The sequence below is a fragment of the Microtetraspora niveoalba genome, from assembly GCF_001570405.1.
Lineage (GTDB): Bacteria > Actinomycetota > Actinomycetes > Streptosporangiales > Streptosporangiaceae > Microtetraspora > Microtetraspora niveoalba.
This window is the reverse complement of sequence record NZ_BBYM01000006.1, coordinates 1-57426: the sequence shown is the minus strand read 5'-3', so window position 1 is coordinate 57426 and position 57426 is coordinate 1. Positions and strand designations below refer to the sequence as shown.

Sequence of the window (57426 nt, the reverse complement as noted above, 5' to 3'; positions counted from 1 at the left end):
TCGACATGGCCGGAGCCCGGGGCGCCGCGCTGGCCGCCCACGCCGAGATCGCCGGCCGCTGAGCGACACCCCCGGCCCCCTGGCCTCCCCGCCCGGGTCGCACGTCTCAGCCGGAACGCTGGGTCACCGGAAGATCCCGGTGTGGCCGAGCGAGTACCGGCCCGGCTGGGGATACACGCACAGACCGTGCGGCCCCGCCCCGACGCTGATCTTGTGGGTGAGCTTTCCGGCGACGGTGTCGAAGACGTAGACGACGCCGTTGTACCGGCCCGAGAGCCACAGCTCGCGGCCGTCGGCGGTCAGCCCGCCCATGTCGGGCGAGCCGCCCCCGGGGATGGGCCAGGTGGCGATCGGCTTCTGCTCCTTGAACGACACGACCGACACCGAGCCCGCGCCCCTGTTGGAGACGTAGAGGACGCGCGAGTCCCTGCTGACGTACAGGCCGTGCGCCCCGGCCCCGGTCGGCATGAACCGGATGACCTGGTAGGTGGCCGCGTCGACCAGCCACACGCCGCCCCTGGACATGTCGGCGATGTAGAAGGTCGTGGCGTCGGGCGACAGTTTGACGTCCTGCGGCATGCTCGTGGGGCCGAGCGGAATGACCTTGGTCACCTTGCGGCCCCGCCAGTCGATGACCACCAGGTCGCCGGAGAACTCGCAGCTCGCCAGGAAGATCGACCCGTCGGCGGTGAAGTCGGCGTGGTTGATCCCCCGGCAGGGCACCGGCATCGAGTGCAGGAGCCGCATCGAGCGCGGGTCGCGGAAGTCGAGCTCGTTGTTCCGCTCGGCCATCACCAGCGCCTCGCGGCCGTCCGGGGTGAAGTAGAGGTTGTACGGGTCCTCCACCGGGACCGGACGGCCGGGCTTGCCGGTTTTCGGGTCGATCGGGGTGAGCGTGTTCCCCCTGTTGTTGTTGACCCACAGCCGCTTCATGTCCCACGACGGCACGACGTGCTGCGGCAGGCTGTCGGTCCGGAACCGGTCGATGACCTTGTACGTCTTGGGGTCGATGACGTGGACGCTGTTGCTCTCGCTGTTGGGCACGTACACGCGGGACGGGAAGCCGGCGACGGCGGGACTGAGCTTCCCGGGCCGGTCCGCCGCGTAGATGTCCCGCTCGGGTGCCTTCCGCCCGGACTCCGCCCGCCCGGCTTCCGGGCTGGAGGACGCCGCCCGCCCGGACGGGGACGGCGACGCCGACGCGTTTCCTCGCTGCGCCGCCGGGCTGGTCGTGACGCCGGTGGGCGCGGTGCCGCATCCGGTCAGGATCGCCCCACTCAGCGTCATTCCGGTCAAAATCAGGGCGACCGGGCGGAACCGGTGCCTACGCGGAGCCGTACCCGTCCCGGTCGGCTCGCCTGCTCGCCACAAGGGGCCGGCCGCCGTCATGACGGCCTGGGGAGTCGCTGCGCCATTCGCCCAGGCTAGGGAGACGTCGATCATCCGCCGGTCAAGACGCGGTTAGGAGAGTGTCCGGCCGGTACTCGGATCATTTCGCATCTCCCGGGCCGTCGGCGGGCCCGCCCGCCGATCAGGGCCGGGAGGCGGGCCCGCCCCGCGGGCGAAGAGGCCCCGGCTCCCTCCCCCGAGCTCGGTGTAGGGGGAGGGAGCCGGGGTCTCTCACGGCCTGATCGGCGGATCAGGAGCGGCCCTCCGGGGCCACGGTCAGTCCTTGCCGCTCGCGAGGGCGATCTCGGTGACGGCGATGTTCTCCGTCACCCAGTTGGTGGACAGGCCGCCCTCTTTCACCAAAGCAGTCCCGTCGCCCTTGAGGACACCGATCCGGTCACCGGCCAGGGCGATCTGGATGACGTCCGTGTTCTCGACCACCCAGTTGGTGGACAGGCCGCCCTCCTTCACCAGCGCCGTACCGTCCGCCTTGAGGACACCGATCCGATCACCGGCCAGGGCGATCTGCTTGACCCCGACGTTCTCCGTCACCCACGTCGCCGACAGACCACCCTCCTTCACCAAAGCGGTCCCGTCGCCCTTGAGGACACCGATCCGATCACCCGCGAGAGCGATCTGCTTGACCCCGACGTTCTCCGTCACCCACGTCGCCGACAGACCACCCTCCTTCACCAAAGCGGTCCCGTCGCCCTTGAGGACACCGATCCGATCACCCGCGAGAGCGATCTGCTTGACCCCGACGTTCTCCGTCACCCACGTCGCCGACAGACCACCCTCCTTCACCAAAGCGGTCCCGTCCGCCTTGAGGACACCGATCCGATCACCCGCGAGAGCGATCTGCTTGACGCCGGTGTTCTCGACCACCCAGTTCGTGGACAGGCCCCCCTCCTTCACCAGCGCCGTACCGTCCGCCTTGAGGACGCCGATGCGGTCGCCGGCGATGGCGATCTGGATGACCTCGGTGTTCTCCGTCACCCAGCTCGTGGACAGGCCGCCTTCCTTGACGAGGGCGGCGCCGTCGGCCTTGAGAACGCCGATCCGGGGCGGGGCCACGGCGGCCTGGGCCGTCGCCCCCGCCGGGGCGGACGTCGCCGCGCCGATGGCGGCCGGCACCAGGCCCGCCGCGCAGAGGAGCCCGGCCCGGAGCGAAGCCCGTCGCCGCCGGGTCGCCGGATGAGTCGTCATGAATACCTCCGCGTCAGGTCAGGCGGGGGACAGGCCCCCACCACGGTCCGATCACGGAGAGTATAGATATCGCAACGCTTCGTATTCGTCTTTGCCCGAACCGTCGCGGTGCGTGTCGCGGCGCGGGATCGCGGGTCGGGTCACCGGCGGCCCCGGGGGCGTCCGCCGGGGGCCGCCGCGTGGGGCCGATACGCCTCAGGGGGTCTGCCGGGGGTCGCGGCGCCGGGGGACGACCTGGCCCTCGACGACCTCGTCCTCGTGGATCACCTCGCCGTGCACGACCCGGCCCGCCCCTCCGGGGCCGCCGGGCGCTCCGGCGCCGTCCATGCGGTCGAACAGCGGGCCGTACGGCGAACGCGCCGCCATGGCGCTCACCCGGCGACCGAAGAACCAGGTCAGGCCGCGGCGCGCGAACGGCCGGGTGACCGGCAGGATCAGGAGGATCCCGGCGATGTCGCTGAGGAAGCCCGGGATCGCCAGCAGCGCGCCTCCGGCCATCACCATGGCGGAGTCGCCCAGCTCGCGGTCCGGCATGCGGCCGGACTGCACGGCCCCCTGCAGGGCGGCCCAGGCGCGCCGCCCCTCCTTTCGCATCAGCCACACGCCCGCGAGAGCGGCGGCGAGCAGCAGCAGGACCGTCGGCCCGCCCCCGATCGCCTGGCCGACCAGGACGAGCAGCACGATCTCCACGACGGGAATGAGCAACAACCCGGGGAGCAGCCAGTTACGCGACATCACGACCTCCGCTAGAGGGAACGCCCCCGTCCGCCCAGGCGGTTCCGGTATCGCTGAGAGCGAAAGCCGCGGGTGCGATCCGGGCCGGGAGCCCCGGCGGGGTCAGCCCTTCTTGCGGAGCCGGCCGGGCAGGCCGTTGACGCCCCAGACGGCGATCCGCCAGAACGCCTCGGTCATGATGCCGCGGTTCATCTTGCTCGCGCCCGCCGTGCGCTCGACGAACGTGATGGGCACCTCCGCCACCCGCAGCCCCTGACGCACGGTGCGGAGGGTGAGGTCCACCTGGAAGCAGTACCCCTGGGACTGGACGTCGTCCAGTCCCACCTTCTCGAGCGTGGTGGCACGGTACGCGCGGAAGCCGGCGGTGGCGTCCCGTACGTGCATGCCGAGCATGAGACGGCTGTAGGTGTTGGCGCCCCGGGACAGGAACTCGCGGGAGGCGGGCCAGTTGACCACCTTGCCGCCCGGCACCCAGCGCGACCCGATCGCGAGGTCGGCGCCCTCGGCCACCGCGTCGAGCAGCTTGTGCAGTTCCTCGGGCTGGTGGGAGCCGTCGGCGTCCATCTCGACCAGGATGTCGTATCCCTCGGCCAGGCCCCACTGGAAGCCCGCCACGTAGGCCGCGCCCAGGCCCTGCTTGCCCGGACGGTGCATGACGTGGATGTTGCCGTCCTTCTCGGCGAGCTCGTCGGCGATCTTCCCGGTGCCGTCGGGGCTGTTGTCGTCGGCGATGAGCAGGTGCACGTCGGGCAGCGCCGCGCGCACCCGTCCGACGATCATCGGGAGGTTCTCGCACTCGTTGTAGGTGGGGATGATGACGAGCACCCGCCCGGGAGTCCGCTCCATCAGCTCTTCCTCCATGCCCAAGGGGTCGCTCACCGCTCCTCGCTCGCGTAACCGTGGTCTTCCGGCCGTGCCTGGGGCACGTGCGGGACGTCCGTGTCGCTCACGTTCGGGGTTCGCTTCCGCGAGATCACCGCCACCGCCGCCGCGCCGGCTCCCATCAGTATCAGGATCCATTCAGGTACGGCGCCCACTTCGGTGGCAATCGTGGCGCGTGTCCTGACCGGTACGGTCACGACGTTCATCGCGGGTTCGAGCTCGCGGGTCCGCCACTCGACCACGCCATCCGGGTCCACATATGCGGATATACCCGTCGTGGCGGTAGTGATCACACTTCTGTTGTGCTCGACGGCGCGCAGTTTGGACATGGCGAGCTGCTGCGGCGGCAGGTTGGTCAGCGCGTAGCTGGCGTTGTTGGTCTGCACGATCAGCGGGCTGCCTCCCGCCGCGACCGTGTCGCGCACCGTGCCGTCGAAGGCGACCTCGTAGCAGCTCACCGCGCCGATCGTGACGGGCCCCATCCGCAGCGCGCCGGGGCCGTCGCCCGGGATCGACTGGCGGCCGACCAGGGTGGCCCGCTCCGACAGCGCCAGGATGATGTCCTGGAACGGCGTGAACTCGCCGAACGGCACGAGGTTGCGCTTGTCGTAGTAGGCGCCGGGGCCGGTGACCGGGTCCCAGATCAGGCTCCGTGTCGCGCGGTGCTCGTCACCGATCATGGCGATGATGCCGGTGAGGATCGGCACTCCCACGTCCTTGGCCGCGGAGTCGATGATGTCGCGCGCGAACGCGTTGCGATAGGGGTCGATGTCGCTGGAGTTCTCCGGCCAGACCACGATGTCGGGCTTGGGGAGCTTCCCCGCGCGTACGGCCTCGGCCAGCCTGTGGGTCTCGTTCGCGTGGTTCTGCAGGACGACGGCCGGCTCGTCGCCGAGGAAGTACATCCCACGGCCGGGCACGTTGCCCTGGATGACACCGATCTTCACGGTCCTGCCCTCGTCGCCGGGCCGGGGCACCGCGAGCCCCAGCAGGGGCAGGGCTATCGCGCCGAGCAGCGTCGCCGCAACGACGCGCGGGCGGCGCAGGAGGCCGGGGAGCCCGCTGAGCAGCAGGGACAGCAGCGCGCCGGACAGGACGACCGTGAAAGTTACAAGCGGCGCGCCCCCCAGCGCGGCGAACCCCGTGTACGGCGACTCGCCCTGGCTGAACGCCACCCTGGCCCACGGGAACCCGCCGAAGGGGAGCACGCCCCTGGCCCACTCCTGGGCGACCCACAGGCAGGCCACCCAGAGCGGCCACAGACGCACGCGCATCACGAGGGCGGCCCCCGCCCCCAGGGCCGCCCAGAAGAGGCTCTCGATCGCGACCACGGCCAGCCAGGCGTCGTCGCCGATCGGCCGGACCCACGACATCGACGGCAGCAGGAACGCGAACGCGCCGACGTAGGCCAGCCACGCCGCCCGGCGCGGGCGGGTGCCGTACAGGGCGAGCGTGAGCAGGGCGATGCCCACCGGGGCGCAGAACCACCAGTCGACGGGCGGGAAGGCGAGGAAGAGCAGCAGCGCGCCCGCGACGGAGCACCCCACGCGCGCCAGGAGGCGGATGCGGGACGGACGCCCGGCGCCGGGCGCGGCCGGGATCGCCTGCTGTTTCACTTCGGTTGCCACGGGGCGGTGTTCTCCTCGCCTTCGACGTCCTGCCGCGGCCTGACCGCCAGGGGTTTCCAGCGCCCGGTCCCCCGCTTTCCGCCGGCCCCGCCGGGCGGCGGCGAGCGGGCGCGTACGCCCTCGGGCGGGCACGGCACGCCGTGCCGGAGTGGAGCGGAGAGCGGGCCTTGCGCGTCCCACGTGGCCGTCGCGGAACACCCCGACCTTATCTGGTCGGGGCGGCGAGGCGGGAAAGGCGTCCGGGCGCGACCGGTCCGCCGGGAACGGCGGGTCTTCACCGGAAACACAGGGGTTTCACCGGGACTCGCGGTCGGATCCGGACGCGCCTGATCCACCGGGTGCGGGGACGAGCGGCCCCTCGGCGGGGGCCGGCGCGGCGGAGGGGGCGCCAGGAGGGGGTGATGTGACGGAAGGGGGCCCGGACAGACCCTTCGGACCGGATCCGTCCCGTCGGCGGCGGGCGCGGAGCTCCGTTGTCTACTGGGTATCCGGACCCCTCCCGGGTCCAACCCCCCGGCCGGCTGAGGTGCCCCGACTCGACGGAACGCCAGCGCTGCGCCTGGCTGTGCAGACGGAGTGTGACTCCGTCACGGACGCAGAATCGGGCGAAGTCAGAAGACGGTCAACCGGTCAGTCCCGTGCTGGACTGGGCAGCAAACTACCGACCTCAGCTCAGATGTCAACCGTGCCCCGAACAGCGGAAACACCAAGTTTTCGCAGCTAGGACAGGCTGGATGTCCTGGATCGAGGCAGGACGTGTGGGCGATCTCGCTCATATTCCCACAGATCCCGGCACTTCCGCATCAGTCGGCACGGGGAACCAGGCTCTCCAGGGCTCCCGGAAGGGGGCCGGAGTGGATCACGCCGAGCCGTCGCGTCGCCCGGGTCAGCGCCACATAAAGATCGCTTGGTCCTCGCGGGGACTCGCGCAGGATCTCACCCGGCTCGACCACGATCACCGAGTCGAACTCCAGGCCCTTGGCGTCGGCGACGGTGAGCACGCACACCGGCGCGTCGAGCGCCGCCGGGCCCGGGCCGGCGACCGCGCCGGGCACCCCGGCCACCAGGGCCTCCCCCAGCTCCGCCTCCCGGGCGTGGGGGACGATGACCGCCAGGCGGCCGTCCGGGACGACCTCGCGGCGCACGAGGGGCACCAGCCCGGTCGCCGGGCCGGGGACGCGCGCCGCCCAGGGCCGCTCGCCCGTCTCGCGTACGGACTCGGGCGCCTTGAGGCCGGGGCCGACCAGGGCGAGCACGTCGGCGGCGACGGCCATGATCTCCGCGGGCGTGCGGTAGTTGACCGACAGCGCCGCCTCGCGCCAGCGGCCCTTGACGTACGGGTCGAGCACCCGGCCCCAGCTCGCCGCCCCGGCCGCCGATCCCGTCTGGGCGATGTCGCCCACCACGGTCATGGAGCGGGTCGGGCAGCGCCGCATGACCATCCGCCAGGCCATCGCGGACAGCTCCTGCGCCTCGTCCACGATCACGTGCCCGAACGCCCAGGTGCGGTCCTTGGCGGCGCGTTCGGCGGTGGTCAGGTACACCTCGTCGGCCCGCTGTCTGGCCGCGAACCGCTCCGCGTCCATGATGTCGGCCATGCCGGTCAGCTCCAGCACCTCGCGCGCGTACGCGAGCTGCTCCTCGCGCTCCTCCTCGGCGCGGCGGGCCGCGCGCAGCACGCCCTCGTCGATGTGGCCGAGCAGCTCGGCCGCCTCGTCGAGAAGCGGGACGTCGGCCTCGCTCCACCAGTTCTCGCCCGCGCGCGGCGGCTCGCGCAGCAGCAGGTCGCACTCGGCGGGGGCCAGCCCGGCGTCGGTCATCCGCTCCTTGGACGTGTAGAGCCCGATGAGGAGCTGCTGCGGCGTCAGGTACGGCCACAGCCGGTTGAGCGCGGTGCGCACCGGCGTCTCGGTCCGCAGGTCCTCGCGCAGGTCGGCGAAGTCGTCGTCGTCGAGCATCCCGCGGCCGAGCTGCCTGGCCGCCTGCCGGGTCAGCGCGTTCAGCAGGTGCCGTACGAACAGGGCCCGGGCCTCGTTGTGCGGCTTGCGCGACCGCACGGCGCGCGACCGGGCCGCCTCGAAGGTCTGCCGGTCGAGTTTCAGGGTGAACTTGTCCAGGCGGATCTCGACCGGCGCGGAGGGCACGCGCTGCCGGTCCCGCACGGCCTTGCCGACCACGTCGGCCATCCGGATCTCGCCCTTGATCACGGCGACCTCCGGCGGCTCCCAGCGGGTCGCGGTGATCCCGGGGTACAGCTCGCCGACCGTGGACAGCAGCACGTCGGTCTCGCCCAGCGAGGGCAGGACGTGCTCGATGTAGCGCAGGAAGGTGAGGTTGGGGCCCAGGATGAGGACGCCGCGCCGCTCCAGCCGCTCACGGTAGGTGTAGAGGAGGTACGCGGCGCGGTGCAGGGCGACCACGGTCTTGCCGGTGCCCGGGCCTCCCTGGACGACGAGGACGCCGTTCAGGTCGCCGCGGATGATCGCGTCCTGCTCGGACTGGATGGTGGCGACGATGTCGCGCATCCGGCCGGTGCGCTTCTCGTCGAGCGCGGCCAGCAGGGCCGCCTCGCCGTTGAGGGAGGCGCGGTCGGCGTCGGAGAGGCCGTCGAGGTCGAGGAGGTCGTCGTCCACGTTGGTGACGGTCCTGCCCCGGGTCTGCAGGTGCCTGCGGCGGGTGACGCCCATGGGGGCGGCCGGGGTGGCGCGGTAGAACGGCTGCGCGACCGGCGCGCGCCAGTCGATCAGCATCCGCTCCTGGTCGTCGTCGGCCAGGCCGATCCTGCCGATGTACAGCCGGCCGCCGTCGGCGTTGTCGAGCCGGCCGAAGCACAGGCCGTTCTCGACGGCCCACAGCCGGGCGAGCCGCTGCGCGTACATGTCGGCGAACGAGTCGCGCTCGGAACGGTTCTGGTGCGTGCCGGTCGCGCCCTGGGCGAGGACGTCGTCCAGTTGCCCGCGCGTCCGCTCCCGCAGCACGTCGAGCCGCTCGTAGAGCGCGGTGACGTACTTCTGCTCCCGGGCCAGCTCGCCCGCCGATGAATGAGGCATAGGCCGCCCGATTCTACGTGCCCCCGGGCGGGCGCTCCAGCCGACCCCCTCCCCCGCGTCCGCGGACCGGATCGGCGCAGGCCGGAGGGCGGATCGCGCCCTTCCGGAGTCCGGTCACGTCACGAGTCGGTTGCGGGGGCGGGCACCCCCTTGACGAGTTTGGAAAGTTTCCTTACTTTCTCTTCCAGTTAGTGACCTTTCCTAACTTCTTCGCCTTTCCCGGAAGGACTCCCCGTGAGCCAGCCGACCCCCGGCACGCCGAGCCTGCTGCGCGCGATCAACGACCGCGCCGCGCTGATGGTCCTGCTCGAACGCGGCCCCCTCACGCGGCCCGAGCTCGGGGCGCTCACCGGACTGTCCAAGCCCACGGCGTCCCAGCTCCTGTCCCGGCTCCAGGAGGCGGGCCTGGTCGTCCTCGACGGCATCCGCGAGGGCCTCCCCGGCCGTACGGCGGAGCTGTACCGGATCAACGCGGCGGCGGCCCACGTGGCCGCGCTCGACGTCACCCCGGCCCGGATCGCCGTGGCCGTCGCCGACATCACCGGGACGGTCGTCTCCGAGTACCGCCTGCCCACCCCGGGACGGGCGGGCGGCGACATCGTGGAGCGGGTGCGCACGGCCCTGGAGGGCGCCTGCGCGGCCGTGAAGACCGGGGACAGCGCCGAAGACGGCATCGAGGTCGCCGCGCTTCGGCGCGCGGTCATCGGCATCGGCGGCGCCGTGGACCCCTCGACCGGCCGCCTCGGCTACGCCGCGCACATCCCCGGCTGGCACATCCCCGACGTCGTCGGCACCCTGCGGGACGGCGTCGGCGTGCCCGTGGACGTCGAGAACGACGTCAACCTCGTCGCCCAGGCCGAGCAGGCCCGCGGGTCGGCCAGGGGACACCAGGACTACGTGCTGCTGTGGGCGGACGAGGGCATCGGATCCGCGCTCGTGCTCGGCGGCCGGCTGCACCGGGGCGCGACCGGCGGCGCGGGCGAGGTCGGCTACATGCCGGCGATCGGCGCGCCCACCGCCCGCGAGGTCGGCCGGCGCGCCGACCACGGCTTCCAGGCCCTCGCGGGCGGCCCCGCCGTCCTGCGGATCATGCGCGCCCACGGGCTGCGCGGGGCGACGGCCGCCGCGGCCGTGCAGAACGCGGCGCGGGCGGCCGAGTCCGGCGGACGGCTCGCGGCGGCGGCCGGCGAGGCGCTGCGCGAGCTCGCCTCCCGCCTCGCCGTCGGGCTCGCCGCGATCACCGCGGTCGTCGACCCCGAGATCGTCGTGCTGTCCGGCGGGGTGCTGCTCGCCGGGGGCGACACGCTCCGCGAGCTCGTCGAACGCGAACTCCACACGCTTACCATCCCGCGACCCCCGCTGCGCCTGTCCACCGTCGAGGGCAACCCCGTCCTCGCCGGCGCGCTGGACCTCGCCCTCGACACCGCGCGGGACGAGGTCTTCGGGTCGGCCGGACGCCGGGAAGCGCCGGAGCGGGGCGGCAGCCCGCTCGTCACCACCCCCCTTCGCCCGTAGGAGGCACCCGTGAAACGATTGCTGGCGATCTCGGCCGCGGCCGGCCTCGCCCTGGTCACCGGCTGCACGGCCGGCACCGAGAACCCCGGCCCCGCGCTCAAGTCGGCGACCTCGAACGACCCGGTCACGATCGAGTTCTGGCACGGTTTCAGCGCCGACAACGAGCTCAAGGCGTTCGAGGACAGCCTGGCCGGGTTCAAGCGGAAGTTCCCGTGGATCACGGTCAAGCCGACCAAGGCGATCCAGGACACCCAGATCCTGCAGGCCGTGCGCGGCGGGAATCCGCCGGACGTGGCGCTCTCCTTCACCACCGACAGCGTCGCGGAGTTCTGCAAGGCCGGGATCTTCCAGGACCTCAACCCGTACCTGACCGCGAGCAAGATCGACGCGGCGACGCTGTTCCCGAAGGTGATCGCCGAGTACACCGAGTACCGGGGCAAGCGATGCGTGATGCCGATGCTCGCCGACACCTACGGCCTCTACTACAACAAGAAGCTGATGAAGGGGAACGAGCCGCCGAGGACGCTGTCCGAGCTGGCCGACCTCACCAAGAAGCTCACGGTGAAGAACCCCGACGGCACCATCAAGGTCGCCGGGTTCGTGCCCACCAGCCAGATGTACGAGAACGCCCCGATCCACACCGGTGTCATGGTCGGCGCCAAGTGGACGAACCCGGACGGCACCTCCGCGATCGGCTCGGACCCGGCGTGGAAGACCCTCATGAAGTGGCAGAAGGACCTCACCGACTGGTTCGGCTACGACAAGCTGGAGAAGTTCCGCAAGAGCTTCGGCGACGAGTGGTCCGCCGAGAACCCGTTCCAGCAGGGCAAGGTCGCCATGGCCATCGACGGCGAGTGGCGCAACGCCATGATCGCCGCCGACACGCCCGACCTGGAGTACGGCACCGCGCCGCTGCCGGTCGCCGACGACCAGGCGGCCAGGTACGGCGCCGGCTTCATCGCCGGCACGGTCATCGGCATCCCGCGCGGCGCCAAGCACCAGGAGGCCGCCTGGGAGCTGGTCAAGTACCTGACCACGGACACGGACGCGCTGGTCACGCTCTCCAACGCGATCAGGAACGTGCCGAGCACGCTGCCCGCGCTGCAGTCGCCCACGCTGGACAAGGACCCGAACTTCCAGACGTTCCTCGACATCTTCGCGAACCCGAACAGCTCGACGCTGCCCGCGCACATCAACTCGGTGTTCAACCAGCAGACGCTGCAGGAGGCCCAGATCGCCTGGGAGTCGGGCCGCGCCGACGACCTGGACGCGCTGCTCGCCGGGGTGGACAAGAAGATCGACGACAAGCTCGAGCTGACCGCGGGCGACTGACCCCATGGCCGCCGTCACCCTCGGGAACCGGCTCCGCCCGCTCGCCTACCTCTCCCCCTGGCTGATCGGGTTCGCCGTCTTCTTCGTCTACCCGTTGATCTCCACGGTGTACTTCTCGTTCCAGCGGTACGACCTGTTCACCCTCGAACCGGTCGGGCTGCTGAACTACGAGTACTTCCTGAAGGACGAGGCCGCCTGGACCTCCATCAGGAACACGCTGTGGCTGGTGGTCGTGATGGTCCCGCTGCGCGTCGTCTTCGGCCTCGGCGTCGCGCAGCTCGTCACCCGGCTGAAGGCGGGCGCCGGGATCTTCCGCACGATCTTCTACCTGCCCTCGCTCGTGCCGCTCGTCGCCGGGACGCTCGGCTTCGTCTTCCTGCTCAACCCGAGCACAGGGCCGGTGCAGGCGATGCTCGGCGCGGTCGGCGTCCGGTCCCCGGACTGGTTCGGCGACCCCGCCTACTCCAAGTGGGGGCTCACGCTGCTGGCCCTGTGGTCCGTGGGCGACCTGATGGTCATCTTCATGGCCGCCCTGCTGGACGTGCCCAAGCAGCTCTACGAGGCCGCCGCGCTCGACGGCGCGACCGGCTGGCGGCAGTTCGTGCACATCACGCTCCCGGTGATCCGGCCGGTGCTGATGTTCGCCGCGGTGACCGGGGTCATCCAGACCCTGCAGTACTTCACCCAGGCGATGGTGGCCGCCCGAGTCGCCTCGGGCGCGACCGACTCCGCCGGGTCCGTCTTCACCCCCGGCTATCCCGACCAGTCGACCCTGACCTTCCCGGAGTGGCTGTTCCAGCAGGGGTTCCGCGACTACGCGATGGGCTACGCGTGCGTGCTCGCGCTCATCCTGTTCGCGGTCTCCATGGTGTTCACCCTGATCCTGCTGCGCCAGTTCCGCGGGTTCGCCGAGGAGGAAGCATGACCGCCGCCCCCGCGGTGAGCTCCGTACCGGGGAGCGTGGCGCCGTGACCGCCACCGCCGTACAGGGACGGGTGACGTCCCGCCCGCCCGCTCCCGAGCGCGGGCGCCGGGGCCGCGCCACGCTGTATTGGATCGCCAAGCACGCCGTGGCCATCGCCCTGACGATCATGTTCCTCGGCCCGCTCGTGTTCATCGGGCTCACCGCCCTGATGAGCGACCGGCAGGCGCTGACGTCCCAGCTGTGGCCCACCACCTGGAACTGGTCCAACTTCGCGGACATCTTCGAGAAGGCGCCGCTGCTCACCTGGATCGGCAACACGCTCATGTACTCGGTGCTCGCCACCGCGTTCATGCTGCTGTCGTCCATCCCCGTGGCGTACGCGCTGGCCCGGTTCAGGTTCCGGGGACGCAAGCTGGCGTTCCTGCTGGTCATCACCATGATGATGCTGCCGCCGCAGGTCGTCGCCGTGCCCGTGTACCTCATCTGGGCGCGGTTCCACCTGACCGGGACCCTGTGGCCGTTGATCGTCCCGATGCTGCTCGGCGACGCCTTCTCGATCTTCCTGCTGCGCCAGTTCCTCGTGACCATCCCGCGCGAGTACTCCGACGCGGCCCGGGTCGACGGCTGCGGCGAGTTCCGCACGCTCGTCCGGGTGATCCTGCCCATGGCGCGACCGGCCATCGCGGCCGTCGCCCTGTTCCAGTTCTTCTACTGCTGGAACGACTACTACGGCCCGCTGCTGTACGCGGGGACCGACCTGGACAACTGGACGCTCTCGCTGGGCCTGGCCGCGTTCCGGTCGGTCCACCGAGTCCAGTGGAACCTCACCATGGCCGCGACCGTGCTGGCCATGGCACCCGTGATCGTCGTCTTCTTCTTCGCCCAGAAGGTCTTCATCGAGGGCGTCAAACTGACAGGAGTGAAATGAAGCTGGCCGTTGTCGGGGGCGGCTCCACATACACGCCGGAGCTGATCGACGGGTTCGCGCGCCTGCGCGACGAGCTCCCGCTGTCCGAGATCGCCCTGATCGACCCGGACGAGCACCGCCTGACGCTCGTGTCCGGGATGGCCAGGCGGATGCTGGCCAGGGCCGGCCACCCCGCCGTCGTCAGCACGGCCACGGCCGTCGAGGACGGCGTGGCCGGGGCCGGGGCCGTGCTGCTCCAGCTCCGGGTCGGGGGGCAGGCCGCGCGGAACGTGGACGAGACGCTGCCGCTCCGGTGCGGCTGCGTCGGCCAGGAGACGACCGGGGCGGGCGGCCTGGCCAAGGCGCTGCGCACGGTCCCGGTGGTGCTCGACATCGCCGAGAAGGTGCGCCGCCTCGCGCCCGACGCCTGGATCGTCGACTTCACCAACCCCGTCGGCATCGTCACCCGGGCGCTGCTCGACGCGGGCCACCGGGCGATCGGGCTGTGCAACGTGGCGATCGGGTTCCAGCGCCGCTTCGCCGCCGGCCTCGGCGTGACCCCCGACCGGATCTCGCTCGGCCACGCCGGCCTCAACCACCTGACCTGGATACGCTCCGTCCACCTCGACGGGGAGGACGTCCTGCCCAGGATCCTGGCCGAGCGCGGCGACGAGATCGCCGACAGTCTCGAACTGCCGGTGGAGCTGATCCGCGATCTCGGCGTCATCCCCTCCTACTATCTGCGCTACTTCTACGCCCACGACGCGGTGGTGGAGGAGCAGCGGAGCAAGCCGTCCCGGGCGGCCGAGGTGGCGGCCATGGAGGCGGCGCTGCTCGACCTGTACGCCGACCCCTCGGTGGACACCAAGCCGGAGCTGCTGGAGAAGCGGGGCGGCGCCTTCTACTCCGAGGCCGCCGTCGCGCTCATCGCGTCCCTGGTGAACGACCGGGGCGACGTCCAGGTGGTCAACACCCGCAACGGCGGCACGCTGCCGTTCCTGGACGCCGACGCGGTCGTCGAGGTGCCCGCGCGGATCACCGCCACCGGGGCCGAGCCGCTGCCCGTCGACGCGCTCGAACCGCTGTACCGGGGCCTCGTCGGGCACGTCTCCGCGTACGAGTCGCTGGCGCTGGACGCGGCGCTGCGCGGCGGCGAGCGACGGGTGCGGGACGCCCTGCTCGCGCATCCGCTGGTCGGGCAGGTGCCCGTGGCCGACGAGCTCGCCCGGCTGCTGGTCGAGGCGAACCGTCCGCTCCTTGCCTGGGCGGTGTCCCGGTGACCGAGCGCCGTCCGCGCACCGTGCTGGCGGTCGACGGGGGGAACAGCAAGACCGACGTGGCCCTCGTCTCCGAGGACGGGTCGGTGCTCGCCGCCGGCAGGGGCGCGGCGTTCCTGCCGCAGAGCGCCGGGGTGGCGGCCGCGATCGACGTGATCGGCGAGGTCGTCGCGCGGATCCTCCCCGGCGCCTCTCCAGGCGCCCGTCCCGGGGCGCGCCCGGCCGATCCGGGCGGCGGTTTCGGCGCCGACGGCGCCGCCTGCCCGGCCGCCGGGTGGGTCGCCGACCACATCGCTGACCATGTCGCCGCGTACGTCGCGGGGGCCGACCTGCCGATCGAGGAGGAGCGCCTCCGCGACGAGTTGCTCACGCGCGGCCACGCCCCCGACGTCGTCGTCGGCAACGACACGTTCGCCCTGCTGCGCGCGGGGGCCACGGGGCCGTGGGGCGTGGCGGTGGTCTGCGGAGCCGGGATCAACGCCGTCGGCGTCGCGCCGTCCGGCGAGGTGGCCAGGTTCCCCGCGCTCGGCCGGCTCAGCGGCGACTGGGGCGGCGGGTACGGCCTCGGCGAGGAGGTGCTCTGGCACGCCGCCCGCGCCGAGGACGGCAGGGGCCCCCGCACCGCCCTCGTGGACGTGGTGCGCGCCGGGTTCGGCACGGCCACGGTCGAGGAGGCGGTCATCGGGCTGCACTTCGGGGAGCTGTCCGTCGAGGGGCTGCACGGGCTGGTGCCCCCGCTGCTGGCGGCGGCGCGCGGCGACACGATCGCCCGCGGCCTCGTCGAGCGCCTCGCCGAGGAGGTGACCGTCCTCGGCGAGGTGGCGATGCGCCGCCTCGGCCTGCTGGAGGAGCCCTGCGAGGTCGTCCTCGGCGGAGGCGTGCTGACCTCGGGGGACGAGCTGCTGATGTCGCTCGTCGAGCGGGGCTACGCCGGGCGCGCGCCGTACGCCGAGCTGATCGTCGCCGACGTGCCGCCGATCGTCGGGGCCGCGCTGCTCGGCCTCGACCGGATCGGCGCCGCCCCCGAGGCGTACGAGCGGGTGCGCGGGCACTTCCTCCCGGCGCAGGTGTAGCCGCGCCGGGGCCGGGGCCGCGCCGCCGCGTCAGCGCTCGGCGTCCTCCCCGGCCCGGCCCGGCTCGATGTCCGGCGTCCGGTAGTCGTACGGCGTGCTCAGCACGATCGTGGTCCGGGTGCTCACGTTGGCCGAGGCGCGGATCTGCTGCAGCAGCTCCTCGAGGGCGATGGGCGAGGCCACCCGCACCTTCAGGATGTAGCTCTCGTCCCCCGCCACGCTGTGGCACGCCTCGATCTCCGTGAGGTGGCTCAGCCTGATCGGCGCGTCGTCCGGCGCCGCCGGGTCGATCGGCTTGATCGAGATGAACGCGGTGAGCGGGAGGCCGATCTCGTCGTAGTCGACCAGCGCCGCGTAGCCGCGGATCACGCCGCGTTTCTCCAGCCGCCGCACCCGCTGGTGCACGGCCGACACCGACAGCCCCGTCTCCTTGGCCAGGTCGGTGAAGCTCATCCGGCCGTCATGGGCCAGCAACGACACGATGCGGCGATCGATCTCCTCCACCCCTGAAACGGTAGCGCCGTATCGGCGTGCCGGGTGCCGCCGAATGGTGTCAGTTTGTCCTCACCCGCTCGTCCTCACCCGCACGGTGCGGCTCTTCGGGGCGGCCTTCAGGTCGCCGCTCTGGCCGCTGTACCGCACCTGCCACTCGCCGGACCTGGAGGCGGGGAGCTTCTTGGTGAAGGCTCCGTTGTTGGTGGTCGTCGCCCTGCCGACGGGCGCCGACGACCACGAGCCGCCCGTGGGCCGGAACCAGAACGTCACCTCCCTCGACGACGCGGCCACCCACTCGACGCCCGGCGGCGGGTCGAGCGGGGTCTCGTGGGTGAGCCTCCCCGTGTGCTTCACGAGCTTCCCCGCGGACGTGGACGACGGCAGCGCGGCGTAGCCGGAGAACCGCGAGCGCATCTTGGGCCCGCTGCGCACGGCCGAGTGGACGGCCGCGCTCCGCGTGCCCCGGAGGGGGCGGAAGCCGTCGGACCAGCGGGCCGTCCCGAGGTACTCCGCGCGCCACCACCCCGGCTCCCACGCGTCGAGCGTGCAGGCGAACTCGCCGTGGTCGCCGACCCGGACCTCCGCGATCTCGCTCCAGGACAGGGAGTCCTCGGGCCGGAAGGACAACACGACCCGGTGCTCCTCGGGCCGGTCCCGCCCGATCCGGCGCCTCTCGGGCCGCTCCCACGGGTTCCGGTGCTCCGCACGCGGTTCCTCCCCGGAACCGCGCCCTTCGGACCGCTCCCGCTCCTCCCGCTCGGCCTCCCGCTCCTCGGACCGCTCCCGCTCCTCGGACCGCTCCCGCTCCTCGGACCGCTCCCGCTCGCCCCAGCGGGGCCGTTCGGCCTTCAGGACGCCGGTGAGCGTGATCGGGGCGCCCTCCTCCACCGGGTCGGGGGCGACCTGGAAGTCCACGATCGCGGAGGGGTCCCGCTCCTCCACGTCCTCGACCGAGAACTCCAGCTCGTGGACGTCCTCGCCGTACCCGATGACCGCCCGCCAGATCCCGCGCGGGGTGCGCGGCGGGAAGACGTGCTCCGCCCGCCAGCCCTCCTCGTACGGCCCGGCGTCGGACCGGTCGAACTCCAGCTCGGCGCGCGATCCGTCCGGGCCCTCCAGCACGCCGTACGGCCTGGCGCCGTCCGATCCGCTGGTCACGACGCCGATCTGGACCGGAGTCCGCGACTCCCGGTCGAGCACCACGGGGTCCGGCGTGACCTCGGCGTACTCGACGGACGCGGGCGCCCGCTCGCCGTCGCCACCGCCGTCGCCACCGCCACCGCCGCCGTCGCCGCCGCTGTCGTCGCGCGGGGGGACGGCGCGGCCGCCGGACAGGCGCGCGAGCCCGAAGAGCCCGAGGAGATGGAGAAGTCGCAGCACGTCAGCACACCTTTCGATAGGACGCCTCGGGGATGAGGCCTCGCCACTCGTCCTCTGACAACGTCGCCCCGACACGCGCGCAGACCGCCGCGGCGGCCCGTTCGGGATCGACGGGATAGCGCTGGAGCGTTCCGTCCCAGCCCAGGCTGTGGAGATCGCGCCCGCCCGGCCCGAACGCGAGGGCCGCCACCTGCCCCGTGTGCGCCGTGTACGGCTGGCCGAGCGGCAGCCGCGCCGCCACGTCCCACAGGCGCACGCTGCCGCTCGCCCCTCCGGTGGCCAGCAGCCGGCCGTCCGGGGAGAAGGCCAGCGCGACCACGTCGTCGAGGCGCCCCTGAAGCGGCGCGAGGTGGCCGGTCCTGCGGCGGGTCGAGGCGTCCCACAGGTCCACGCCGAGCTTGCTGAACCCGGTCGCGACGGTGCGGCCGTCCGGGCTGAACGCCACCGAGCGCACGCCGTCGTCACTCGGCCCGAAGGGCCGGTCCCAGACCCGCCCGCCGGGCAGCTCGACGAGCGCGTTCCCGAGCCCTCCCACGGCCAGGGCGCCTCCGTCCGGCCGGAACGCCATGACGTCGCCGCCCTCGTGTGCGAGGACGGCCACCCTCCGGCGCGAGGCCACGTCCCAGAGCTGCACCCGCTCGAAGCTGCCGTCCGACGGGCTGACCGCGAGCGTCCGCCCGTCGGGGCTGAAGGCCAGCCCGCCCACCCAGCTCACGTCCGCCAGGGGAAGCGCGGCCAGCCGCGTCCGCCGGGCCACGTCCCACAGGGTGAGGACCGGAGGGTCCTCCGCGCCCACGGCGAGGAGCCGCCCGTCCGGGCTGAACGCGAGCGCGGTGGCGGCCGGGGAGTCCAGCGGGGCGCCCGCGGGACGCCCCGCGGCCACGTCCCACAGCTCCAGGGAGGTCGCGGTCTGCACGGCGGCGAGCCGTGCGTCGCCGCTGAGGGCGACCGTGCGGATCTCCGGGGCGATCCGCTGCGGCGGGGCGCCGACGTCCACGTCCAGCACGGCGACCGCCCCTCCTCCGAGGAGGTAGCTGAGGGTGCGGCCGTCCTGGCCGATCCGGGCGGACGGCATGCCGGACGTGTCGGCCAGGGGATAGCGCAGGAGCGACACACCCGCGGACGACCACAGCCCGACGCTCCTCTTGTCATAGGTGACGACGAAACGCCCGCCGGCGCCGAACGCCAGCCAGACCGCCCCCGCGCCCTCCAGCCGCGCTCCGCGCCGGGCCCCGGCCGAAAGGTCCCAGAAGACGACGTCGGGGCCCGCGCTGACCGCCAGGGTCCGACGGTCGGGGCCGAAGGCGACCCAGACCGCGCGCCCTCCGCCCGGTGCGCGCAGCCGCCTCCCCGTCGTCAGGTCCCACAGCTCGAAGCGGTCGCCGTCCAGCATCGGCGCCGCCAGCCGGTCGTCGTACGACACCGCGACGGCCTCGGCCCCGGGCGCCGGACGGTCGATCAGCCGGGCGCCGCCGGCCGCGTCCCAGACCTGCCAGCGGCCGCCGTCGGTCACCAGGGCGAGCAGGCGGCCGCTCGGGGAGAACTCCAGCCACCGCGCCGCCTGGGCGATCTCCGGCCCGGCGGGCCGCCCCGACGGCAGGTCCCAGACGCGCACCGACCGCTCCCCGGCGACCGCGAGCCACCTGCCGTCCCGGCTCAGCGCCACCTCCCGTACGGCACGGCCCACCCCGGAGACCGCGCCGCGCTCCCTGCCCGCCGCCACGTCCCACAGCACCGCCCGGCCCTGGTCCACGACGGCGAGGGCCAGGCCGTCGCCGCTGAGGGAGAACCGGGCCTCCGCCGTCACCTTCGGCGGCGCGGACACGCCGCGCTCGCGCTGGGCGAGCGAGCCGTACAGCGCGGCCCGCGCCTCGGACACCGGGGCGAGCCGCCAGGCGGCGACGCTCAGCAGCATCGCCCTGGCCGGGTCGGACGACCGCAGCGAGTCGGCGCGCGCGGCCGTCTGCCGGGCGGCGGCGACGTCGCGCTGCCGGGCGGCCGCCGCCCCCTGCGCCACCGCGACGACGGCCGAGGCCAGCACGAGGACGAGCAGCGCGGCGAGCGCTCCGGTGAGCTGCCGTCTGCGGCGGGCGCGCACCCGGCCCAGCGCGAGCGAGGCGTCGAGGAAGGCGCTCTCCAGCAGGTTGGGCGTGGCGTGGCGGCGTCCGGTGGCGGCCCAGGCGACCGCCGCCTCCAGCGCCGTGCCCTGGTAGAGGTCGCCGGGGCGGCGGCCGTGGCCGTCCCACAGCGCCGCCGCCTCGCCGAGCCGGCGGTGGACGCGCAGGCCGTCCCGGTCCGCGTCGAGCCACTCGCGCAACCGCGGCCAGGCCCGGGGCAGCGCCTCGTTCGCGAGGGACACCGCGCCGCCCTCCCGGGCCACCAGGTCCATCCGGGCGAACGCGGAGAGCACCCGCTCCGCGGTCGCCGGGCCGACCACGCCGTCGAGCAGGTCGTCGGCGTGGACCTTCCTCGGCAGGTCGTCGTCGCCCTCCCCCGGCGTGATCATGCGGAGCAGGACCCGCGGCACCAGCGCCCGGTCCACCGGGGACAGCCCGGCGTAGGCGTCCTCGGCCAGCGTCGCGAGCGACGGCGGGGAGGCGCCCGCCGGGGGCCGGACCGGCTCCGCCGTACGGGTGCCCGCCGCGAGCAGGGGCGCCAGCTCGTCGCCGCCCCCCACCAGGCCGAGCAGGAGCGCGCGGGCGGTCGGGCGGTCGCCGGGGTCCTTGGCCATCGCCGCGGCGACCAGGCCGCGCAGCGGCTCCTTGATCAGGGAGAGGTCCGGTTCGGCGGCCAGGATCCCGTGGAAGAGCGCGGCGACGCCGTCGCCGCCGCCGAACGGCTCCCGCCCGGTCGCGGCGAACACGGTGACGGCGCCCCACGCCCAGACGTCCACCTCCGGCCCGGCGCGCCTCCCGAGGACGCTCTCCGGGGCCATGAACGCCGGGGTCCCCGCCACGTGCCCTGTGGTCGTGAGGGACATCTCGCGGGTGCGGGCGATCCCGAAGTCGATCACCCGCGGCCCGTCCGGCCCGATGAGCACGTTGTCCGGCTTGAGGTCGCGGTGGATGACGGACGCCTGGTGGATGGCCGCGAGCGCGGTCGCCACGCCGGTCGCCAGCCGGTAGAGGCGGTCGCCCTCGTACGGACCGTCCAACTCGACGGCCCGCCGCAGGCTCGGCCCGCCCACGTACTCGCTGACGATGTACGGCATGGGCGCGTCGAGGTCGGCCTCGATCACCCTGGCGGTGCAGAACGGCGCGACCCGGCGCGCGGCGGCGGCCTCCTTGGCGAACCTGACCCGCGTGCCGGCTCCGTCGTCGGCGCGCAGCACCTTGACGGCCACCCGGCGGCCCTCCGCGTCGTACGCCTCGTAGACGACTCCCTGGCCGCCCTCGCCGAGCCGCCCGGCGAGCCAGTACTCACCGATCCGGCGCGGGTCGCCGGGAGCCAGGGCCGCCATGCACCGATGGTGCTACGCCGCCCACGACGGGCCAAGAGGTCGTTTCACGGAGCGGAGCGGCGCCTTCTCGACACTCCGCGTCCCTACCCCCATACCCGGGCCGTTCCCACCGCCCGCGACCGTCGTCCTCTATGCGGCACGTGTGGCGTTCCGAGGGAAATGCGATTGCGGCGGAACGGGCGGGTTCGCGACCCTGAACGTCATGAGCACGCCCTACCGGCAGATCCGCGCCGCCTACACGGAGGAGTCCGTCACCGTCTACCAGGCGTACGACCCGGCGATCGCCGGGCCCGCCGTCGCCGCCGGGCGGTTCGTCCCACCGTTCAAGCGCGAGCGCATGACGTGGATCAAGCCGTCGTTCCTCTGGATGATGTACCGCTGCGGCTGGGCCGCGAAGCCGGGGCAGACCCGCGTGCTGGCGATCGACGTCTCCCGCGAGGGGTTCGAGTGGGCGCTCGGGCACGCCTGCCTCAGCCACCACGACGGCGCCGACCGTGAGGCGTGGGCGGAGCGGCTCCGGCGCAGCCCCGTACGCATCCAGTGGGACCCCGAGCGGGACCCGCACCACACCCCCCTGCCGCACCGCTCCATCCAGATCGGCCTGTCCGGGGAGGCGGCCGACCGCTACGTGGACGAGTGGATCGTGGGGATCACCGACGTCACCGGCCGCGTCCGCGACATCCACGCCGCCCTCAGGGACGGGCGGGACGTGGCCGGCCTGCTCCCGGCCGAGCGCCCCTATCCCCTGCCCGCGCCCCTCGCGCGCGCCGTCGGCGCCACCCCGGACGACCCCGCCTGACCGCGTACGGCCCCGGAAGGAGCCGCCACGCGCGACGGGTGAGCGCACGGGCGGCGGCTCATCCGGTCACCCGCAGGCATCCAGACCGGGAAGGAGGCGCGGTGCCCGTCGCGTCAGGCATGTGAGCGCCTGCGCGGCGGCTCATCGGGCCACCCGCGCCCCCGGGCATCGGGCGCGGGACACACCGGGACTACCGTCCGGACGGCGACGCCGCCTGCCCGCTCGGCGGGGGCGGGAGGAACAGGGCCTCGGCTCCGACCGGGGTGAACCCGGCGGCCAGGAAGGCCCGGACGCTCGCCGCGTTCCCGGGCGCGATCTGCGCCCACACCACCCGCGCTTCACGCCGGCCGGCGGAGCGGCCTCCCCCGGGCTCCTCACCACGCCCGGCGCCCGGCTCCTCGACCCGACCGACACCCGAGCCCGCACCATGACCGACGCCCGGCGCCTCAGCCGGTTCCTCCCCTTCGCCGGCACCGAGCAGGTGCCGTCCGGCGCGGGCCAGCGCCGCCCCGAGCCCCCGTCCCCGGTGGCCGGGGTCGACCTCCACCGCGATCTCCCAGCGGCCCGCCACGCCCCGGCCCAGCATCACGATCCCGCCGTCCGCCCGCCACACCCGCACCCCGTCCCGGTGCCGCAGGGCACGGCGTACCCGGGGATGGGCCCGATCGACGATCTCGACGAGCGGCACGGGAGGCGGGCCGGGAAGCGGCCCGGCGACCATGAGCATGTCGACGTTGTTCACCCTGCGCCCGGTCCGCTCCTCCAGGGCGCCGAGGAACGGCGGGTTCAGCGGCGCGGACAGATCGTCCTCCGGCAGCAGGCCGCGCGCCCACGCGGGATCCACGTCCGCGAAGACGAGGGTGTGCGCGGTGAAGGCGATCACCCCGCAGTCCCGCGCGTTCGGCTGGCCCAGGATCCGCACCGTGCCGTCCGGATCCGGGAACACGCCGTCGCCGGCCGCGTCCAGCACCTCGGCCAGCGGATGCGCCGGGCCCCTCATCGCCGCACCGGCATGGCAGGCAGGCGGAACGCCACCATCGGCGCACCGGGGCCGGCCTGCGGGCACGATCCCGCCCGAGGCGTCCTCGGGCCCGCCGTCGCGGGCACGGGGCGCATGGACCTCACCACAGGTCCCACCTCTCCTTGGTGAACCGGGAAGCTACAGGTCCGTGCCCTTGCCGACGGCGCGGCCGATCACCAGGCGCTGGATCTGGTTGGTGCCCTCGACGATCTGCAGGACCTTCGCCTCACGCATGTAGCGCTCGACCGGGAACTCCTCCACGTAGCCGTACCCGCCGAGCACCTGGACGGCGTCCGTGGTGACCTTCATGCAGGCGTCGGTGGCGAACAGCTTGGCCATCGCCGCCCGCGTCCCGTACGGCCGGCCCGCGTCGCGCAGCCGGGCGGCCGACAGGTAGAGGGCCCGCGCGGCCTCGATCGAGGTGGCCATGTCGGCGAGCATGAAGCCCACGCCCTGGAAGTCCACGATCCGCGAGCCGAACTGCCGCCGCTCCCGCGCGTACGCGGAGGCGGCGTCGAACGCGGCCTGGGCGAGCCCGACCGCGCAGGCGGCGATGCCGAGCCGCCCGCCGTCGAGCGCGGCCATGGCGATCCGGAACCCCTCGCCCTCCGCGCCCACCAGGGCGTCACGGCCGAGCCGTACGGCGTCGAACCGGACCTGGGCGGTCGGCGAGGAGCGCATGCCCATCTTCTTCTCCCGCGCGCCGAACGACAGGCCCTCGGCCGTCGCGGGGACGTGGAAGCACGAGATCCCCTGCCCGGTGCGGGCGATGAGCGTGTAGAAGTCGGCGACGCCGCCGTGGGTCGTCCACGCCTTCACCCCGTCGACCGTGAAGCCCGCCTCGTCGGCGACCGCCCGCGTCGTCATGGCGGCGGCGTCCGACCCGGACTGCGGCTCCGACAGGCAGTACGCCCCGAGGAGCTCCCCGCCCAGCATCGCGGGCAGCAGCGCCGCCCGCTGCTCCTCGTCCCCGTACGCGGCCACGGGGAAGCACGACAGCGTGTGCACGGACAGGCCGAGCCCGACCGCGAGCCACCCGGCGGCCAGTTCCTCGATCACCTGGAGGTACACCTCGTACGGCTGGGCGCCGCCGCCGTGCTCCTCGGGGTAGGGCAGGCCGAGCAGTCCGGAGGAGCCCAGCAGCGTGAACAGCTCCCGGGGGAACCGTCCGGCCGCCTCGTCGGCCGCCGCCCGCGGCGCGACCTCCTTCGCGACGAGTTCGCGGACCAGCTCGATCAGGTCGCGGGACTCCGGCGTGGGCAGAATTCGGTCGACGGTCATCGCAGTGCACTCCAGCCCTGAAGGGGTACGGACTTCGCAAATCGGGGTGACCGGGATCACCGGCCGCCCCGATTGTGACACCTCGCCCCCTTCAGCGGACAGGGGCGTCACACGATGACGAGCTCGCGGGTGGTGTGGTTCAGCCGCTCGCCCGCGGTCTCGCCGCAGACCACGATGTCCTCGATGCGCGCGCCGTGGCGCCCGGACAGGTAGATCCCCGGCTCGACAGAGAACGCGAATCCCGGCTCCATCAGGGTGGTGTTGCCGGACACGATGTACGGGTCCTCGTGGGTCTCCAGGCCGATGCCGTGCCCGGTCCGGTGGATGAAGTGCTCGCCGTACCCCGCCTCGGTGATCACGTCACGGGCGGCGGCGTCGACGGACTCGCAGGTCACCCCGGGCCGTACGTGGGCGCAGGCCGCCTCCTGGGCCTCCTTGAGCACCTCGTAGTACTTCGCGAACTCGGGCGACGGCTCGCCCACGCAGTAGACGCGGGTGGAGTCCGAGCAGTAGCCGCTCGGCATCGTGCCGCCGATGTCCACCACCACCGGGTCGCCCGGCTGGATGACCCGGTCGGACAGCTCGTGGTGCGGGCTGGCGCCGTTCGGGCCGGAGCCGACGATCACGAAGTCGACCGTGACGTGCCCGGCGGCGAGGATCGCCTCGGCGATCTCCCTGCCCACCACGCGCTCGCTGCGGCCCGCCTTGAGGAACTGCGGCACCTGGGCGTGGACGGCGTCGATCGCGGCCCCGGCGGCCCGCAGCGCCGCGATCTCGGCCGGGGACTTGCGCGCCCGCAGCGGGCCCAGCACCGACCCGGCCAGCACCTGCTCGGCACCCGGCATCGCCTCGCGGAACCGCAGCGACTGCATGGCCCACATCCGGTCGGCGAGCCCCACCTTGGCCACCGAGCCGAGCCGGTGCGCCACATGCGCGTACGGGTCGTCCGTCTCGTCCCAGGCGACGAACTCGACGCCGAGCCGCGAGGCGGGCGAGTGCTCGGCGGCCGGCAGTTCGAGCCGCGGGACCATCATGAACGGCTCCCCGGAGGCCGGGACCACCAGGCAGGTGAGCCGCTCCAGAGGCAGCGCGTCGTACCCGCTGACGTAGCGCAGGTCGGGACCGGGAGTCAGCAGCAGCGCGCCGAGGCCGGCGGCCGCGGCGGCCTCCCGCACGGCGGCGAGGCGGGACACGGGAAAGAGATCAGAGGACGTCGTTGTCACGCGATCCAATCTAACGAGGGACACGCGATCGGCCTACACCAGGTGGCCCGTCCGGAGCGGCCCCGGAACGCCGGGATCGCAGGTCCGGGGCCGGGTCCGGCCCCCACCCCCCGGTTCGTGGGGTCGGCTCGCGATGCTACGCTGCGCGTCGGAACAATCACTTTCCGTTCCCCATCCCTTCCTGCTCGAGGAGCTGCTCAACCATGATCGCCGTAGCTGGCGGCGCCGGCTCATGCCCTTCGTTCACCGGCGAACGCACAGTGGTCCCCACGACGACCGCGGAGATCGTGGACCGGCTGCGCACGCAGCTTCTCGAGGTGCGCGAGCAGGCCGCCGAGGATCGCACCATCACCCTGGCGCTGCGCGACGCGATCCTGCCCGAGCCGGGAGGCTCGATCGACCTGCCGCACGCCCGGGTCGCGGTCCGCTACGTCCCCGCGGAGAAGGCGGCCAGCCTCGGCGGCGACTGGTACGAGGCGGCCCAGCTCCCGGACGGGCGCATGCTCCTCGCGATCGGGGACGTGTCCGGCCACGGGCTGCCCGCCATCGCGCAGATGGCCCAGTTGCGGCACGCCCTGGTGGGACTGACCATGACCGGCGAGTCCCCCGACCGGCTCCTCGCCTGGCTCAACGAGCTGGTGCTCAGCCGGCTCGACGAGACCACCGCGACCGTGATCGTGGGCCGGTTCGACCCGGCCACCCGCGTCTTCAGCTGGGCCCAGGCCGGCCACCTGTCGCCCATCCTGGTCCGGGACGGCGTCGCCCGCCAGCTCCAGCCGCCGCAGGGGGTGGTGCTCGGCGCCGCGCCCGGCCCGAGGTACAGCGTGGCCGAGATCCCGCTCAGGCCGGACGACCTGCTGCTGATGTTCACCGACGGCCTGGTGGAGCGGCGCTCGCGCGACATCGACGAGGGCCTCGCCCTGACCCTCGACGCGGCCGAGACGATATCCGGGCACGACGACCTCGACCCGGGCCTCGACCGGCTGCTCGACGCGCTCGGCGGCCCCAACCCCGAGGACGACACCTGCCTCCTCGCGGTCGGCGTCCTCGACGGCTGACACCGCCCCGCCGCCCCGGGTTCCCGGCGGGAACCCACGGGCGGCCGCACGAAAGGGAGCGGGCCGGGAGGAAGCAGGCCAGGACAAGTAGGCCGGGAGGAGCGGGCCGGGAGGAGCGGGCCGGACACGAGCCGCGCCACCGCCACTGCGGAGCGCGACAATGGACGGGTGCTGATGCTTCTGGACACCCCGTCGCTCTACTTCCGCGCCTTCTACGGCGTGCCCGATTCGGTCACGGCGCCGGACGGCATGCCGGTCAACGCCGTACGCGGCCTCATCGACATGATCGCGACCCTGGTCCGCGACCACTCGCCCACCGGTCTCGCCGCCTGCATGGACGCCGACTGGCGGCCCGCCTTCCGGGTCGCGGCGATCCCCACGTACAAGGCGCACCGCGTGGCGACCGGGGATCAGGAGCAGGTGCCCGACACGCTCGTCCCGCAGATCCCCGTCATCGAGGAGTTCCTCGACGCGGCCGGCATCGCCCGGCTCGGCGCCGACGGGTACGAGGCGGACGACGTGATCGGCACCCTGGCGTACCGCGCGGCGGGGGCGGTGGACATCGTCACCGGCGACCGGGACCTGTTCCAGCTCGTGGACGACGCCAAACCCTGCCGGGTCCTTTACACAGTAAGGGGAATCCGCAACCTGCAGACGGTCGACGAGGCGTTCGTCGCGGGGAAGTACGGCATCCCCGGTCAGGGATACGCCGACTTCGCCACGCTGCGCGGCGACCCGAGCGACGGCCTTCCCGGCGTCCCCGGCATCGGCGAGAAGTCGGCCGCCGCGCTGGTCAGCCGGTTCGGGTCGCTCGACAAGCTGCTCGCGGCGCTGGACGAGGGCGTCCAGGAGGGTTTCCCGGCCGGGACCCGGGCCAAGCTGGCGGCCGCCCGCGCGTACCTCGACGTCGCGCCCACGGTGGTGAAGGTCGCGCACGACGCCCCGGTGCCCGCCGCCGACCTGGCCTGCCCGGCCGAGCCGCGCGACCCCGCGCGCCTGGTGGCCCTCGCCGACAGGTACGGCCTGGACGGCCCGCTCAACCGCCTGCTCTCCGCGCTCTCCGCACGCGCCGCCTCCTGATCCGCGGCGGCAGGGGCCCGTCCGCCCGGAAAACCCGGCTCCCGTCGCATGGGCGGGCCCCGGGGAGGCGCCTCCCCGGGGCCCGGTGCGGTAGCCGCGGGAGGCTACTTCTTCAGGCTCCAGCTCGTGCCGTACCCGCCGAGGTGCAGCGCGAGGAAGAACAGTCCGGCGACGCCGAGGGTGGTCACCGTGAGGACGGCGCCGACGGCCCAGCCGCCGATGGCGAAGACCAGTGCTGCGAGGAAGAACAGCGCGGCGAGGAGAGCGAACATCCCTACCTCCAGGGACCCGGGGGGCTTGTTATAGGGAGATTTCCGGCCAGATCACCCGAGAACCTTGCCGCACGGTTACTGTGCGCGAACCGCCCGCTACAGGCCCCCGACCGGGCGGTCAGTTCGTCCCGCGACCACCCGCCCACGCCGGGCAGGGGACTTCCCCGCGACCCGTTCGCCGCGCGGCCCGGCGCGGGTCGCGGGTCAGCTCACCGACGAGTACGCGACGACGCCGCGGCGCAGCGCGTCGATGGCCTTGTCGGCGTTCTCCCTGACCTTGCTCCCGGACGGCGCGGCGTCCCTGAGCTGGCCGAGCAGGTCGAGGAGCTGCTTCATCCACCGGACCAGGTCGCCCGCGGCCAGGTCGCAGTCCGTGAGCACGGCGTCGAGGCTGTGGCCCTTCGCCCAGCGGAACGCCGCCCAGGCGAACCCGAGATCGGGCTCCTTCGTGAACGAGAGTCCGTGGTCCTCCTCGATGGACTCCAGCTCGCCCCACAGCCGGATCATGGCCCCCAGCGCCTCCTGGGCGGGCCCGGCGGGGATCCGCGGGCTGCGGGCGTCGTCCGACTGCCGCGACTCGTAGATCAGGGAGGACACGCAGGCGGCCAGCTCGGCCGGGTCGAGCCGCTCCCACAGGCCGGCGCGCAGGCACTCCGCGGTGAGCAGGTCCAGCTCGGTGTAGAGCTTGGCCAGCCGACGGCCCTCCTGGGTGACGTTCTCGCCGTCCAGGTAGCCGAGCTGATCGAGCACGCCGCAGACCCGGTCGAAGGTCCGCGCGATGACGTGGGACCGCCCCTCGACCCGGCGGCGCAGCCCCTCGGTGTCGCGCAGCAGCTTGTGGTACCGCTCGGCCCACCGGGCGTGGTCCTCGCGCTCGTCGCAGCCGTGGCAGGGGTGCTGGCGGAGCTGCCGGCGCAGCCGCAGGATCTCCTCGTCCTCGGTCACGTGGTCCCTGGCGCGGGGCGGCTTGCCGAGATCACGGTCACCGATCTTGGCGTGCATCGTGGAGACGAGGTTGGCCCGCTCCTTGGGGACGCGGGCGTTGAACCCCTTGGGGATCCTGATCCGCTCGACCGGCTCGACCGGCACCGGGAAGTCGGCCGGGGACAGCCGCTTGACCTGCTTGCCCGCCGTGAGCACGAGCGGGGCCGGCCCCTCGCCCCTGACCTTGACGCCGGGGTCGAGGACCACCGCCAGGCCCGCGCGCCGCCCGCCGGGGACGCGGATGACGTCGCCCGGCTTCAGCTCCTCCAGGGACCGTACGGCCTGGGCCCGGCGGGCGGCGCCGCGCTGGCGGGCCAGCTCGGACTCGCGGTCCGACAGCCGCCTGCGCAGCCCCGAGTACTCCTGGAAGTCGCCGAGGTGGCACGTCATGGCCTCGGCGTAGCCCTCGAGGGCCTGCTCGGACTTGCGCAGCTGGCGGGCGAGCCCGACGACCGCCCGGTCGGCCTGGAACTGGGCGAACGAGTCCTCGAGCAGGGCGCGGGCCCGGACCCGGCCGACCTGCCCGACGAGGTTGACCGCCATGTTGTACGACGGGCGGAAGCTGGAGCGCAGCGGGTACGTGCGGGTGCTGGCGAGCCCGGCGACCGCGACCGGGTCCATGCCGGGCTGCCACACCACGACCGCGTGGCCCTCGACGTCGATGCCGCGCCGCCCGGCCCGGCCGGTGAGCTGCGTGTACTCCCCCGGCGTGAGGTCGGCGTGGGTCTCGCCGTTCCACTTGTCCAGCTTCTCGATCACGACCGACCGGGCGGGCATGTTGATGCCCAGCGCCAGCGTCTCGGTGGCGAACACCGCCTTGACGAGGCCCTTGGTGAACAGCTCCTCGACGACCTCCTTGAACGCGGGCAACATGCCCGCGTGGTGGGCGGCGAGCCCGCGCTCCAGGCACTCGCGCCACTCCAGGAAGCCGAGGACGGCCAGGTCCTCGTCGGGCAGGTGGGCGGTGCGCTCGTCGACGATCTGCCGGATCTCGTGCCGTTCCTTCTCCGTCGTCAGCCGCAGCCCGGCGTACAGGCACTGCATGACGGCGGTGTCGCATCCGGCGCGGGAGAAGATGAACGTGATCGCGGGCAGCAGCCCCTCGGCGTCGAGCTTCTCGATGACGGCGGGCCGGTCGGAGGCGGGACCGCGCCGCGGCCGGGAGTAGCCCCGCCGTCCCCGGGCCTGCGCCAGCCGCACCTCGTCCCGGGAGATCCGCATCAGGTTGGGGTTGATCCGCAGCACGCCGTCGCCCTCGTTGGCGAACAGGTCGTACAGGCGGTTGCCGACCAGCATGTGCTGCCACAGGGGGACCGGGCGGTGCTCGTCCACGATGACGGTTGTCTCGCCGCGGACCTCGCCGAGCCACTCGCCGAACTCCTCGGCGTTGCTGACGGTGGCGGAGAGCGCGGCCACCCGCACCGACTCGGGCAGGTGGATGATCACCTCTTCCCACACCGCGCCGCGGAACCGGTCGGCGAGGTAGTGCACCTCGTCCATGACCACGTAACCGAGACCGGCGAGCGTGGCGGACCCCGCGTAGAGCATGTTCCGCAGGACCTCGGTGGTCATGACGACGATCGGCGCCTCGCCGTTGACGCTGTTGTCCCCGGTCAGCAGGCCGACCTTGGCCGCGCCGTAGCGGCGGACGAGGTCGTTGTACTTCTGGTTCGACAACGCCTTGATGGGCGTCGTGTAGAAGCACTTGCGGCCCTGCTCCAGGGCGAGATGGACGGCGAACTCCCCGACCACGGTCTTGCCGGACCCCGTGGGGGCGGCGACCAGGACGCCGTCGCCGGCCTCCAGGGCCTGGCAGGCGTCGATCTGGAACTCGTCGAGCTCGAAGTCGTACAGACCCCGGAACGAGGTGAGGGCGGGCCCGCTACCGGCCTGCTGCTCACGGAAGGCGGCGTAGCGTTCCGCAGGCGTGCTCATGCGTCCAACCCTACCGATCCCGGCATGATCGGCTGTCCTCGGCCGCATGAGGCTGAGTGGGGCTGAGTGGCGCTGCATGAGGCTGTGGAGATCAGAGCCTAGATCATCCGCCTCGCCGGCATAGGCGGTATGAGGCGGTATGAGCCCGCTGCTCCCCATTTGTTCTCCGCACGGGGGCCACGCAGGGATCTTCCTCGCCCTCCGCGAAGACCCGAGAGGGGAAGGCTCCGCGTGGGGTGACCACAGAGGTGGCCCTCCATGGTGGGCGATCACCGGTCGTCTCCGACGGCCTCGGTGACGAGCCGTCCCGGCGTCGACGGGATCGCGGTTCCTCAGACGTCCCCGATGAGCGCGAAGGCGAAGGCGAGACGCCGATCCAGCCATTCCTTGCGGATCCTGACCTCGGCGCTGCCCTCCGACGTCATCACGACCTCCTCACCCGACCGCCATTCGAGCGAACGGGGCCTCCTCCCCCGGTCCGAATCGCCGGGGCTGGAAAGCAGGCCGTCGAGGGCTTCGTGGAGCACCCGTTCGGCCGCCCGCCCGGCGATGTCCTTGACGCCGCCGCTCGCCCACTTGTTGCGTCCGGTGATCTCCGGATGTCCCGGCTGCTCGATCCGCCAGGTGTGCCGGAACGGGCGCTTCGGCGGGATCCGACGCGACGGGCTCCACCGGCGGCTCATCGGCTTTCCTGGTCCTGCCGAACGCCACGACTGCCTCCTGATCGCTTGATCTTCCGGGAAGCGACGACTCTAGCCGCGCCCCGCATGCCACGCGGGCCGGCGGACCGGAACATTCGTGCAATCCACCGGCGGCACGGACGGCGACAGTGGGCCCATGATTACTTCCATGGGGATCGGCGACCCCGCCGGCCGGACGACGCCGATCCGCGATCTCCTGACGGGGAGCCGGGCGTGAGACGCGCGGGAAGCCGCCGAAAGCGCCGCATCGTCGCCCCGGTCGTCCTCCTCGCGGTCGTCGGGCTGCTCTTGGCGAACGCGATGGTGGTGTCGGGGCAGGAGGCCGAGGCCGCGGGGGGTTCGACCCTGCCCCTCGACGGCGGGAACGTCCACGTGCGCCAGGACGGCCCGCGCGACGCCCCGGCACTCGTGCTGATCCACGGGCTCGCCGGGTCGACCCGCTGGTGGGAACCGCTGGTTCCGATGCTGGCGAAGTCCTATCGCGTCATCCGGGTCGACCTGCTCGGGCACGGCCGGTCGGCCAAACCGGCCGGCGGGGGCTACACGATCCCGGAGCAGGGGCGCCGGGTCGGCGAGGCGCTGGACCGGCTCGGCGTGAAGCACGCCGTCGTGGTCGGCCATTCCACCGGCGGCTCGGTCGCCACCGCTCTCGCCGAGCGACGGCGCGACCTGGTGACCGCGCTCGCGCTCATCGACTCCGGGCCCCGTCCGGACGCGTTCATCTCCGACGGGTTCGTCGGACAGCTCCTGTTCATCCCCGTCGTCGGGCAACTGCTGTGGCGGTTCCGGACCGACACGGTCGTTCGCCGGGGTCTGGACACGGCGTTCAGCCGCCGCGGCTACCAGGCCCCGCAACAGCTCGTGGACGATGTGCGCGGGATGACGTACCACGCGCTCACCGCGACATCACGGGCCGCCGACGACTACCTGGCGCAGCGCGCGCTCCCCGATCGGCTGACGGCCCTCGGCACGCCGCTGCTGGTGGTCTTCGGTGAGGACGACCGGAGATGGCGAGCCTCATCCGCCGACGGCTACCGTGCCGTTCCGGGCGCGAGAGTCGAGTTGCTGCCCGGTGTCGGACACTCGCCGATGCTGGAGGATCCGCCGCGGACCGCCGCCCCCCTCCTGGCCTTCGCCGCGGCCCACACCACCACTTCGGCGGAACACCCGGCGGACGGCGGATGAGCTCGGAATCAGGGCCTCAGTTGGCGCAGTCCTGATCGTTGAGGGCGAGGACCATCTCGGAGATCCGGCCGCGCCGCAGCAGGAAGTAGTAGGAGGCCTTCGGGTTGCCCGGGACGGCGACGACGGGACCGCCGCTCGCCGATCGCCTCAGCCTGGGGTAGGCCTCCTTCAGCTCCGTCTCGGTGGAGCCGATCCTGATCCCCTGAGGGGTCGTGACGCCCTTGGGGGCGAAGATCATCGCCACGCCGCGCCTCTTGGAGATGTACAGGCCCACGTTGTCGCGGCCGGTCGGGTGCGCCTTCAGGTCCCAGCCCGTGCACGGGCTCCAACTGGGCTTGGACACGATCTTCCTGGTGGCGCGGGCCTGCTTGGTGCTCATCCCGAGCTTCACCCCGCCGAATCCGAACGGCCCCAACGTGCCGGTCGCGTACGCGGTGGAGCCGGCTGCCGCGGCGGCCGCGGCGGGTGCGACGCCGCCCGGCAGCACCCCCGCGGCCAGGGCCACCACCAGCGCCGGACGGCCCAGCCGCCGGAGAACCGCGTGCTTCATCGTGCTTCCTCCATCATTGTCGTGGGTCATCCGCCGGCGCGCCCGAGGATCGCTCGCGGGGTTCTCGACACGTCGCCTGCACGGCGTCCGCGCGCGCGTCGGTGACCTCGGCCGCCCCCTCACACACTGAACGCGGGCGAGACCGCGGCGGTGACAGGAGATCGTCTTCTCGCGCCGAGAAGCTAGTGATCTCCGCTTGGAGATCGCTGGGAGTTCGGTTGAGGTGCGGTGCGGCCTCGGCCCGGCCGGGAAGGCCGCGATGACGACCGGGCCGCCGAAGCCGGGGGCGGCTCCCCCGCGGCGCTCAGCGAAGCCAGCCGCGGGCCGCCGCCTCCACACCGGCCTGGAAGCGAGTCGTGGCGCCGAGCCGTTCGATGATCGAGGCGATGCGGCGGGTGGCCGTGCGCGCGCTCACCCCGAGCTGGCGCGCGATGGCCTCGTCCTTCAACCCGGCCTTGAGCATCCGCAGCAGCAGCAGGTCCTCCGCGCTCGGCCCCTCCGGGGCGGACGGGGGCGCGTCGACGAGCGGCGTCGCCCGCTCCCAGTACGCCTCGAACAGCTCGATGAGCGCGTCGAGCAGGCCCGAGGCGCGGATCAGCACGATGTTGTCGTAGACGCCGCCGACCAGCGGGACCAGCGCGACGCGGCGGTCCATGATCCGCAACTTGAACGGCAGGCTGGGCAACATCCTGGACCGCTCGCCCGCCCCGGCCAGCCGGACCAGCACCTCGAACCGGCCGGGGCGCTCCATCGACTCGGGGCAGTACACGCTGCGGACCTCCACGCCGCGCGCCATCATCTCCCGGGTGACCGCGAACTCGGTCTCGTTGGTGTCCGGGGAGCCGTCCGCCCATTCCAGGTAGGGCGGCCGGTCGAGCACCCACAGGTGGGTGGCGACCGAGCGCGTCAGCTCGTCCACCCGCCGGTTCACCGCGTCCCGCCCGGACAGCACCTCCACCAGGCTGCCGGGGTCGGTCCGCAGCCGCCCCGCCTGGTACACCCGCGCGAACTCGGTCACCGTCGCCCGCACCTCGGCGAGCGCCGCCTGGGCCTCCAGCCGGCGCCGCTCCACGAGCGACCCGAGCGCCGCCTCCGGTCCCGCCGGCTCGTACCTGCCGGGAGCCGTACGGCGGACCAGGCCAAGGCCGGCCAGTCGCGCCAGCGCGTGCCGGACCCGGGCTCCACCGGTCTCCAGCGTGTCGGCGAGATCGGGGAGGCGCAGGTCGGGCCGTCGCAGCAGGAGGCGGTACACCCGTTCGTCGAACTCCCCGACGCCCAACGGGCCGAGAACGGGGTCGTCCTTCACCTACCACCTTCACGTGCCGCACTCTTGGCGATTTCCGCCATTTGACCGAAGACGCCAGCAGCATATCTCGACAAGTTCCGGCCGCTCCGCGTTCACTTCTTCTGTCCACTCCGGGCCGATCTTGCCCAGTGGGCAACATCCCCACCTCTCCCCCAAGAGGAGCAATGCACAGTACGACCCGACGCGCCGGCGCGTACGGCGCGGCCGCGCTCGCCGCCGCCCTGGCGATCGCGGCGACCCCCGCCCAGGCCGACACCCCTCCCCCCGCCGCCGGCACCCCCGGCGCGTACATCGTCACGCTGGCGGACAAACCGCTCATCACCTACGAGGGCGGCGTGCCCGGCATCGCCGCCACCAGGCCCGGCAAGGCAGGCAAGGCCGACACCACCAGCGCGAACGCCAAGCGCTACCAGGGCTACCTCAAGGACAAGCACGCCAAGACCGCCCAGAGCGTGGGCGCGCGGCCGGTGGAGAGCTTCTCCGTGGCCGCCAACGGCTTCACGGCCGACCTGACGCCCGCCCAGGTGGTGAAGCTGCTCGCGACGGACGGCGTCGTCTCCGTCGTCCCCGACCGGCTGCAGAAGGCCCTCGACGACCACAGGTCCACCGACTTCCTCGGCCTTTCCGGCGAGACCGGCCTGTGGTCCAGGCTCGGCGGCACGGCGAAGGCCGGCAACGGCGTCGTCGTCGGCGTGATCGACACCGGCATCTGGCCGGAGAACCCGTCGTTCGCCGGGCCGCCGCTCGGCGCGGAGGGGCCCACGGCGGAGGAGCCGTACCGGCCCTACCGGCAGGGCTCGACCACCGTGATGAAGAAGGCCGACGGCGGCACGTTCACCGGCGTCTGCCAGACCGGCGACGAGTTCACCGCGGACCTGTGCAACCAGAAGGTCATCAGCGCCCGGTACTTCGGCGACGCCTGGATGCGCGGGGTCCCGCCGGAGAAGCGGGCCGACTACGTCTCACCGCGCGACGCCCAGGGGCACGGCTCCCACACCGCCTCCACCGCCGCCGGCAACACCGCCGTGAAGGCCACCGCGGCCGGCATCGACTTCGGCGAGATCTCCGGAGTCGCGCCCGGGGCCGCGATCGCCGTCTACAAGGCGCTCTGGCAGGGCAAGGACGACCACAGCACCGGCGGCGCCCTTTCGGACATCCTCGCGGCCATCGACCAGGCGGTCGCCGACGGCGTCGACGTGATCAACTACTCCGTCGGCGGCATGTGGGAGAGCGCGCACGACGACCCCGTCATGCTCGCCTTCGGCAACGCCGCCGCGGCCGGCATCTTCGTCGCCGCCGCCGGGGGCAACAGCGGGCCGACCGCCTCGTCGCTGGACAACACCCCGCCGTGGGTGACCACGGTGGCCGCGAGCACGCTCGCGTCGTACTCGGCCGAGCTGGAGCTGGGCGACGGCACCCGCTACCAGGGCGTGAGCACGACCGTGAGCGCGCCCTTCGGTCCCAAGCCGCTGGCCTCGGCCGTGTCGGTGAAGAACGCGACGGCCTCCGACAGCGACGCGAACAACTGCGCCCCCGGCACCCTCGACCCGGCCAAGGCGACCGGGAAGATCATCATCTGCCAGCGCGGGGTCATCGGCCGCACCGTCAAGTCCTCCGAGGTCAAGCGGGCCGGCGGCGTCGGCGTCGTGATGGCGAACCCGTCCGACCAGGACATGAGCGGCGACGTCCACGCGGTGCCGACCGTCCACATCAACTGGCCGGACACGCAGGCCGTGCTGGACTACGCCGCGACCCCGGGCGCCACCGCCACGCTCCTGCCGAGCACCGCGAAGAGCGCGCCGTACCCGCAGGTGGCGCCCTTCTCCTCGCGCGGCCCGTCCGAGGTCACCAAGGGCGACCTGCTCAAGCCGGACATCGCCGCTCCCGGCGTCTCGATCCTCGCGGCCGTGGCCCCTCCCGGGAACGACGGCAAGGACTTCGACTTCCTCTCCGGCACCTCGATGGCCGCCCCGCACATCGCGGGCCTGGCCGCCCTCTACCTGGGCGAGCACCCCGACTGGTCGCCGATGTGGATCAAGTCGGCGATGATGACCACGGCGTTCGACACCAAGAAGGCCGACGGCACCCCGAGCACCGACGTGTTCGCGCAGGGCGCCGGGCAGGTCGACGCGACCCGGATGCTCGACCCCGGCCTGGTCTACGACGCCGGTCCCCAGGACTGGCTGGGATACCTGGAGGGGCTCGGCGTCCGCACGGGCAGCGGCGTGGCGCCCGTCGCCGCGAGGGACCTGAACTATCCCTCCATCGCGATCGGCGAGCTCTTCGGCACCGCGACGATCACCCGCAGGGTCACGGCCGTCACCCCCGGCGTCTACCACGCGAAGGCCGAGCTGCCCGGCATGAAGGTGAAGGTCAGCCCGCCCACGCTGCACTTCAAGCAGCCGGGCGAGACCAAGGAGTTCACGATCACGGCGGACATGCGTGACACGGAGTCCGGCGTCACCGTCACCGGCTCGCTGACCTGGACCGGGGCCGGCCGCACCGTGCGCAGCCCCATAGTGGCGACCCCGCTCGCCGCCGTCGCCCCCGCCCAGGTTCAGGGCTCCGGCGCGTCGGGCTCCGTCTCGTTCGACGTGACGCCGGCGACGAAGAAGTTCCCCATCGAGGTGTACGGCATGGCCTCGGCGGCGCCGACCGCCGGCTCGGTGAGCCAGAACGACATCTGGGGCACCGACATCCCGGTCGAGGTGCCGGCCGGCACGAAGGCCGTCCAGTTCACCGCCCGCCCGGAGAACCCGGACGCGCGGCTGACCATGCTCGTCTCCCGCTTCCGGGGCGGCGCCTGGGACATCGAGTACATCTCCGAGATCCAGACCGCCGACGCCACGATCAGCGTCGCGACCCCCGAGCCCGGGACGTACCACATGGTCGTCCTGACCCTGGAGGACCTGCCCGGGACCACCGCGACGCCGTTCACCGTGCAGGCGAACGTGGTCGGCGGCGGCAAGGGGAAGGGCGGCCTGACGCTGACGCCGAAGAAGCCCAAGGTCACCCCGGGGCAGCCGGTCACGCTCACGGCCACCTGGTCGGGGCTGTCCGGCGCTCGCCACACCGGCTTCGTCGAGTACCCGAACGGCACGGGAACGGTGGTCAGCGTCAACTGACTCCGGCCCCCGCCCAGGTCCGGCCCGGCCCCCCGCCCGACGCGGGGCCGGGCCGGCCTGTCTCTCAGCGGGCGCCGTAGTCGCCGAGGCCGCGCTCCAGCAGGTCGAAGCCGATCTCGGCGGCGGCCACCGCGTGCGGGTACGCCGCGTCGGCCGAGCCGTGGACGATGACCAGCCTGAAGTTCTCCGATTGCAGCGCCCGCCACAGGCTCATGACCTGGCCGGCCGCCACCCGCGCCCGCAGGTCCACCGGGTCGCTCTCCCGGAGTTCGCGGACCGCGGCGGAGTCGACCGGCGCACGGACGTCGTGCGCGCCGGGCCCCCGCTCGTCGAGGGCCGCCGCCAGCAGATGCTCACCGCGCAGCGAGAACAGGTAGAGGCGGGCGGCCAGGGCCGGTGACTCCTTCACCAGGTTGATCACCCGCAGGAGCGCCGGGTCGTCGTTGAGGCCGGTCTCCGGCGCGCGGGCGGCGAGCCGCTCCAGGAAGACCCGCCGGAAGGCGGCGACGACCGGCTCGCCGGGCGCCCTCCCGGCGGCGATGGCGGCCGGGTCGGTGAGGTGCTCCTCCATCGGGCCGAGGACGATGTCCTCCTTGGTCCGGAAATAGTTGAACACCGTCATCTTCGAGGTGCCGGCCCGCTCGGCGATCTCCGCGACCGACACGTCGTCGAACCCCCGCTCGCCGAACAGCTCCACCGCGGCGCGGAAGATCGCGTTCCAGGTCTGCCGCTTCTTGCGCTCGCGCAGCCCCATCTCAGCCATGACCAAACCTTACAGGCAAAATTTAGACTCAGATCATGTCTTGACCGGATACAAATTTTGACTCAGTCTAAGCACCATGACCGAGTCACAGAAGAAGCTGGCGGCTCTCGGCTGCCTCCTCACCCTGGTCCTGGCGATCCTGGACCAGAACGTCGTGTCCACGGCCTCCGTGGCCATCGTCCGGGACCTCGACCCGGCCGGCGGGCTCGCCCGGCTGCCCTGGCTGATCACCGTGTACGCGCTGGCCGCGACCGCCGCCCTCCCCCTCTACGGCAAGCTGTGCGACGCCTACGGCGCCAAGAGGATCTATCTCGGGGCGGTCGCGCTCTTCCTCACCGGCTCCGCGCTGTGCGGGCTGTCCCAGAACATGGGCGAGCTGATCGCGGCCCGCACCGTACAGGGACTCGGCGGCGGCGGGCTGATGGGCGTCACGCTCGTCGTGATCGCCCACCTGGCCCCCGCCGAGGAGCGCGCGAGGGCGGGCGGGGTCGGCGGCCTGATGACGGGCCTCGGCATGGTCGTCGGACCGCTGATCGGCGGCCTGTTCACCGACAACCTGAGCTGGCGCTGGATCTTCTACGTCAACCTGCCGATCGGCCTGTTCGTGCTGGCCGTCGGAGCGGCGACGCTGCGCCTTCCGGACCGGGGGCCGCGGCACAGGATCGACTACCCGGGCGCCGCCCTCGTCGCGGCCGCCGCCGTCGCACTGCTGCTCGTCACCGAATGGGGCGGGCGCGAGTACGCCTGGGACTCGCCCGCGATCCTCGCGCTCTGCGCCGCCTTCGCGGTGCTGCTGGCCGCCTTCCTCGTCCGGCAGTTCACCGCGCCCGAGCCCATCCTGCCGCCGAGCCTGTTCCGCGACCCCACCCTGCGGATCGCGCTGCCCCTCCAGCTCCTGACGGGGTTCGGCATGATCGGCTCGATCGTCTACACCGTGATCTATCTCCAGGTGGTGCGGGGCGTCCCCGCCACCGGCTCCGGGCTGTACCTGCTCCCGATGGCGGCCGGCATGACCGTCTCCGGCCTCGCCTCGGGCGGGTTCGTCGCCCGCGGCCACAGCACGAAGCCGTACCTGGTCGCGGGCCTGGCCCTCGCCGCGGCCGCCGCCGCGTTGTTGTCCACGCTCGGCACGGGCACGTCCCAGTGGATGCTCGGCCTGGACCTGTTCCTGCTCGGCACCGGGTTCGGCCTCGTCATCGGCATCGTGATCATGATCGCGCAGAACGCCGTGCCCGTGTCGCTGCTCGGGGTGGCCACCACCTCGGTCCGTTTCGCCCAGACGCTCGGGTCGGCGCTCGGCACCGCGGTCTTCGGGGTCGTCCTCACCCGGGTGGTCGCCGGCGAGCTGCCCGGATTCGACGGTCTCGCCCGGATCGGCTCGCTGCCCGACGGCGTACGGCGCCGCGCGCTCGAGGCGGTGACCTCCGGCATCGACACGGTGTTCCTGTGCGCCGCGGGCGTCCTGTCGGCCGCGCTGGTCCTGGCGACCCTGCTGAAGGCCGGCGGGGGCGAGCCGGCGGAGAGCGCCGAGGGCGGGTCCCTGCCGGTCACGACCGGCTGACCCCGTCGCGGACGACCGCTCTCAGCCGGGCAGCAGGACGCGCAGCGCGCCCGGCTCCACCGAGCAGGTCACGGGGACGGGGCCGACCCGCTCCCCGTCGGCGTAGGCCACCACGCCGGCCCCCTGATCCGCCGCCTCCAGCGTCACCCGGGCCGCCCTCCGGATCGTGACCGCCGGATGGCCGACGTGCCCGCCCCGGTAGACCTTCGGGAACGTACGGAGGAACTCCCCCTTGGGCACCGCCCCCAGGACGAGCACGTCGAGCAGGCCGTCGTCCGGCCGGGCGTCCGGGCAGACCCGCATCCCGGCGCCGTACGAGCGGGTGTTGGCCACGGCGACCAGCATCGCCTCCCGCTCGACGACCTCCGTGTCGCCTTCGCGTTCAAGGACGATCCGGAACGGGATCGGGGTGAAGGCGCGCAGCTCCTGGACCAGCGCGACGAGGTACTTCGCCATCCCCGGCGGCCACGTGATGCCGTTGGCGCGCTCGTTCACCCGGGAGTCGAACCCGCAGGCGACGACTCCGGCGAACCACCTGTCGCCGCCCTCCCCGGCGATGCGGGCGGCGTCCACCGCGCGGATCACGGTGCCGGAGGACTCGTCACCCACGGCCACGGCCGCCGCGGCCAGCGGGTCGCGGGGGACGCCGAGCGCGTCCGCGATGTCGTTGCCCGTGCCGGCCGGGACGATGCCGAGGGGCACCCCGGTCCCGGCCACCGCCTGCACCGCGAGATGCACCAGGCCGTCGCCGCCGACCGCGACGAGCGCGTCCGCCCCTAGCGCGACCGCCGTACGAGCCCGGTGGAGGGCGTCCTCGGCCGAGGCGCCGACGATCACGCGCACGTCGCGCCCGCCCTCGCGCAACCGCCGTACCACGGGGCCGGCCACCCGGCCGGCCCGGCCGCCGCGGGCGGCAGGGTTCACCAGGACGACGAGATCACCGCGCACACCCGGAACCTACCCGGACGAATCCCCCCAGTCGAGGCCCTGAGCGATCTCCCCCGGGGGAACCGGACGCGCGCCTACCAGTCGTCGTCGGCGGCGGCGGCGGGCGCCCCGTCGAGCTCCTCTTCGAGGGCCTTGGCCCGGGCGGCCTCCTCCGCGTCGCGCTTGCGGTCACGGAAGTACATGATCCCCTCGGCGGCGAAGAACAGCAGCACCATCGGCATGGCCAGCGCCAGCATGGTGAACGGGTCCTGACTCGGCGTGGCGACCGCGGCGAAGACGAAGAACCCGAAGACGATCATCCGCTGGTGCTTGGCGACCGTCTTGAACCGCAGCACCCCGAGGATGTTGAGGAACACCATCAGCAACGGCATCAGGAACGAGATGCCGAAGATGAGGAGCATCATGATCAGGAACCCGAGATAGTCGCCCACGTCGATCAGCGGGACGGCGTTCATCGGGACGAACCCCAGCAGCAGTGCGAGGCCCTTGTCCAGGGTGAAGTACGCGAGAGCGGCACCCGCGCCGAACAGCGGAATGGCCAGGCCGAGGAAGGCCAGCGAGTAGCGCCGCTCGTTCTGGTAGAGGCCCGGGGTGACGAACGCCCAGATCTGGTAGATCCAGACCGGCGCGCTCACGACCGCGCCGAAGATCGCCGCGACCTTCAGGTTGATGAAGAACCCGTCCAGCACGCCGTGCACGACCAACGTGCAGCCGGTGCCGCCGTTGAGCTTGTACGCCTCGGGAAGCCGGCAGAACGGCCCCGTCATGAAGGTCCAGATGGGGTCGAAGAAAACGAATCCGACGATCGTGCCGACGAGCACGGCCAGGATCATCTTGACCAGGCGGTTGCGCAGCTCGCGGACGTGCTCCATGAGGGTCATGCGACCGTCGTCGCCGGCGGGGGCGGCCGTGCTGGACCGCTTCAGCAGCGCCATCTGGGGATCCTTACGGCGGGGAGGGAGATCAGCTCGACGACTGGTCCTTCTGCACCTGCGAGACCGGCACACCGTTGACCGTGGGCTCGGCGGCGGCCTTCTTCAGACGCTGGTTCTCCTCCTCCAGCGCCCGGAGCCGCTCCTCGACGGACGAGGCGGCGGTGACCTGCTGCGGCTGCGACGCGACCGGCTCGGCCTGCGCCTTGACCACGGTGGCCTCGGCGTTGGCGCCCGCGTCGTCGTCGCGGAGCTTCGCGGTCTCCCGCTTGAAGAGCCGCAGGGACTGGCCCAGCGCCTTCGCCGTGTCCGGCAGCCGCTTGGCGCCGAACAGGAGCAGTACGACCACGGCGATGATGATCAGCTCAGTGGGGCCCAAGTTGCCCATAACGCATCCTTAGCAGAGCAGGGAGTACCTCAGCCCCGATGGTACGCGGTGCGGTGGGCAGTCTTCACCCATGCCCGTCCTGGTTGGTCCCTATCCGCACCCGAAATTCGCCTGAGTGGCGCTCCAGCCGCTGCCGCGTCCTGTCCAGCTCCCGGCTCAGGCCGCGCGCCGCGACGAAGACCCGGGACGCCAGGACGCCGAGCACGGCGAGGCCGATGACGGCCAGCCCGACCGCGGTGGAGATCCAGATCATGACGCGCAATCGTACCGACGTCCCGCCTCGGCCGTTGACCGAGGCCGGCCCGCTCAGGCCACGCGTTCGTAGTTGGCCAGGGCCTGCCGCGCGGCGCCCGCGACCTGCTCGGCCAGGGACGCGGGCGCGAGCACCCTGCCGTTCTCGCCCAGCCGGAGCGCGAGCCGTACGAGCCAGGACTGGTCGCGGACACGGAGGGTGACCCGCAGGCGGCCCTCGCCCAGCTCGGTGACCTCCTCGCAGGGGTAGTACTCCGCGACCCAGCGGCCCATGGGGGTCACTTCCAGCTCGACGAGCTCATCGCTTTCGGACGGCCGGAACACCCCTTCGGCGACGTCCATCGGCTCGGCCCCGGCCGGAGGGTCGGCCGGCACGTCGAGGACCTCCACCTCGACGATCCGGTCGACGCGGAACATCCGCATGGCCTCGGCCCGGTAGCACCAGCCTTCGAGGTAGTGCCTGCCGTCCACGAGCACGACCCGGATCGGGTCCACCTCGCGGGGGGTGATCTCGTCCCGGCCGGGCACGTAGTAGCTCAGCGACAGCCGCCTGCCCCGCCGCGCCGCGTCCGTGATCACGGCGTGCGCGCCGGGCGCCGCGCCGATCTCCACCTGGACCTGCGCGCTGACCGTGGCCGCGCCCTCGCCCGCCGCGCTCTCCAGCTTCGCGATCACGCGGCCGAGCACGTCCATGTCCCTGAACTCGGGCAGCTCGCCGAGCATCCGCAACGCCACGAGCAGGGCGCTCGCCTCGTCCACGCCGAGCTTGAGCGGCCGGGCGATGGTGTCGGCGTTGTCGATCAGGATCTCGCCGCCGTCCCACGAGACGTCGATCAGGTCGCCGGGGGTGTGGCCGGGGAGCCCGCACATCCACACGAGCTGGAGGTCGTCGATGAGCTGCTTCTCCGACAGGCCGAACAGCTCGGCCACCTCGGGCACCTCGGCGCCCGGGTGCGACATCAGGTACGGCACCAGCGCGAGAAGGCGCGGCAGCCGGTCGGAGCTCATCGCTCGTTCCCCCTTCGGACGGCGTGGCGTTCGGGCCCTGCGGCGTTCGTACGCCCGAGGGCCGCGGGGGCGGTCACTGGAGCGCCCCCTTCAGTCTGCGGATCACGGCCTCGCGCGCGTCCGGCGGTTCGACGACCACCGCGTCGGAGCCGAGGCTGGCGATCCACCCGGCGAGCCACTCGGGGTCGGAGAAGGTCAGCTCCGCCTCGTCCCAGCCGTCCGGGCCGGACCGCACCGCCTGGGCGGAGCGCCGCAGGCCGAGGCAGGTGCCCCGGCGGACCCTGATGAGGGCGGTCCGCTCGACGCCCATCTCCTGGAAGGAGACCATGGCGCGCAGGTCCACGCCCTCCGGCACGGTCACGCTGCCGGGCCGGCCGATCGGGGTGACCGCGCCGACGACGCGGCTGAGCCGGAAGACCCGGGAGGCGCCCCGGTCGCGGTCGTGCCCGACGACGTACCACCGGCCCCGGCGGCTCACCACGCCCCACGGCTCGACGACGCGGGTCAGCACCGACTCGCCGGTCGCCCGCCGGTAGCCGAACGTCACGGCCCGCCGGTCCCTGACCGCCTCCCACAGCGTGGGGAACGCCGGGTCGCGGGTGTCCACCCGCAGTTCGAGCGGGCTCGGGGAGAGGTCGGCGCGCACGCCGCCCGCCCGCAGCTTGAGCAGGGCGCCGCTGGCCGCCTCGGCCAGGCTGGCCCGCTGCCACACCTGCGCGGCCAGCCCGATGACCGCCGCCTCGTCGTGCTCCAGGGTGATCTCGGGAAGCTCGTACGACTCGCGGACGATCCGGTAGCCCGGATCGTCGTCCCAGGGGTCCTTGTGGACCTCGATGGGGATGCCGATCTCGCGCAGCTCGTTCTTGTCGCGCTCGAACATGCGCTGGAACGCCTCGTCGTTGTCCGGGTCGTACCCCGGGACGGCCTGCCTGATCTGCTCGGCGCTCAGCGGCCGATGGGTCGCGAGCAGGCAGATCACCAGATTGAGCAGCCGCTCGGTCTTCCGCCGGGACACCGTGCCTCCCCTCCGCCCATTCGGTACGCCCGTCTTCCGTGCTGAACGCTACCCTTTGCGACGTGATCAGATGGCGCAAGGGCGAGGTGCTCCGGGTCCGGCGGGAATGGCCGGGGGCCATGGAGCTGGACGTCACCGTCCCGGAGGGAGAGTGCCGGGCGCTGGCCTATCCCCCGCTGGTCGGTCGTCCTGAGCCCGGCGACACGGTGCTGCTGAACACGACCGCGCTCGCCATGGGCCTCGGTACGGGAGGTTACGCCATGGTGGTCGCCGTTCCGGACCGTTTGCCACAAGATCCTTCGGGACCGGGCCATCTGGTGAAGGCGAGGTACACGCCGCTGCAGGCGACGGTCCTCGGCGCGGACGAGCAGGACTCCCCCCACCACCGGATCCTCAGGGACGCCGACTCGATCGACGGGATGCCCGTGATCGTCGCGGACCTGCACTCGGCCCTGCCGGCCGTGCTCTGCGGCCTGTTCGACGCGGCCCGCTCCGCCTCGGGGTCCTCCGGCGCCGGGGACGGGGGCGGCGACGTCCCCTGGCCCGGCCCGCACCCCCGCGTCGCGTACGTGATGCCGGACGGCGGGGCCCTCCCCGCCTGGTTCTCCATGTCGTGCGCCCGGCTGCGCGAGCTGGACTGGCTGTGCGGTGTGGTCACCACGGGCCAGGCGTTCGGCGGCGACGTGGAGGCGGTCACCCTGCACACCGGCCTGCTCGCGGCCCGGCACGTCCTGGGCGCGGACGTGGCGGTCGTCGCGCAGGGCCCGGGCAACCTCGGCACCGGAACGCGCTGGGGCTTCTCCGGGGTGTCGGCGGGCGAGGCCGTCAACGCGGCGGCCGTTCTGGGCGGGCGGCCGGTGGCCGCGCTCCGGGTGAGCGAGGGCGATCAGCGGGAGCGCCATCTGGGGGTGTCCCACCACTCGCTCACCGCGTACGGCCGGGTCGCGCTCGCCCGGGCGCAGGTCGTGGTCCCCGAGCTGCCGGGCGAGTTCGGCGGGCGGGTGGCCGGGCAGGCCCGGGCGCTCGCGGCACGGCACGAGCTGGTCGGCGTGCCCGTGGACGGCCTGTACGAGGCGCTGCGGCGCAGCCCGGTGCGGCTCTCCACCATGGGCCGGGGGCTCGACGAGGACCTGGCCTGCTTCCTGGCCTCGGCGGCGGCCGGCCGCCACGCCGCCTCCCTCCTCGCCTGACCACCCCGCCGGGCCCTGGCCCGGCACTCCCCCACAGCGGCCCTGCCGCGTCTGCACGGCCCCAGTGGGGGCCTTTCACGTTCGTGCGCCCCGCTGCGTCCACCCGCCCCGTCGGCACTCCGCCGGTGCGGCGGCCCGGGGCGTGACTTTCCGGCGTGGAGGACGGTACGACCCGGTTCTCGTGCCCGTCAGGCGGGGGCGAGGGTGCCGTCGGGCTCGTAGAACTCCTTGAACGTGAACGCCTCCGGGCCGGGCCCCTGGGCGCGGAGCAGGCCCAGCCGCCCCATCCCCTCCTCCAGGGTCGGGACGTGACCCTCGGGGATCCACCACATCACCGTGTACGGCACGGCCGCCCGCGCGAACCACTCGCGGCGGCGCTTCATCACCGGCAGGTGCGGACTGCGGTAGACGAAGTTCCACAACGTCTCGCGTGACTCCCACACCGAGAAGTTGATCAGCAGCTCGTCCCCGTAGTCGTGCTTCACCGTGTCGGTCGGCAGATCGCCGCCCTTGAGCCGCCAGACGAAGCCGGGGGCCACGTCGGAGAGCGCGTTGACGGGTTCGAGGTTGGCGACGAAGTCGGCGAGTTGGGGAGTGTCGAGCGGCGCGAGCATGTGCGCGACGTTCAGCTGGGCGAGATGCATGCCGCCCAGCTTTCCGCGATCACGCTTTCTATGTCAACTCTCATTAGTTTTAGAAATCGCGACACAGCACTCCCCCGGGCGCGGGTCCAGTTCCGCCGCGTCCTCCGGCTCGCCCAGCGCCGCGAGCACGCCCTGGCAGAGCGCCAGGTTCATCGAGCACACGAGCAGCGGATGCCGCTCCGCCGAGGCGTGGAAGGGGCAGTTGCGCAGCCGGATCCGGCCCTCCTCCTCGTACGGCTCGTAGCCGCGCTCCGCGAGCAGCGCGGCCACCCGGCCACCCCCCGCCACACCGGCGCCGACAGAGGAGGCGGGCCGCCCACCGGCCGCGACAGCGCCGCTCGCCGCCCCGTCGCCGTCTTCGGGGAAGGCTGCCCGGGCCAGCCGCTCGCCCGCCCGGCGCGCGGCCTCCTCGGCCCGCTCCTCCGCTCCGAGGAGGTCGACCGCTTCGGCCAGGATCAGCGCGAGCGTGCGGTAGTCCCGAGGCGGCAGGCTCACGATCCGCTCCGCCCTGGCCCTCCGGTAGACCTTGGCCGGGCGGCCGCTCCCCGGACCCGTCCGGTCGCCGAGGCGCCGGAAGTCCGCTTCGAGGAGGCCGGCGTCGGCCAGCTTGTCGAGGTGGAAGGCCGCGAGGGTGCGCTGGATCCCGAGGGCCTCGGCCGCCTCGTTCCGGCCCACCTCGCGCCCGCGCGCCGCCACGAAGCGGTACAGCTTCCGCCGGAGGGGGTCGTTCAGGACGCTTACGGCGTCGAGTTCGTCGCTTTCCACAGCCGGAGTCTAAGGAGTGCCGCGAAAAGGTCCGCGGCGTGCGCTTCGCCGCCCCGGGGGCGCCTCCTGAGCCCGACCCCGGGGAGCCGTTTCCGCACGGTGACCGTCGATGGTTCGGACGTCATCGACCAACTGGGCGGGCTCGACGCCGGCCACTCCTGACCGTCGTGGCCGGCGAGGGCCGCGCTCAGTCCGGGCGGGGGATCCGCAGCGACGCGAGCCGGAGCGGGGAGGGGTCCGAGAACGCGTCGGCCATCATGGTCGCGACCGTGTACAGGTTCCAGACCACGTCCATCCGCCGCCGCGGGAGGATCGCGAGAAACCGGCCGAGCTCGTCGCCCTCGACGAGACGCGCCAGGCTCTCGCGTACCCGCTCCTCACCTGGGGCGGCGATGCCGGCGCGCAGCAGGCCGGCCAGTTCCTCGGACGGCTTCAACCGCCAGTTCCACGGCTTCCCGGCGACCGCTCCACCCGTTGCGCCGGCGACGGGAGGCCGGGCCCGCGCGCGCCGGCGCAGGATCCGGTTGACGAAGCCGTGGTCGGAACGCTCCGCCTCGAAACGCCACGGCCTTCCCTCGATCGGGATGCCGCGCAGTTCCGGCGCGAAGTGGTCGATCACCCGGTGGACGACGTCCTCGGAACGCCGCCACAGCGGGTCCATGCTGAGCGCGGCGCGGACGACGCGGTTGTCCAGGAACGGCGGGATCGGATTGCTCGTACGCAGCAGCGAGGCGCGCGAGGCGGCGTGCCACCGCCCGACGCGATACGTGACGTAGAAGTGGTCGAGCGCCTCGGCCGGGTTCTCGTCGCACCGGGCCAGCCACGGGGAGGCCAGCGCCTCGGCGTGCTCCCTGGCCCGCTCGGTCAGCAGGTCCGCGTTCTTCGTGTAGAAGCCCTCCATCCGGCGCCTGACCGCCTTGTGGCCGGGGTCCTCCTGGTTGTGCAGGAAACCGGCGCGCAGGATCTCCCCGCCGTGGCCCGACATGCGCGGCGCCGGATCGAAGCGCGCCGGCCCCGGCACGTTCTCGTACGCCGACAGCATGCCCTCGCAGGCGTACCGGACGTTGTGCGCGCGAACCAGCGGATGCGGGACGACGACGCTCTCTCCGTCCGGGGACCGTTTCGGCCGGTGGACGCGATGCTCGACGCCCAGCGCCGCGGCGACGCGCCGCGCGAGCTCCACGTCCGGGTCGCCGTCGTTCCCGCTGGTCGTGGCGACGAAGGGGATGTCGGCGCCGTGCAGCAGGGCGGCGAGCAGCCGGCTGTCGCGTCCGCCGGTGAGCGAGAGCCGTACCGGCTCGGCCGTGGCGAGCAGCGGCTCGACGGACGAAAGCAACGCGTCGGCCAGCTCGCCGACCTGGGCGCGGATGTCGCGCCTGGACGCCGGCATGGGACGCGCCGCCGGGAGCGGGACGACGGTGATCACGCGGCGACCGCCGGCGACCCTGATCTCGGCGCCGGGTGGCAACGCCGTCACACCCTCGAAGGGGGTCTCGTCGGAGAGGAAGTACCCCGTCCGCACCATCGACTCGAGAGCCGGCAGGTCCCAGACGATCTCGGGCCGTGCCGATCCGGTCCGGGCGGCCCGCGCGACCAGGTGGACCAGCAGGGCACGGGTGCCGACGACGTGGATCTCCGAAGTCTCCGCATGGAAGATCGGGCAGGCTCCCGTGCTGCCCGTCGCCGCGGTCAGATCGTCGTCGCAGGCCCGCAGGACCGAGAAGCAGCCGCCGGTACGGCCGGCCGTCTCGCCCAGCCGCGAGGCCGCGAGCAGCGTGTCGGCGCCTGACGGCCTGCCGAGATGTCCCGTGATGCCCGCCACCCGGCCGTCACGCCGCAGCATCACCGGCAGCCCGTGGTCTTCCGGTTCGTTGGACCAGGAGAGCAGCGAGATGTCGCCGCGCGCGGAATGCCATTCCTGCGCGACGACGGTTTCGGCGGGCACCGGGAAGGCCCGCGTTATGGCCTCCCGGGCCGCGGTGAGGGCCTCGAGCGGCAGTGGGACACCGGCGCGCCCGGCCGCGATGCCTAGATGAACGCGCAACGTGCCACCCCCGCCGCCCGGCAGCCCGTACTGCCATCGAGGTGAGAGGGAAACGGCGCCCGTAAGTGACCGGGCCCGGCCATGGTCGTGTACCGAAAGATCGCGTATCGCATACCTGTGAGAGCCGCCGGCGGTCAGGAAAGTTGCGAGAACTCGTCGCAACCGACCGCACCCGTTTCCCGGCACGCTCGCCGCGGTTCCCGACGGGGCGGGCAGCGTGCCGCAAAAGGCGGCGAACCACCCCTGTAACGCACGCACGCGAGCACGGTCGCCGGACCCGCGAACGACCGGCCGACGAATGGGCCTACGCCCGCGCGTACGGCTCAGAGGCCGAGCGGGGCGTCACGCGGGAGGCCCGCTCTCAAATCGGGCCTCCGGCGCGCGGACGGCTCTCCAGCGGCCCGCGTTGACAGGGGAGATCGATCCTGATCTCATTTGGAAACCTTCCTAACTAACCTGCGCCGGGACGACCTCGGCCCCTTCCCCCTCGCCCAGCCGCCCTTCCTCCTCCGCTCTGTCCAGGGAGGGAGCGGCGGGAAACGGAGACGACCCCCATGCCCCACCCCGCCTTCAGGCGCATCGCCTTCCTGCTCACGGCGACGGCGGTCGCCGCTCTCCCCGCCCGGGTCCCGGCGGAGCGTCCCGTACGGACTGCTCTCACCGGCGTCCAGGGCCCCGCCCAGGAGACGCGGGCGGTCGGCGTCACGCTCGCCGGCGCGGAGACCGCCGCCGCGACCGGCCGTTCCGCCGATCTCACCGATCCGCGCAAGAAGGAGATCGCCATGCGGCTGGTCTCCAGCGCGGAGAACTCCTCGCTGAACTGGAAGGCGCAGTACAAGTACATCGAGGACATCGACGACGGGCGCGGCTACACGGCGGGGATCATCGGGTTCTGCTCCGGGACGGGCGACATGCTCGACCTGGTCGAGCTCTACACCAGGCGCAAGCCCGGGAACGTGCTCGCCAAGTACCTCCCCGCCCTTCGCGCGGTCAACGGCACCGACTCGCACAAGGGCCTCGGCCGGGCGTTCGTACGCGACTGGCGCCGGGCCGCCGCCGACAAGGCGTTCCGGCGCGCGCAGAACGACGAGCGCGACCGGGTCTACTTCACCCCCGCCGTACGGCAGGCCAAACGGGACGGGCTGCGCGCGCTCGGCCAGTTCGCCTACTACGACGCGATCGTGATGCACGGCGGGGGCGACGACGACACGAGTTTCGGCGCGATCCGCCGCAACGCCATGAAGAAGGCCAGGACCCCGGCGCGGGGAGGCGACGAGACCGCCTATCTCCACGCCTTCCTGGACGCCCGCAAGGCCGCCATGAAGACCGAGGAGGCGCACAGCGACACGAGCAGGGTGGACACCGCGCAGCGGGTCTTCCTCAGGGCCGGCAACCTCGACCTCGAACCGCCGCTCAGGTGGAAGGTGTACGGCGACAGCTACGTGATCCGCCGCTGACGCGCTCCTCGTGAACGCGCGAAACGGCGCGCCGGGGACGGATACGTCTCCGGCGCGCCGCTCGACGTGACGCGAGGCGAGGAGGCTCAGGCGGCCCCGAGGACGTCCACGACGAACACCAGCGTGTCGGTGCCCTTGATGCCGCCCTGGGCGTTGCCCTCCTTGCCGTACCCGAGGTCCGGCGGGATCGTGAGCAGGACGCGGCTGCCGACCGGGACCCCGGTGAGGCCCTGCGACCAGCCCTTCACCACCTGGCTGAGGGCGAACGTCGTGGGCTCGCCGCGCTCCCAGCTCGAGTCGAACTGCTTGTCGGTGCCCCAGATCTTGCCGGTGTAGTGCGCGAGGACCATCTGGTCGGCGGTGACCTTGGGCCCCTTGCCCTCGATCACGGTCTTGACGACCAGACCCTTCGGCGGCTTCGCCGAGGTCTTGGTGGTCAGCGTGGGGGCCTTGTCGTCGCCCGGGTTGACGAGCTTGACGCCCTCGACGCCGGGGTCGGTCGCGGTGCCCTGGGCCGCCTTGGGGGCCGCCGCGACCACGTCGACCACGAGCACCTGGGACGTGTTCTCGAAGTCCGTGCCCTGCTGCTTGGCGTTGGCGAGCTGGTCCGCGGTCAGGTTGTCCTTCGCGACGACCGCGAGGACCCGCCCGCCGGGCTTGGCCCCAGCCAGCGCGTTGTACAGCGCCTTGGGGAGCTGCTGGTTCACCGTGACGAACTCGGACCTGCCCTGGTCGTAGTCGGAGCCGGGCGACTTGTTGTCCTTGCCGTCCCAGTTGTAGACCGTGACCTTGGCGGTGAGCACGTCACCGTCCTTGGCCGGCTCGCCCTGCCCCTCGATGATCGTTTCCGAGGAGGACGTCAGCCGCGGCTTCCCCGAGGGAAAGGTCACGCTCGGCTTCTGGTTGGCCTGCCCCGTCACCTTGATCCCGGAGGCCCCCGCCGGACTCGCGCTGGAGTCGCTCTTCTGGGCGGTTCCGCAGGCTGCGGCGAATATCAGGGGCAGAGCGGCGAGTACTGCCGTACGGCGGCGCATGTGGATTCCTCAGACAGACAGCTAGGTTCGGGTAACCCTACCCGAACCCGCCGTCCGGCCGACGTAAAGAGATCACATGCCGGCGATCAGCTTGTCGACCCTTTCGTCAACGCTGCGGAACGGGTCCTTGCAGAGCACCGTCCGCTGCGCCTGGTCGTTGAGCTTCAGATGCACCCAGTCGACCGTGAAGTCGCGCCGCTTCTCCTGGGCCTTGCGGATGAACTCCCCGCGCAGCTTGGCCCGCGTGGTCTGCGGCGGAACCGATTTCGCCTCGAAGATCCGGACGTCCGAGGCGACCCGCTCGACCGAGCCGCGGCGCTGCAGCAGGTAGTACAGCCCCCGCTTCCGGTGGACGTCGTGGTACGCCAGATCGAGCTGGGCGACCCGCGGGGACGACAGCGGAAGGTCGTACTTCCGTCTGTAACGTTCAATCAACTGGTACTTGGTGACCCAGTCGATCTCGCGGGAGACGAGGTCGAGATCGCCGGTCTCGACGGCGCGGAGCGTGCGCTCCCACAGCTCCAGGACCCGCTTGCTCGTCTCGTCGCCGCCCCTGCGGTCGACGAAGTCCTTGGCCTTGAGGAGGTACTCCTCCTGGATCTCCAGCGAGGAGGCCTCGCGGCCGTTCGCCAGCCGGACCCGGCGGCGTCCCGTCATGTCGTGCGACACCTCGCGGATCGCCCGGATCGGGTTCTCCAGCGACAGGTCGCGCATCACGACGCCGGCCTCGATCATGCGCAGCACCAGGTCGGTGGCGCCGACCTTGAGCAGCATCGTGGTCTCGCTCATGTTGGAGTCGCCGACGATGACGTGCAGGCGGCGGAACCGCTCGGCGTCGGCGTGCGGCTCGTCCCTGGTGTTGATGATCGGCCGGGACCTGGTGGTGGCGGACGAGACGCCCTCCCAGATGTGCTCCGCCCGCTGCGACACGCAGTAGACTGCGCCGCGCGGCGTCTGCAGCACCTTGCCCGCCCCGCAGATGATCTGCCGGGTGACGAGGTACGGGATCAGCACGTCGGCCAGCCGCCCGAACTCTCCGTGCCGGCCGACGAGGTAGTTCTCGTGGCAGCCGTAGGAGTTGCCCGCCGAGTCGGTGTTGTTCTTGAAGAGGTAGATGTCCCCGGCGATCCCCTCCTCCCGGAGCCGCTTCTCGGCGTCCAGGAGGAGTCCTTCGAGGATGCGCTCCCCCGCCTTGTCGTGGGTGACGAGCTCCACGACGTTGTCGCACTCGGGGGTGGCGTACTCAGGATGGCTGCCCACGTCCAGGTACAGGCGTGCGCCGTTGCGGAGGAAGACGTTGCTCGATCGGCCCCAGGACACCACTCGCCGGAACAGGTACCGCGCGACCTCGTCCGGCGACAGCCTCCGCTGCCCACGGAACGTGCAGGTGACGCCGTACTCGTTCTCCAGCCCGAAGATGCGACGATCCATCACATCACCCTATTCCTCGAAGGCGACAAGCGGATAGGGATCGGTCACAGGTGTGTCGACGTACGGCTACCGCCGGCGTTCCCCGCGGTAGCCGTACCCGGTCAGGGGGCGTAGATCTCCACGACCTTCGCGATCTGGTGGTTCTTCACCGTGACCAGCGCGTACAGCCCGCCCTTGACGGCCCGGGAGATGAGTGTGTCGCGGGAGCAGCTCTGGGTGCCGACGTACTGGTTGTTGATCGTCTGGTCCTTGCCGTCGCAGCCGACGGCGCTGAGGAAGACCGCGTTCTTGGCGATCGGCGCGGCGAAGGCCATGGCGTCGCCCTTTGCCGGGCCCTCGAAACGGCCCTGGCCGCTGCTCGGGTCCTTGACGAACTTGATCGGGACGTACTCGGCCACGTTCGCGTCCTGCATCGTCCGCAGCTCGGCGCGGATGACGCCGTCCCGGCTGGGGCTGATGCCCTTGGTGAAGTCGTGCCCGGGGTCGGACTGGAACTGCTCGCCGAAGACCGGCGGGTTCTTGTCGGTGATCGGCGGCCAGTCGTCGTCGGCCGGGTCGTCGAAAACAGCGGTGGAGGTGGGCTCGGACGCGGAGGGCGACGCGTCCGGGGCCGCCGTGCCGGACGGCTCCTCCGACGGGGAGGGGGGCGCCGTCACCGTGACCGTGGCGGTGGGGGCGGCGTCGGCGCCGGACGACCCCGAGCAGGCGGCCAGCGAAAGGGCGGAGACGGCGATGGCGACGGGAACGCCCACCCGCCGGAACGCACCGAACGTCGTAAAGTCCGTGAATATCGTCATAACCGCATGAGACTAGCGAAACCCGGGCCGGGTTTGTCCGCGAGCCGTGATCTTGACCACTGCCGGCGCCCGCCCCGGGAACGGGCCGCGGCGCCCATCGCGGAGGCGGGGACCGGTCCGGGGCGCGCGGAGCCGCGCCCCGTGAGGGGCGCGGCGGGGACGGCGACGACGGGGGCTACTCGCCGGAACCGGTGTCGATCTCGCCCTCGGGGCCGATCGGCGGTCCCGTCTCGGGGGCGGGAGCCGGGGCCGGCTCGGCGGGCGGCGCGGGAGGAGCGGTCTCGTCGAGCACCCGCTGCAGGCGGGGGCCGGTGAGGCGGAGGAACTTGCGGTGCTCGCGGTTGCGGTCGAGGATCGCCACCTCGAGCTGGGTCGGGGCCGGGCGCTCGCCCCCCGGCTCGGTGAGGGCGAACAGCGCGGCGTCGAGCGCCTGCGCGAGCGGCAGGCCCTCGCTGTAGCGCTCCTTCAGCCGGCCGCCGACCGCGTCGGCCTGGCCGCCGATGACGGCCATGCCCTGCTCGTCGAAGACCGAGCCGTCGAAGGTGAGCCGGTAGATCTGGTCCCGCCCCGGCTCCTCGCCGACCTCGGCGACCACGATCTCCACCTCCAGCGACTTGATCGACTCGGTGAAGATCATGCCGAGCTGCTGGGCGTACAGGTTGGCCAGCCCGCGGCCGGTCACGTCGCTGCGGTTGTAGGTGTAGCCGTTGATGTCGGCGTAGCGGATGCCGGCCAGGCGGAGCGACTCGAACTCGTTGTACCGTCCGACGGCCGCGAAGCCGATCCGGTCGTAGATCTCGCTGATCTTGTGCAGCGCCTTGGACGGGTTGGGCGCCACGAACAGGATGCCGTCGGCATACTGCATGACGACCACGCTGCGGCCGCGCGCGATGCCCTTTCGCGCATATTCCGCCCGGTCCCGCATGATCTGCTCGGGTGAGGCATATCCAAAGGGCATGGACACCGGTGGTGATCCTCTCTTCGAATTATCGCAGCGGGGCGGTGGGGCCGTCGGGGTCCGTCATCCGGGCGTCGAGGATGCCCTGGACGTACTCCGCGACCTCCTCGTCGGACAGGCGGCGGAAGCCGTCGGAGTTGATCACCGCGACCACCGGCCAGATCTTCCGCGTCACGTCCGGCCCACCGGTCGCCGAGTCGTCGTCGGCGGCGTCGTAGAGGGCCTGCAGGCAGGTGACCACGGTGTCCTCGGCGCTCGCGTTCTCCCGGTAGAGCTTCTTCAGGGAACCGCGCGCGAAGATCGAGCCGGAGCCGATCGTGTGGTACTGCCGCTGCTCGTACGGCCCGCCGCCGACGTCGTACCCGAAGATCCGCCCGGCGTCGCGGTCGGGATCGTACGCGGCGAAGAGCGGGACGACCACGAGGCCCTGCATCGCCATCGCGAGGTTGCCGCGGATCATGGTGGCCAGGCGGTTGGCCTTGCCCTCGGTGGAGAGCGAGCGGCCCTCCATCTTCTCGTAGTGCTCCAGCTCGACGCGGTAGAGCCGGGCGACCTCGATGCCGGTGCTCGCGGTCCCGGCGATCCCGATGCAGGAGTAGTCGTCGGTGCGGAAGACCTTCTCTATGTCCCGCTGGGAGATCATGTTGCCGGAGGTGGCGCGCCGGTCACCGGCCATCACCACGCCTCCGGCGCAGGTCGCGGCCACGATGGTGGTGGCGTGCGGGATCTGGTCTCCGACCGGGGCGGCCAGCGCCTGCGCGCGGGTCGGCAGCAGGTCCGGTGCGTACGCGCCGAGAAACTCGGTGAACGACGACGACCCCGTATTCGTGAAGAGGTTGTTCATCCAGGCCTGCTGAGATGCCACGCGACTCCCTCCAAGCGTGCGTTGTTACGAACCGACCCTACTCATGTCGCGGCGCTGGTTGCACTCTTCCCGATCAGCTAAGGGCGAACCGCCCCGAACGCGGGAACCCTTACCGGTCAGGCGAACTCGTTCTTTACCGTCACGTCATTACGTGCGACTGTCGACTTGTCCGTACGTCCTAACCTCGGCGGGGAGGTCGTCCATGAGACCAGCGCTCGCGGTCGTGGCGGGAGCCGTACTGGCCCTGGCGGGATGCGGGACCGGCGGCGGTTCCGGCGGCGGATCCGGTGGTGACGGCGTCACGCTGGTCATCACGGCGAACGCCATCTCGGGCGGCAAGAACTCCGACTCCGCCGAGTGGACCAAGAGCTGGGTGATCCCCCGGTTCGAGGCCGCGCAGAAGGCCAGGGGCCGTACCGTGCACGTGCTCTTCCAGCCGAGCGGCGTCGACGACGAGCAGTACAAGACGAAGATCGCACTGGACCTCAAGTCGCGCACCGGCGCGGATGTGATCGACCTGGACGGCATCTGGGTCGGCGAGTTCGCCCAGGCGGGTTATGTGAAGCCGCTGGCGGAGGTGGCCGGGCCCGAGGTGGACGCGTGGGAGGGCTGGGCGCGCATCCCGCGTACCGTGCAGGGGCTCGGCGTCTTCGACGGGAAGCGGTACGCGCTGCCGCAGGGCACGGACGGGCGGGTCCTCTTCTACAACAAGAAGCTGTTCTCCCGGGCCGGGCTGCCGTCCGAGTGGCGGCCGTCGAGCTGGCAGGAGATCCTCGACGCCGGCGCGGCGCTCAAGCGGGCCGGGGTGCCGGTCCCGATCCAGATCGACGCGGGCACGGCGATGGGCGAGGCCACCACGATGCAGGGCGTGCTGCCGCTGCTCGCCGGCGCGGGCGCCGAGATCTACGCCGGCGGCAGGTGGACGGGGGCGACGCAGGCGCTGAAGGACATGCTGGGCTTCTACCACCAGATCTACGCCACGGGGCTCGGCGACCCGAAGCTGCAGCAGGAGGCGCAGGGCAGGGACAAGTCGTTCGCGCGCTTCGCCGAGGGCAAGATCGGCATCCTCGCGGAGGGCGACTACTTCTGGCGGTCCGTGATCGAGCCCAAGACCGGGGTCGCGCCGATGGCGACCCGTGACGCGGACGTCGGCTACGCCCTGATCCCGGCGCAGCGCCCGGGGGCGGGCATCCGCGGGCAGGACGCGGTGAGCATGTCGGGCGGCGCCGTACGGGTGGTGAACCCGTTCTCGAAGAATCCCGGACTGGCGTGGGAGCTGCTGTCGTTCATGCACTCGGCCGAGGCGACGACGGCGCAGCTCGCGGGCGCGGCCCGGATCACCTCGCGCACGGACGTGAACGACATGGTGCTGAGCGCCGACCCGATGCTGAAGTTCGTGTCGGACGAGGTGCTGCCAATCACGGCGTACCGGCCGCCGCTTGCCGTCTACCCGCAGGTCTCGGTCGCCCTCCAGGAGGCCACCGCCGACGTCGTGTCCGGCAGGTCCGTTGACGAGGCGGCCGCGTCGTACCAGCGCAAGCTCGAAGCCATCGTCGGCGCCTCCAACGTCGCCCGATGATCCGGCGGAACGGGGCGAGCC

At 72.6% G+C, this 57426-nt stretch carries 48 protein-coding genes (1 of these 48 only partly in view); 16 read left to right on the top strand and 32 right to left on the bottom strand.

The window, feature by feature from the left end:
• Nucleotides 1-62 carry the 3' portion of an ROK family protein gene (locus tag AWQ70_RS05995; protein WP_067171541.1) on the top strand. The gene continues 967 nt to the left of window position 1, outside the view, so only the last 62 of its 1029 coding nucleotides appear in the window; the start codon falls outside the window, past its left edge; its stop codon occupies nucleotides 60-62.
• Between the two features lie 61 nt (nucleotides 63-123).
• Here AWQ70_RS05995 and AWQ70_RS05990 read toward each other — a convergent pair whose 3' ends face one another.
• From AWQ70_RS05990 to AWQ70_RS05965, 6 genes are all read right to left on the bottom strand, one after another.
• The gene (locus AWQ70_RS05990) at nucleotides 124-1287 is read right to left on the bottom strand and encodes a YncE family protein (protein ID WP_067171539.1); all 1164 of its coding nucleotides are present in this window, start codon (nucleotides 1285-1287) and stop codon (nucleotides 124-126) included.
• A 378-nt stretch (nucleotides 1288-1665) separates the two neighbouring features.
• Entirely contained in the window at nucleotides 1666-2595 is a 930-nt protein-coding gene (locus AWQ70_RS05985; protein ID WP_067171537.1) for a peptidase S1, read from the bottom strand.
• Nucleotides 2596-2790: 195 nt separating this feature from the next.
• Nucleotides 2791-3330, bottom strand: coding sequence for an FxsA family protein (locus AWQ70_RS05980; RefSeq protein ID WP_067171536.1), 540 nt, complete (start codon nucleotides 3328-3330; stop codon nucleotides 2791-2793).
• A 102-nt stretch (nucleotides 3331-3432) separates the two neighbouring features.
• Nucleotides 3433-4209 (bottom strand): polyprenol monophosphomannose synthase, encoded by a 777-nt coding sequence (locus AWQ70_RS05975; RefSeq protein WP_444543085.1) that lies wholly within the window; start codon nucleotides 4207-4209, stop codon nucleotides 3433-3435.
• Nucleotides 4206-5840, bottom strand: coding sequence for an apolipoprotein N-acyltransferase (gene lnt, locus AWQ70_RS05970; protein WP_245646765.1), 1635 nt, complete (start codon nucleotides 5838-5840; stop codon nucleotides 4206-4208). The genes AWQ70_RS05975 and lnt overlap by 4 nt, the downstream gene beginning before the upstream one ends.
• A gap of 803 nt (nucleotides 5841-6643) precedes the next feature.
• Nucleotides 6644-8890 (bottom strand): HelD family protein, encoded by a 2247-nt coding sequence (locus AWQ70_RS05965; RefSeq protein ID WP_067171532.1) that lies wholly within the window; start codon nucleotides 8888-8890, stop codon nucleotides 6644-6646.
• 234 nt (nucleotides 8891-9124) lie between these two features.
• Here AWQ70_RS05965 and AWQ70_RS05960 point away from each other — a divergent pair, with 234 nt between their 5' ends.
• Genes AWQ70_RS05960 through AWQ70_RS05935 form a run of 6 tightly spaced genes read left to right on the top strand, consistent with a single transcriptional unit; the run spans nucleotide 9125 to nucleotide 15919 of the window.
• Nucleotides 9125-10405: an ROK family transcriptional regulator gene (locus tag AWQ70_RS05960; protein WP_084516565.1), complete on the top strand. Its 1281-nt coding sequence runs from the start codon at nucleotides 9125-9127 to the stop codon at nucleotides 10403-10405.
• 9 nt (nucleotides 10406-10414) lie between these two features.
• Entirely contained in the window at nucleotides 10415-11737 is a 1323-nt protein-coding gene (locus AWQ70_RS05955; RefSeq protein ID WP_067171530.1) for an extracellular solute-binding protein, read from the top strand.
• A gap of 4 nt (nucleotides 11738-11741) precedes the next feature.
• Nucleotides 11742-12662 (top strand): carbohydrate ABC transporter permease, encoded by a 921-nt coding sequence (locus tag AWQ70_RS05950; RefSeq protein WP_067171528.1) that lies wholly within the window; start codon nucleotides 11742-11744, stop codon nucleotides 12660-12662.
• A 43-nt stretch (nucleotides 12663-12705) separates the two neighbouring features.
• Complete coding sequence (locus AWQ70_RS05945; protein WP_067171526.1) at nucleotides 12706-13590, top strand: carbohydrate ABC transporter permease; 885 nt, start codon at nucleotides 12706-12708, stop codon at nucleotides 13588-13590.
• Nucleotides 13587-14849, top strand: a complete 1263-nt coding sequence (locus AWQ70_RS05940; protein ID WP_067171524.1) for a 6-phospho-beta-glucosidase — start codon at nucleotides 13587-13589, stop codon at nucleotides 14847-14849. The genes AWQ70_RS05945 and AWQ70_RS05940 overlap by 4 nt, the downstream gene beginning before the upstream one ends.
• Complete coding sequence (locus AWQ70_RS05935; protein ID WP_218004432.1) at nucleotides 14846-15919, top strand: N-acetylglucosamine kinase; 1074 nt, start codon at nucleotides 14846-14848, stop codon at nucleotides 15917-15919. The genes AWQ70_RS05940 and AWQ70_RS05935 overlap by 4 nt, the downstream gene beginning before the upstream one ends.
• A gap of 30 nt (nucleotides 15920-15949) precedes the next feature.
• Here AWQ70_RS05935 and AWQ70_RS05930 read toward each other — a convergent pair whose 3' ends face one another.
• The 3 genes from AWQ70_RS05930 to AWQ70_RS05920 are packed head-to-tail and all read right to left on the bottom strand — an operon-like array spanning nucleotide 15950 to nucleotide 21254.
• On the bottom strand, nucleotides 15950-16423 hold the full coding sequence (locus AWQ70_RS05930; RefSeq protein ID WP_084516564.1) for an Lrp/AsnC family transcriptional regulator: 474 nt from the start codon (nucleotides 16421-16423) through the stop codon (nucleotides 15950-15952).
• 60 nt (nucleotides 16424-16483) lie between these two features.
• Nucleotides 16484-17794: a hypothetical protein gene (locus AWQ70_RS05925; RefSeq protein ID WP_067171522.1), complete on the bottom strand. Its 1311-nt coding sequence runs from the start codon at nucleotides 17792-17794 to the stop codon at nucleotides 16484-16486.
• Between the two features lies 1 nt (nucleotide 17795).
• Entirely contained in the window at nucleotides 17796-21254 is a 3459-nt protein-coding gene (locus AWQ70_RS05920) for a serine/threonine-protein kinase (RefSeq protein ID WP_067171521.1), read from the bottom strand.
• A 202-nt stretch (nucleotides 21255-21456) separates the two neighbouring features.
• On the opposite strand from AWQ70_RS05920, the gene AWQ70_RS05915 reads away from it, so the two are divergent.
• Nucleotides 21457-22053, top strand: coding sequence for a DUF4291 domain-containing protein (locus AWQ70_RS05915; protein ID WP_067171519.1), 597 nt, complete (start codon nucleotides 21457-21459; stop codon nucleotides 22051-22053).
• Nucleotides 22054-22243: 190 nt separating this feature from the next.
• Here AWQ70_RS05915 and AWQ70_RS05910 read toward each other — a convergent pair whose 3' ends face one another.
• The 3 genes from AWQ70_RS05910 to AWQ70_RS05900 form a co-directional block, all read right to left on the bottom strand.
• On the bottom strand, nucleotides 22244-23053 hold the full coding sequence (locus AWQ70_RS05910; RefSeq protein ID WP_067171517.1) for an N-acetyltransferase: 810 nt from the start codon (nucleotides 23051-23053) through the stop codon (nucleotides 22244-22246).
• A 159-nt stretch (nucleotides 23054-23212) separates the two neighbouring features.
• Nucleotides 23213-24355, bottom strand: a complete 1143-nt coding sequence (locus tag AWQ70_RS05905; protein ID WP_067171515.1) for an acyl-CoA dehydrogenase family protein — start codon at nucleotides 24353-24355, stop codon at nucleotides 23213-23215.
• Nucleotides 24356-24462: 107 nt separating this feature from the next.
• Nucleotides 24463-25578, bottom strand: a complete 1116-nt coding sequence (locus AWQ70_RS05900; RefSeq protein WP_067171513.1) for a M24 family metallopeptidase — start codon at nucleotides 25576-25578, stop codon at nucleotides 24463-24465.
• A gap of 203 nt (nucleotides 25579-25781) precedes the next feature.
• On the opposite strand from AWQ70_RS05900, the gene AWQ70_RS05895 reads away from it, so the two are divergent.
• Nucleotides 25782-26636 (top strand): PP2C family protein-serine/threonine phosphatase, encoded by an 855-nt coding sequence (locus tag AWQ70_RS05895; protein ID WP_084516563.1) that lies wholly within the window; start codon nucleotides 25782-25784, stop codon nucleotides 26634-26636.
• Between the two features lie 174 nt (nucleotides 26637-26810).
• On the top strand, nucleotides 26811-27716 hold the full coding sequence (locus AWQ70_RS05890) for a 5'-3' exonuclease (protein WP_067171785.1): 906 nt from the start codon (nucleotides 26811-26813) through the stop codon (nucleotides 27714-27716).
• Between the two features lie 104 nt (nucleotides 27717-27820).
• Here the strand turns inward: AWQ70_RS05890 and AWQ70_RS39770 are convergent, their stop codons facing one another.
• The 3 genes from AWQ70_RS39770 to AWQ70_RS05880 form a co-directional block, all read right to left on the bottom strand.
• A complete protein-coding gene (locus AWQ70_RS39770) occupies nucleotides 27821-27988 on the bottom strand; it encodes a hypothetical protein (RefSeq protein ID WP_169806557.1) in 168 nt (55 codons plus the stop codon).
• Between the two features lie 204 nt (nucleotides 27989-28192).
• Nucleotides 28193-30907 carry a DEAD/DEAH box helicase gene (locus tag AWQ70_RS05885; RefSeq protein ID WP_067171510.1) on the bottom strand — a complete coding sequence of 905 codons (2715 nt, stop codon included), beginning with the start codon at nucleotides 30905-30907 and terminating at the stop codon, nucleotides 28193-28195.
• Nucleotides 30908-31239: 332 nt separating this feature from the next.
• Nucleotides 31240-31590, bottom strand: a complete 351-nt coding sequence (locus AWQ70_RS05880; RefSeq protein WP_067171508.1) for a hypothetical protein — start codon at nucleotides 31588-31590, stop codon at nucleotides 31240-31242.
• 231 nt (nucleotides 31591-31821) lie between these two features.
• Between AWQ70_RS05880 and AWQ70_RS05875 the strand changes: the two genes are divergently transcribed.
• Entirely contained in the window at nucleotides 31822-32793 is a 972-nt protein-coding gene (locus AWQ70_RS05875; RefSeq protein WP_245646763.1) for an alpha/beta fold hydrolase, read from the top strand.
• 16 nt (nucleotides 32794-32809) lie between these two features.
• Here the strand turns inward: AWQ70_RS05875 and AWQ70_RS05870 are convergent, their stop codons facing one another.
• Entirely contained in the window at nucleotides 32810-33343 is a 534-nt protein-coding gene (locus tag AWQ70_RS05870) for a hypothetical protein (RefSeq protein WP_084516562.1), read from the bottom strand.
• A 304-nt stretch (nucleotides 33344-33647) separates the two neighbouring features.
• Entirely contained in the window at nucleotides 33648-34649 is a 1002-nt protein-coding gene (locus AWQ70_RS05865) for a LuxR C-terminal-related transcriptional regulator (protein ID WP_067171506.1), read from the bottom strand.
• 164 nt (nucleotides 34650-34813) lie between these two features.
• Here AWQ70_RS05865 and AWQ70_RS05860 point away from each other — a divergent pair, with 164 nt between their 5' ends.
• Nucleotides 34814-37774: a S8 family serine peptidase gene (locus tag AWQ70_RS05860; protein ID WP_067171504.1), complete on the top strand. Its 2961-nt coding sequence runs from the start codon at nucleotides 34814-34816 to the stop codon at nucleotides 37772-37774.
• Nucleotides 37775-37838: 64 nt separating this feature from the next.
• Here the strand turns inward: AWQ70_RS05860 and AWQ70_RS05855 are convergent, their stop codons facing one another.
• Entirely contained in the window at nucleotides 37839-38537 is a 699-nt protein-coding gene (locus AWQ70_RS05855) for a TetR/AcrR family transcriptional regulator (protein WP_067171502.1), read from the bottom strand.
• Nucleotides 38538-38613: 76 nt separating this feature from the next.
• On the opposite strand from AWQ70_RS05855, the gene AWQ70_RS05850 reads away from it, so the two are divergent.
• Nucleotides 38614-40098, top strand: a complete 1485-nt coding sequence (locus AWQ70_RS05850) for an MFS transporter (RefSeq protein ID WP_067171500.1) — start codon at nucleotides 38614-38616, stop codon at nucleotides 40096-40098.
• Between the two features lie 21 nt (nucleotides 40099-40119).
• Here AWQ70_RS05850 and AWQ70_RS05845 read toward each other — a convergent pair whose 3' ends face one another.
• The 6 genes from AWQ70_RS05845 to AWQ70_RS05820 form a co-directional block, all read right to left on the bottom strand.
• On the bottom strand, nucleotides 40120-41046 hold the full coding sequence (locus AWQ70_RS05845) for a diacylglycerol kinase family protein (protein WP_067171498.1): 927 nt from the start codon (nucleotides 41044-41046) through the stop codon (nucleotides 40120-40122).
• Between the two features lie 74 nt (nucleotides 41047-41120).
• On the bottom strand, nucleotides 41121-41981 hold the full coding sequence (tatC, locus tag AWQ70_RS05840; protein ID WP_067171496.1) for a twin-arginine translocase subunit TatC: 861 nt from the start codon (nucleotides 41979-41981) through the stop codon (nucleotides 41121-41123).
• A gap of 28 nt (nucleotides 41982-42009) precedes the next feature.
• Nucleotides 42010-42366 carry a Sec-independent protein translocase subunit TatA gene (gene tatA, locus AWQ70_RS05835; RefSeq protein WP_067171494.1) on the bottom strand — a complete coding sequence of 119 codons (357 nt, stop codon included), beginning with the start codon at nucleotides 42364-42366 and terminating at the stop codon, nucleotides 42010-42012.
• A 64-nt stretch (nucleotides 42367-42430) separates the two neighbouring features.
• Complete coding sequence (locus AWQ70_RS05830) at nucleotides 42431-42619, bottom strand: hypothetical protein (protein ID WP_067171492.1); 189 nt, start codon at nucleotides 42617-42619, stop codon at nucleotides 42431-42433.
• Between the two features lie 53 nt (nucleotides 42620-42672).
• Nucleotides 42673-43626: a helix-turn-helix transcriptional regulator gene (locus AWQ70_RS05825; RefSeq protein WP_067171490.1), complete on the bottom strand. Its 954-nt coding sequence runs from the start codon at nucleotides 43624-43626 to the stop codon at nucleotides 42673-42675.
• A gap of 73 nt (nucleotides 43627-43699) precedes the next feature.
• Nucleotides 43700-44641 (bottom strand): helix-turn-helix transcriptional regulator, encoded by a 942-nt coding sequence (locus tag AWQ70_RS05820; protein ID WP_067171488.1) that lies wholly within the window; start codon nucleotides 44639-44641, stop codon nucleotides 43700-43702.
• Between the two features lie 62 nt (nucleotides 44642-44703).
• On the opposite strand from AWQ70_RS05820, the gene AWQ70_RS05815 reads away from it, so the two are divergent.
• Nucleotides 44704-45831, top strand: a complete 1128-nt coding sequence (locus AWQ70_RS05815; RefSeq protein ID WP_067171487.1) for a DUF3866 family protein — start codon at nucleotides 44704-44706, stop codon at nucleotides 45829-45831.
• A gap of 188 nt (nucleotides 45832-46019) precedes the next feature.
• On the opposite strand, the gene AWQ70_RS05810 is transcribed toward AWQ70_RS05815, so the two are convergent.
• The 3 genes from AWQ70_RS05810 to AWQ70_RS05800 form a co-directional block, all read right to left on the bottom strand.
• Entirely contained in the window at nucleotides 46020-46475 is a 456-nt protein-coding gene (locus tag AWQ70_RS05810; protein ID WP_067171484.1) for a DUF3291 domain-containing protein, read from the bottom strand.
• Nucleotides 46476-46508: 33 nt separating this feature from the next.
• Nucleotides 46509-47240: a helix-turn-helix transcriptional regulator gene (locus AWQ70_RS05805; RefSeq protein WP_067171483.1), complete on the bottom strand. Its 732-nt coding sequence runs from the start codon at nucleotides 47238-47240 to the stop codon at nucleotides 46509-46511.
• Between the two features lie 187 nt (nucleotides 47241-47427).
• On the bottom strand, nucleotides 47428-49284 hold the full coding sequence (locus AWQ70_RS05800; RefSeq protein WP_067171481.1) for an asparagine synthase-related protein: 1857 nt from the start codon (nucleotides 49282-49284) through the stop codon (nucleotides 47428-47430).
• 554 nt (nucleotides 49285-49838) lie between these two features.
• Between AWQ70_RS05800 and AWQ70_RS05795 the strand changes: the two genes are divergently transcribed.
• Nucleotides 49839-50741, top strand: coding sequence for a chitosanase (locus AWQ70_RS05795; protein ID WP_084516561.1), 903 nt, complete (start codon nucleotides 49839-49841; stop codon nucleotides 50739-50741).
• An 86-nt stretch (nucleotides 50742-50827) separates the two neighbouring features.
• On the opposite strand, the gene AWQ70_RS05790 is transcribed toward AWQ70_RS05795, so the two are convergent.
• The 5 genes from AWQ70_RS05790 to prcB form a co-directional block, all read right to left on the bottom strand.
• Nucleotides 50828-51775 carry an FKBP-type peptidyl-prolyl cis-trans isomerase gene (locus tag AWQ70_RS05790; RefSeq protein ID WP_084516560.1) on the bottom strand — a complete coding sequence of 316 codons (948 nt, stop codon included), beginning with the start codon at nucleotides 51773-51775 and terminating at the stop codon, nucleotides 50828-50830.
• Between the two features lie 72 nt (nucleotides 51776-51847).
• Nucleotides 51848-53206 carry a Pup--protein ligase gene (gene pafA, locus AWQ70_RS05785; protein ID WP_066937173.1) on the bottom strand — a complete coding sequence of 453 codons (1359 nt, stop codon included), beginning with the start codon at nucleotides 53204-53206 and terminating at the stop codon, nucleotides 51848-51850.
• A gap of 101 nt (nucleotides 53207-53307) precedes the next feature.
• Nucleotides 53308-54003 carry a hypothetical protein gene (locus tag AWQ70_RS05780; RefSeq protein ID WP_157529912.1) on the bottom strand — a complete coding sequence of 232 codons (696 nt, stop codon included), beginning with the start codon at nucleotides 54001-54003 and terminating at the stop codon, nucleotides 53308-53310.
• Between the two features lie 175 nt (nucleotides 54004-54178).
• Nucleotides 54179-54961: a proteasome subunit alpha gene (gene prcA / locus AWQ70_RS05775; RefSeq protein ID WP_067171778.1), complete on the bottom strand. Its 783-nt coding sequence runs from the start codon at nucleotides 54959-54961 to the stop codon at nucleotides 54179-54181.
• A 28-nt stretch (nucleotides 54962-54989) separates the two neighbouring features.
• Nucleotides 54990-55805 (bottom strand): proteasome subunit beta, encoded by an 816-nt coding sequence (gene prcB / locus AWQ70_RS05770; protein ID WP_067171475.1) that lies wholly within the window; start codon nucleotides 55803-55805, stop codon nucleotides 54990-54992.
• 223 nt (nucleotides 55806-56028) lie between these two features.
• On the opposite strand from prcB, the gene AWQ70_RS05765 reads away from it, so the two are divergent.
• Nucleotides 56029-57405 (top strand): extracellular solute-binding protein, encoded by a 1377-nt coding sequence (locus tag AWQ70_RS05765; RefSeq protein WP_067171473.1) that lies wholly within the window; start codon nucleotides 56029-56031, stop codon nucleotides 57403-57405.
• Nucleotides 57406-57426: the final 21 nt, after the last annotated feature.

Excerpts from the sequence above, each read along its gene's own strand:
- AWQ70_RS05870 (WP_084516562.1), bottom strand. The coding sequence starts at position 33,343 with ATGAAGCACGCGGTTCTCCGGCGGCTGGGCCGTCCGGCGCTGGTGGTG.
- AWQ70_RS05910 (WP_067171517.1), bottom strand. The coding sequence starts at position 23,053 with ATGAGGGGCCCGGCGCATCCGCTGGCCGAGGTGCTGGACGCGGCCGGC.
- AWQ70_RS05830 (WP_067171492.1), bottom strand. The coding sequence starts at position 42,619 with ATGATCTGGATCTCCACCGCGGTCGGGCTGGCCGTCATCGGCCTCGCC.
- pafA (WP_066937173.1), bottom strand. The coding sequence starts at position 53,206 with ATGGATCGTCGCATCTTCGGGCTGGAGAACGAGTACGGCGTCACCTGC.
- AWQ70_RS05790 (WP_084516560.1), bottom strand. The coding sequence starts at position 51,775 with ATGCGCCGCCGTACGGCAGTACTCGCCGCTCTGCCCCTGATATTCGCC.
- AWQ70_RS05950 (WP_067171528.1), top strand. The coding sequence starts at position 11,742 with ATGGCCGCCGTCACCCTCGGGAACCGGCTCCGCCCGCTCGCCTACCTC.
- AWQ70_RS05920 (WP_067171521.1), bottom strand. The coding sequence starts at position 21,254 with ATGGCGGCCCTGGCTCCCGGCGACCCGCGCCGGATCGGTGAGTACTGG.
- AWQ70_RS05795 (WP_084516561.1), top strand. The coding sequence starts at position 49,839 with ATGCCCCACCCCGCCTTCAGGCGCATCGCCTTCCTGCTCACGGCGACG.
- AWQ70_RS05860 (WP_067171504.1), top strand. The coding sequence starts at position 34,814 with ATGCACAGTACGACCCGACGCGCCGGCGCGTACGGCGCGGCCGCGCTC.
- AWQ70_RS05895 (WP_084516563.1), top strand. The coding sequence starts at position 25,782 with ATGATCGCCGTAGCTGGCGGCGCCGGCTCATGCCCTTCGTTCACCGGC.
- AWQ70_RS05980 (WP_067171536.1), bottom strand. The coding sequence starts at position 3,330 with ATGTCGCGTAACTGGCTGCTCCCCGGGTTGTTGCTCATTCCCGTCGTG.
- AWQ70_RS05810 (WP_067171484.1), bottom strand. The coding sequence starts at position 46,475 with ATGCATCTCGCCCAGCTGAACGTCGCGCACATGCTCGCGCCGCTCGAC.
- tatC (WP_067171496.1), bottom strand. The coding sequence starts at position 41,981 with ATGGCGCTGCTGAAGCGGTCCAGCACGGCCGCCCCCGCCGGCGACGAC.
- AWQ70_RS05905 (WP_067171515.1), bottom strand. The coding sequence starts at position 24,355 with ATGACCGTCGACCGAATTCTGCCCACGCCGGAGTCCCGCGACCTGATC.
- AWQ70_RS05915 (WP_067171519.1), top strand. The coding sequence starts at position 21,457 with ATGAGCACGCCCTACCGGCAGATCCGCGCCGCCTACACGGAGGAGTCC.
- AWQ70_RS05890 (WP_067171785.1), top strand. The coding sequence starts at position 26,811 with ATGCTTCTGGACACCCCGTCGCTCTACTTCCGCGCCTTCTACGGCGTG.
- prcB (WP_067171475.1), bottom strand. The coding sequence starts at position 55,805 with ATGAACAACCTCTTCACGAATACGGGGTCGTCGTCGTTCACCGAGTTT.
- AWQ70_RS05940 (WP_067171524.1), top strand. The coding sequence starts at position 13,587 with ATGAAGCTGGCCGTTGTCGGGGGCGGCTCCACATACACGCCGGAGCTG.
- AWQ70_RS39770 (WP_169806557.1), bottom strand. The coding sequence starts at position 27,988 with ATGTTCGCTCTCCTCGCCGCGCTGTTCTTCCTCGCAGCACTGGTCTTC.
- tatA (WP_067171494.1), bottom strand. The coding sequence starts at position 42,366 with ATGGGCAACTTGGGCCCCACTGAGCTGATCATCATCGCCGTGGTCGTA.
- AWQ70_RS05765 (WP_067171473.1), top strand. The coding sequence starts at position 56,029 with ATGAGACCAGCGCTCGCGGTCGTGGCGGGAGCCGTACTGGCCCTGGCG.
- AWQ70_RS05850 (WP_067171500.1), top strand. The coding sequence starts at position 38,614 with ATGACCGAGTCACAGAAGAAGCTGGCGGCTCTCGGCTGCCTCCTCACC.
- AWQ70_RS05885 (WP_067171510.1), bottom strand. The coding sequence starts at position 30,907 with ATGAGCACGCCTGCGGAACGCTACGCCGCCTTCCGTGAGCAGCAGGCC.
- AWQ70_RS05780 (WP_157529912.1), bottom strand. The coding sequence starts at position 54,003 with ATGACGATATTCACGGACTTTACGACGTTCGGTGCGTTCCGGCGGGTG.
- AWQ70_RS05855 (WP_067171502.1), bottom strand. The coding sequence starts at position 38,537 with ATGGCTGAGATGGGGCTGCGCGAGCGCAAGAAGCGGCAGACCTGGAAC.
- AWQ70_RS05965 (WP_067171532.1), bottom strand. The coding sequence starts at position 8,890 with ATGCCTCATTCATCGGCGGGCGAGCTGGCCCGGGAGCAGAAGTACGTC.
- AWQ70_RS05825 (WP_067171490.1), bottom strand. The coding sequence starts at position 43,626 with ATGAGCTCCGACCGGCTGCCGCGCCTTCTCGCGCTGGTGCCGTACCTG.
- AWQ70_RS05985 (WP_067171537.1), bottom strand. The coding sequence starts at position 2,595 with ATGACGACTCATCCGGCGACCCGGCGGCGACGGGCTTCGCTCCGGGCC.
- AWQ70_RS05880 (WP_067171508.1), bottom strand. The coding sequence starts at position 31,590 with ATGAGCCGCCGGTGGAGCCCGTCGCGTCGGATCCCGCCGAAGCGCCCG.
- AWQ70_RS05990 (WP_067171539.1), bottom strand. The coding sequence starts at position 1,287 with ATGACGCTGAGTGGGGCGATCCTGACCGGATGCGGCACCGCGCCCACC.
- prcA (WP_067171778.1), bottom strand. The coding sequence starts at position 54,961 with ATGCCCTTTGGATATGCCTCACCCGAGCAGATCATGCGGGACCGGGCG.